Below are 52,055 nucleotides of genomic sequence, written 5' to 3' on the forward strand. Positions count from 1 at the left end.
GCGGCGAGTTCGGACAATTCTTCGACGGCAAAAAACTGGATCTGGGCGGTTTCATAATGTCCCGCCTGAAAGCATCCGGAGTTCCGGCGGCCAATATATCGCCGGCGAACATTTGCACATGCTGCGGCGGAGGCGACTATTTTTCTTACCGCCGTCAGGGAAAAGCGGCGGGAAGACACGCGGCTTTTCTGAAGATGTCCGCAATAACAGGCAAACGACGGGAGCCAGACAAATGAGCATTATTAAGATAGCGCCTTTGAGAAAAAAAATCGACGGCGTGGACGAAAAAATCATCGCGCTGCTGGTCGAGAGGGGAAAACTCGCCGCGGAAATAGGCCGGATAAAGAAATCCCGCGACGCGGAATACTATGTGCCGTCGCGCGAAAAAGAAGTGCTTATGAAACTTCGCGACAGAAACGTAAAGCCGTTCACCCGCGAGTCGCTTGAAAATATTTTCAGGGAAATCCTCAACGCCACACGCTCCGTCGAAAAAAAACTTTCCGTGTCGTACTTCGGCCCCGAGGCGACGTTCACTCATCAGGCGGCGCTCAAGAGCTTCGGCGTAAATGCCGTCTACATAGCGGCCGATACGATATCGGGGGTCTTCGAGGAAGTCGAAAAATCCCGCGCCGACTACGGCGTTGTCCCCGTGGAAAACACGTCGGAGGGGATGGTAAATCACACTCTTGACATGTTCTTCGACTCGGACCTTAAAATAGCCGCGGAAATCAATCTGCCCATAGAACACTGCCTACTTTCCAAATCGTCCTCTATAGGTTCAATCAAGGTCGTGTATTCGCATCATCAGGCGCTAGCGCAGACGCGCAACTGGCTCTCAAGGCATCTCGGCGGCGCGCGCGTAGTCGAAACACTCTCGACGGCTCACGCCGCAAAAATAGCCGCCGGCAAATCTTCCGCGGCTGCCGTAGCCGGCTCGGCGGCCGCAAAGATGTACGGGCTGAATATCCTTGCAAAAGGCATAGAGGATTCCAGGACAAACTACACGCGCTTTCTGATAATAGGCCGCGGGATGTCATCGCCGTCGGGCAGCGACAAGACATCGGTGATGATTTCCATAAAAGACCGCGTCGGCGCGCTCAACGATATTTTGCTGGCCTTCAAAAGACACGGCATCAATCTCACGAAAATAGAGTCGAGACCGAGCAAAAAAAAAGCGTGGGATTATGTCTTCTTCATAGATTTTCTCGGACATATCAACGACTCAAAAGTCAAAAAGGCGCTGACCGCCGTCGACAGAAGCGCGCGCTCGGTAAAGATTCTGGGCTCTTACCCGCGCGCCGAATAACGCCATCCGGAACTCATTATGAAACTAAAAAAACTTGTGCGCAAAGCTGTAAAAAACTTCGCTCCGTACGTGGCGGGGCGCGACCTTGAGTCGGTAAAAAAAGAATACGGAATCAAATCCGTAATAAAACTCGCGTCCAACGAAAACCCTCTGGGCGCGGGCCGCGCGGCGGTTGAAGCCGTAAGAAAAGCCGCAGCCGGCATATTCCGCTATCCGGACAGCGATTCCTCCGCGCTCCGTGCGGAGGCGGGCAAAAAATTGGGCATCGCCCCCGAAAATATTGTCGCGGGAGCCGGCTCCGACGAACTTATCGAAATAATAGCCAAAACTTATTTTAGCCCGGGCGACGAGATAGTAGTTTCCAAACACGCTTTCATCAGATATAAAATGGCGGCGGAACTTATGTCGGCGCGCACCGTCGAAGTGAGTGTTTCCGGCCTGAGTCACGACCTTGAAGCGATGGCGCGCGCAGTCACTTCCCGCACAAAAGCGGTTTTTATAGCCAACCCGAACAATCCGACCGGCACATACAATACGGCGCTTGAGTTAGAACGGTTTCTAAAAAATCTCGCGCGGCGAAAACTTGAACCGCTGACAATCGTGGACGAGGCATATTTTGAGTACGCCAGAGAATTCCCGGACTATCCGGATTCGTCAAGATATATCGCGCGGCATCCGAACATTGTCGTATTGAGAACTTTTTCCAAGATTCACGGACTTGCCGGATTGCGTCTCGGACTTGCCCTCTGCTCAAAAGAAGTCGCCGCGGAACTCAATCGCGTGCGCCCGCCTTTTAACGTGTCAACCACGGCGCAGGCGGCGGGCATTGCCGCCCTGTCCGACGACAAACACGTGACCGCGTCGCTTACCGCGCTTAAATCGGGGCGGGATTTTATTTACCGCGAACTGAAGAACGCGGGCATTGGTTTCCTCAGAACTGCGGGCAACTTTATACTCGTTGAAGCCGGCAAGCTCTCCGGCGCCGAGATATTTCGCCGGATGATTGCCAAAGGCGTAATAGTCAGGGCAATGGACGAATACGGGCTGCCCGAACATTTCCGCGTTACCGTGGGACTGCCGTCGGAAAACAAGATTTTCGTCGAAGAATTAAAAAAAATAATGAAAAAAGGAGAGCGCGGGCCGCGCAAACGCCAAAAGCGGGCGCGGCAGGGCTTAAAACAACAATGATCATCACACTGAAAAACGGCGCGGCGAAAAAAGACGTCGACGCCGTGGTAAAAAAAATCAAGTCGCTGGGATACACTCCGCACGTGTCGCGCGGAGTAGACAAAACCATCATCGGAATGATAGGCGAAAGGGCGGAAAAATACCGCGAGGCCTTCGAGGCGATGGAGGTCGTAGACCACATAAGCGAAATCGAGAAACCCTACAAACTGGCGTCGAGGGAATTCAAAAAAGAGAATACCGTCATAAAAATAGACGGCGTGGAAATAGGCGGCAACAAAATCGTAGTCATAGCCGGTCCGTGCGCCATCGAGAAAAAAGATATTCTCGTGGAGATCGCCCGTCTTATAAAATCCTGCGGAGCCAAAGGAATAAGAGGCGGAGCGTTTAAGCCCAGGACGTCGCCGTACGCGTTTCAGGGACTCGGCGAGGCGGGATTAAAACTTCTTGCCGAAGCAAAAAAAGCGTCGGGTCTCATTACCGTCACGGAAGTAATGAACATAACGCAGATTGCTCCGGTCGTCAAATACGCCGACGTAATACAGATAGGCGCCAGAAACATACAGAACTACGACTTGCTGAAAGCCGTGGGAAAAACGCGCAAACCGGTTCTTCTCAAGCGCGGAATGGCCACGACGGTAAAAGAGCTCCTGCTTTCGGCGGAATACATAATGTCGGGCGGCAACCACAAGGTAATTCTCTGCGAGCGCGGAATCCGCACGTTCGAGGACTCAACGCGCTTTACTCTGGATTTGAACGCCGTGCCGGTCTTAAAGAAACTCTCGCATCTGCCGGTTTTCGTCGATCCTTCGCACGGAATAGGCATAAGAGAACATGTCGGGGCAATGGCAAAAGCGGCCGTAGCCGCCGGAGCCGACGGCATTCTCATAGAAGTCCACCCGAAACCGGAAGAGGCGCTCTCCGACGGTCCGCAGTCGCTGCTGCCCCATCAATTTGAAAAACTCATGTCGGAGCTCAAACTCGTGGCCGCCGCCGTGGGAAGGCAGATATAAACTTTATGAAAATCGCCGTAATAGGCGCCGGACTCATAGGCGGATCCATAGGAATGGCTCTGCGCCCCTTGAAAATCGGCGGTAAAAAAATCCGTGTGACGGGCGTAGGCCGAAACCGCGCGCGGCTCGAACTCGCCCGCCGCCTCGGAGCCGTCGACGAATACTCCCTCGACGCAAGAGCCGGCGTAAAAGACGCCGATGTCGTTTTCATCTGCCTGCCCGTGGATATGATAGCCAAAACCGCGCTCGCCGTGGCGCCCTTCTGCAAGCGCGGAGCGGTGATAACCGATGTCGGAAGCGTAAAAAAAATCATTGTCGATGCCGTCGACAAGCGCGCCAAAACACTCCGCGAAGCCGGCGTGTTTTTCGTGGGCGCGCATCCGATAGCCGGAGCCGAAAAAACGTCGGTGCGAAACGCGCGGCGCGATATGTTCGCCGGAGCGACGGCTGTCGTTGCGCCGGGAAAAACATCCGGAAGCAAAGCCGTCCGCCTTGTCGAAAAACTCTGGAAAGCCGCGGGCGCCAAAGTCGCGCGGCTGTCGCCGTCGGCGCACGACGCCAAACTCGCCCGCACAAGCCATCTGCCGCACGCGGTGGCCTACGCCCTTGCGAACTCCGTCGGATACGGCGACCTCAGGTTCGCCGGCGCGGGCTTTGCGGATTCCACGCGCATCGCTTCATCTGCGCCCGATTTATGGGCGCAGATAATACTTTCCAATAAAAAAGAAACTCTTAAGGCGGTTCGGGTTTTCGCCGGAGAACTCTCGAAAATCGCCCGCGCGAAGTCCAAACCCGCGCTGGCGCGAATCTTTGCATCCGCCAAGAAAAAAAGAGATTCTCTCGACGGAGTTTCAGGCAAGTGAATCGTATATCCGGCAGGATTGAAGTCGCGGCCGACAAGTCCGTCTCCCACAGGGCGCTGATGATTTCGTCCATAGCCCGCGGAAAAACCCTCGTAAAAAATTTCCTCCGCTCGGACGACTGTCTTTCTACAATGGCCGCCATGCGCGCCCTCGGCGTGTCCATAGACGACCGCGGAACCGAAGTCCTCATCGACGGACGGGGGACGGCGTTAACGCCGCCGGCGGGCGATATCTATGCCGGCAATTCCGGCACCACAGCGCGCCTGCTGGCCGGAATACTGGCCGGACAAAACTTCAAAACTATTATAACCGGCGACGCGTCGCTGTCGTCGCGGCCGATGGGCAGAATCGAGCGGCCGCTTAATGCGATGGGCGCGGCCGTAAAAACCACGGGCGGAAAGCTGCCCGTCGAAATCAAAGGCGGCAAACTGCGCGCCGCTGAATACTCGTCGGACATCGCCTCCGCCCAGGTGAAGTCCTGCGTATTGCTGGCCGGACTTTACGCCAACGGCTTGACGACTTTCCGCGAGCCCCGCAAATCCCGCGACCACACCGAACGAATGCTGACTGACTTCGGCGTCGACATCAGAACGTCCGACGGCGGCGCCGCCGGCTGCTCCGTCACCGTTAAAGGCCCGTCGGGGCTGGCTTCGCCGGAGACCATTGAAGTGCCCGGCGACATATCTTCGGCGGCTTTTTTTATGACGGCGGCGTCCATACTTCCCGGTTCAAATATAACGATAACGGGCGTCGGCGTAAATCCCACGCGAACCGGCGTCATCGACGTCCTCCGCCGCATGGGCGCCGATATTACCGTGGACAATCCACGCAACGCCGGCGGCGAGCCGGTCGCCGACATCACCGTGAAATATGCCGGCCTTAGGGGCGTCGACATCGCGGAAGCCGAAATTCCTCTTTTAATCGACGAACTTCCCATTATCGCCGTCGCCGCGTGCCTGGCCGACGGCCCCACGACGGTGACCGGCGCCGCCGAACTCCGCGTAAAAGAAACCGACAGAATCAAATCCGTCGTCGGCGAACTCTCGAAAATGGGCGCGCGCATAAACGAACTGCCCGACGGCTTCCGCGTCGAAGGCCCGTCGCGCCTGCGCGGCGCGCGGGTGGACTCGCGGGGCGACCACCGCATGGCGATGTCTCTGGCCGTGGCCTCTCTTGCCGCCGAAGGAGAAACCATCGTAACCGGCCCCGAATGCGCCGCGGTTTCTTTCCCGAACTTTTATGAAACGCTCGCGAGGGTGAAATCATGAAAAAGAAAAACGTCATAGCCATCGACGGCCCCGCGGGAGCGGGAAAATCCACCATAGCCAAAATTGTCGCCAAAAAACTCGGGTATCTTTATATCGATACCGGCGCCATGTACCGCGCCGTCACGTGGAAAGCCCTGAAAGAAAAAATCGACCTCGGCGACATAGACGCCGTGGTGGCTCTGACGCGCAAAACCGACATAGGTCTCAAAAATACCGGAGGGGCTTTAAGCGTTTTTGTCGACGGGCGCGACGTCTCCCCTGAAATACGCAAAGAAAGCATATCGCGGCACACCAACGAAATAGCGTCGCTGGGCGGCGTAAGAAACATACTCAGGCAGAAACAACAGGAAATGGGCTCAAAAGGCGGCGTAGTAATGGAAGGCCGCGACATAGGCACCTGCGTATTCCCCGACGCAAAATATAAATTTTATCTCGACGCGTCAATAGAAGAGAGGGCGCGCAGACGCTATAATCAACTCTTAAAAAAAGGGGAAAAAGTCAACCTCGCCAAAATAAAATCGGCGATAGCCGAGCGGGATTACAAAGACAAAAACCGCGGAATAAATCCGTTGAGATGCGCGGAAGACGCCGAGGTTATCGATTCCACCCGCCTGAACTTAAAAGAAGTCGCCAAAGTAATATTCGACTATGTCCGAAACAAAAAAAAACTTAAGTAGCCCGTTCGCGCGAACGACTGCGGTATACCGTGTCGGTTATTTTTTATGCAGAATAATCTTTATTGTTCTGCGCCGCGTAAAAGTGCGGGGAACGGAAAATATCCCTTCGTCGGGCGCGTTCATAGTGGCTCCCAATCACTCAAGCTGGCTCGACCCGCCGCTCGTCGGCGCCGCAAGCCCCGTGCCGTTAAGCTATATGGCCAAAAAAGAATTATTCTCCTCGCCGCTCCTGGGATGGCTTCTGCCGCGCGTAAACGTATTCCCCGTCGACAGAGGCGTTTCCGACATAGGCGCGGTGCGCGCCGCTTTCAGAATCCTCGGAAGCGGCCTGCCCCTGCTGCTTTTTCCGGAAGGCACGAGGGGAAAGAAAAAGACGGCTGCCGCGCCGGCGCCTCAAAAAAAACCGCCGAAACTCGGAGCGGGATACTTTGCCGCGAAATTTCAGGCGCCTGTTATTCCGGTCAGAATTATTAACGCCGGTTATTTCTTTTCATTCAAACCGGTAGAAATAATCTGGGGGAAACCCGTTGCGCCTCCGCCGGCCGGGTCAAAAGACGATTACGCCGCTTACACTCTCGAAATCATAGAAAAAATTTACTCCCTGAGCCCCGGCGGCAACCGATGAAAATCACCATAGCGAAAAACTCCGGTTTCTGCTTCGGCGTCAAGCGCGCCGTCGATATCGTGGAAAAACTCTCGTCGGGACGCGATAAAATCTACACAAACGGACCCATAATACACAATCCGCAGGTCATAAGATCCCTGTCGAGACAAGGTGTCAAAACGCTCAATTCTTCCGACGACGCCCTGCGGCTCAGAGACGGTCTTCTGGTAATAAGAACCCACGGGATGAAGAAGGACTTTCCCGAAGCGGTTTCAAAAAAAGTCAGGGTCATAGACGCCACCTGCCCTTTCGTCGGGAGAGCTCAGCGAATCGTAAAAAAACTCTCAGCCGAAGGCCGCAAGGTGATAATACTCGGCGACGCGCATCACCCCGAAGTGGAAGGTCTGGTATCCTACGCCGAGGATGCCGCTGTCATCAAAACTCCGCGCGAGGCATCCAAACTCGATTTGCGCGGGCGCATAGGATTTCTGAGCCAGACAACGCAATCCGTGGGAGATTTCGCGGCTATTTCGCGCTACATAAAAAAACGCAACGCCGAGGCCATGATATTCGACACCATCTGCCGCACGACATCGCTGCGACAGAGCGAGGTTGAAAAATTAGCCCGAAAATCTGATATAATGGTGGTGGTCGGAGGGAAGAATTCCGCCAACACAAAACGACTTGCGGCCATATCCCGCAAACACACGGTAACCTACCACATAGAAACATCGCGCGAACTCAAAAAATCATGGTTCGTCGGAAAAAAACTTTCCGTCGGTATAGCCGCGGGAGCGTCCACGCCTGACAGAATAACCAGAGAAGTCGCCGGGCGCATAAAAAAAATAAGCGCCGGCCGATAAACCATAAGTATAATAACTCACAGGAGCCAGAAGATCATGGAAGACACTAAAAAGAAAATCCAGGAAACCGTCGAAGAGACGGACGACATCACTATGGAGGAACTCTTAAGGGAATCCGACATAGCGCATCTTACGCCCGGACAGATAGTCGAAGGCGTCTTCGTGCGCAAATCACCGGAGGGATACCTTTTCGACATAGGCCATAAACGCGAAGCCGTGGTTTCGGGCAATGAAGTCATTCCGCAGGAAATTCTTTCCGCGCCACTGAAACTCAAGGTTGTCCACCCTTATTCGGCGGCGCACGGCGGCAATCCGCTTCTCTCATGGGCGGACGTTTTCCGCAAAGAGGCCTCGCTTAACCTTAAAAACTCTTTCGAGTCGAAAACACCCGTCGAAGGCGCGATACTGCGCGCGACTAAGGGCGGTTATATGGTCGATTTGGGCGGCGGCGCCGAGGCGTTCATGCCCGGAGCCCACGCGCTCAGAAAGAACGACAAGCCGTCGGGACGAAAGTTCAGCTGTCTGATAATAGAGATGAAAGGCGGCAACATTGTCGTGTCCGAGCGTCTGGCGGCCGACATTGTAAGAGAAAAAGCGGCGGGGGCAATATTCTCGAAGTACGCCGTCGGAGACGAAGTCGACGGGACAGTCGTATCGCTTGCCAAATTCGGGGCGTTCGTCGACATAGGCGGCATAGACGCGCTCGTGCACGTCAGCGACATAAGCTGGGGCGGCGTGGGCAAGATGGACGAACACATAAAGGTCGGCCAAAAAGTCAGCGCGAAAATTCTTTCGATGGACGCGGCCGCAAAAAAGATATCGCTGGGCATAAAGCAAATGAGCGGCGACCCGTGGAAAAAAGTCGGGGAAAAATATTCCGTCGGCTCAACGGTGGACTGCGTCACCGGAAATACCACTAAATTCGGAGTGTTCTGCGCCATCGAGCCCGGAGTGGACGGTCTTCTGCACATTTCGGAAGTCGATTGGCAGAATCCCAATCCCGACCTGGCCAAACTGTTTCCCAAAGGTTCCGGGATAAAATCCAAAATAATATCTATCGACGCGGCCAAGAATAAAATATCTCTTTCCCTGCGGCGTCTCTCGCCGAGTCCGTGGGAAAAAGCCGCCGAAGGCATTAAAGCCGGCAACGAGGTTTCCGGAATCGTGATGAGAGTGACGCCTTTCGGCGCCGTCGTAAAAGTGGGGGACGCGCTGGAAGGCACGTTGCACGTAAAAAATCTGGACTGGTTCAAAAAAGTGTCGAACCCCGCCACGATGCTCAAAACTGGACAGGAAATAAAACTTCGCGTGCTGGAATTCGACCCGCAGCAGCAGCGGCTGGAACTGTCGCTGAAACATTTGCGCGGAAATCCGTTCGAAAAATACAAGAAAAAAACAGTGCTGGACTGCACGGCAATAACGGTGATGCCCGCGGGAGTGGTTGTTGAAATAGAGCCCGGAGTGGAGGGCTTTGTGCCCAGAAACGAGATAACCCGCAAAAAAGGCGACGAAGTGTCGGAACTTATAAAACCCGGCGACAAACTGCGCGGGGTAGTCATGGAGAGCGACGCCACGAGACGCAGGATAGAAATATCCGTCAGAAAATTTGAAATCGAACAGGAGAAAAAACTTCTGGCGAAATATTCCGCCAAAAGACCGGGCCCGTCCCTGAACGACTTGCTGGACGAAATTTGATCGCAAATCCGGAGCTTTCATGTCAAAAAAATATAACAAACAAAAAACAGCCGGACACAAAACGCTGCCGCAACCGGCGGCGCCGGCCATTTCCCGCATAGGCAAAAAAACCATTTTGGCCGGCGCGGGGGCGCTTGTAGCCGGTTTTATAATCCTTGCGCTGGCGGACCCGTCCGGACAAAATACGGCGGCGCGACTGGCGCCGTTCATAATTATAGGCGCCTACGCCGCCATAGGCGTGGGCATAGTCCTGCCCGATCCCGATAAAACCGCAAGCCGTTTCGATGCGCCGGATTCAGGTTCGTCGGACGGAAAATCTCCCGAAAGCGACAAACACGCCGTTCAATGAACTCTCTTTCCATTCTTGCGGCCGTTCTGGCGGCCTTCGCGGTCGCCTATGTTTTTCGAGGACGGTTCCTTGAAAAACAGTTCGACGTCAACGATTCCAATCCCACTCCCGCCGCGTCCCGCGCCGACGGCTGCGACTTTGTCGCCGCAAAAAATCCGTTTATACTGTTCGGCCGTCATTTCTGGTCCATAGCGGGCGCCGGTCCCGTAATATATCCAACCGCCGGCGTGATTATAGTGTCCGGAGCGCCGGCATTTTCCGGCGAAGAGAAAAAAATATGATAAAAAACGAATGGCACCGTCTTAGCGTCGAGAAAACGTTTGAAGCGCTGGCCTCCGGACGATCGGGACTTACGTCGGAAGCCGCGGCGGAAAGATTGGGAAAATACGGGCCCAACGCCATAGAATCGAAAAAGACGCAAAGCCCCATGGTGATGTTTCTGGGTCAATTCAAAAGCCCTCTGATATACATACTTATTTTCGCGGCGGCCATATCTTTCGTCGTTGGCAAAATATCGTCCGGCGCGGTCATTCTCGTAGTGCTTATGGCCAACGCAACCATGGGGTACGCCCAGGAAAGCCGCGCGAAGTCGTCGATGGCGCGGCTAAAAGAACTTTCCGCGCCCAAGGCAAAAGTCGTCCGCGACGGCTCGGAAACGGAAATACCGACCGGGGAATTGGCGCCCGGAGACATCATACTCCTTGAATCCGGCACGAAAATCCCGGCCGACGCAAGGGTCACGGAAGCCGTAAGAATGCAGGTCGACGAAGCCGCGTTCACCGGCGAGTCGCACTCCGTGTATAAAATCGAGGAAGCCATCGACGAGAACGCCGTCGTGGCGGATCGTCGCAACATGGTTTTTGCCGGAACGGTCGTCGTGTCAGGCCGCGGCCGCGCCGTGGTGACGTCGACGGGAATGCAAACCGAAATAGGCGCCATGGCCAAAATGATACAGGAAGCGCCTCAGCCCAAAACTCCCATTCAGAGACGGCTTGAAAAATTCGGACGCTTCCTTATAATACTCGTTTCGGCTCAGGCCGCCGCGGCTTTTCTGATAGGATTTTTTGTGCGCGGAATGAGTTTTATCGACATATTCTTCGTGGTGCTCGCACAGATGGTATCATCCATCCCGGAAGGCCTCCCTGTGGCCGTTACCGTGGCGCTGGCCGTGGGAATGCAGAGAATGGCTTCGCGCAAGGCCTACGTGCGCAAGCTTGCCGCCGTCGAAGGACTCGGAAGCGCGACAGTAATATGTTCCGATAAAACGGGAACATTGACAAAAAACGAGATGACTTCCCGCAAAGCGATGACGTTCGACGACACATTTGAAATATCCGGCGTCGGCTACTCGCCCGAAGGCCGCATAAGCAAAGCCGGCGGCGGCGAAGGCGACCCGCTCTCCGGAGATAAAACGCCCGACTTCCGACGACTCGTGACATCGGCGGCGCTGTGCAACAACGCGGCGCTCTACATCCCGCAAAACGGCGGCAAACCCGACGTTTCCGGCGATCCCACCGAAATAGCATATCTGGCGCTTGCCGCCAAGGCCGGAACGGACCTCAAAAAACTATCGGCCGATTATCCCCGTCTCGACGAAGTTCCGTTTGAGCCGCAGTTGCAGATAATGGCCGTGCGCAACGTCTCGCCCGACGGCAAAAGAATCGTTTTCGTAAAAGGCGCGCCGGAGAAAGTCCTGGCCATGTGCGCCGGCTACATAGCCGCCGACGGCTCCGTTAAGCCCGCGGGGCAGGCCGAGCGCGACAAAGTATTCGCCGACTGCGACAACCTGGCGCGCGAAGCGCTCAGAGTTCTGGCATTCGCGTATTTTTATGAGAACACCGGCGACGGCGCGGCGCGGCAAGCCCCTCTGGAAATCGACGAACTCGACGGCAAACTGATATACGCCGGAGTAATAGGCAACATAGACCCTCCGCGCGAGGAAGTAAAAGCGGCCATAGAAATATGCAGGATCGCCGGAATACGCACCATAATGGTGACGGGCGACCATCTTAAAACCGCCGAAGCCATAGCGAAATATCTCGGGATAGCGTCAAGCGATAACGCGGGAATTTCCGGCGGAGAGCTTGAAAAAATGAGCGAGACCGAAATCGCCGAAGCCGTCCGTGTCCGAACGGTCTTCGCCAGAATAGAACCGCGCCACAAGTATATGATTGTCCGGGCTCTGCAAAAACAGGGTGAAGTCGTGGCCATGACCGGCGACGGCATCAACGACGCGCCCGCGCTGGCCGCCGCCGATATCGGCGTGGCCATGGGAATTACCGGAACGGACGTCGCCAAGGAAGCCGCCGGGATAGTCGTAGCCGACGATAATTTCGCCACCATAGCCAACGCCGTGGAAGAAGGCCGGGGCATCGCCGCCAATATAAGAAAAACCGTGCTGTATCTTCTGTGTTCCAGCAACACGGAAATTCTGGTGCTTCTGACCGCTCTGGTGGCGGGGCTCCAATTGCCGCTCATCCCCATAATGATACTCTGGGTAAACCTCGTCACCGACGGAGGAATGACAATACCGCTTACCATGGAACCGCGGGAAAATGTAATGGACAGGCCGCCGGAAAAAAGAGAAGCGCCTCTGGTGACTCCTCGGATGATGCATTTTCTTCTCTACCGCGTGCCGCTGATGGCCGGCGGGCTGATAACCCTTTTCGTCTACGAATTATCGACTACCGGCTCTCTGGCGTACGCCCGCACGGCCGTGTTCACGGCTCTGGTAATCACACAATGGTTCAATGGCATAAGCACCCGCTCGTTTGATAAATCGGTTTTCCAAATGAATTGGTCGACGAACAAGTACATAATCGCCGGACTCGGAATAGGTTTGTCTCTGCATTTATGTCTCATATACGTTCCCTTCCTGCGGAGCATATTCATGACGGTGCCGCTTAAAGCCGCCGATTGGATGCGTATAGTCACGGGCGCCAGCGTCATACTCTGGGCGGAAGAACTAAGAAAATATTTTTCAAGACGCGCAGCCGCGGCTGCCACAAACATAAAATAAACCAAAGAAAAGGAGCAACACCGATGCAAACGAAAAACGCCGAGTTCATAGCCAAATATTACGGCGACGCAAAAATCAGGGAACTTATTTTCTCTCAGGCGGCGAAGTACGGACACACCATAGGATGGGGCAAAGCGCTCGCCGAGCGCGGATGGACACTGCCGGCCAGAGAAGTGCCCGCCGCTCAAACGGCCGAACTTCTCGACGATAAACTCGACATATTCTTTCCCATAAGGGTTAAGGACGACTCGGAATTAATAATCATCTGGGATATTGAATATTTCAACAACACGGATCCGGGATGGCTGTTCGACCGCAAAAACCAGAAAACGGTTTTCTCCTGGATGGAACCCGCATTTCTGATACTGGAAAACATACTTGATTCCTACGGCATAAAATACGCCGTGGACGTGACAATGTCAGGGATCCACGTGTGGTCGCGCGTCCGCGCGGATTCCGCGGGTTTCAGGGCGCTTGCCGCCGAGGGCACCGTGCTTCCGTCGCTGGAAGCCAAACAAAAGGAAATCGTCCCGACCGACCCCAAAAGACGAACGCCCGTGTCTCCTGAACTCGGAGCGGCATATAACGCCGCGGGAAAAGTGCTGGAGTTTTTCACGCACGAACTGATGAGACGCAACCTCAGGGAAAATCCCGTCAAGATTCCGGTTACTATATCGGACACGCCCCAGTTCGGCGAAAATTTCCCGTATTCCGGCATTTCCTCGGATCTTACGCAGTACGCTCATCCCATATTCATGCGCTGCATAAGAGCGTTCTGCTCCGTCCACCAGAAATCCGTTTACAGAGGATTTGAAGATCTCGGACCCGCCGTGGACATCATCAAAACCGGAGGAATAACCTATCGACAGGCGGCCGACATGATGTGGAACCTTGACGAGGTGTTAAAATTCTATCACGACAACTTCTCAAAAAGGACGATAGAAATCCCCGACTCGTCCGACGGATGGAAAACCGCCGCCGAGGCGTACTCAAAAAGCGAACTCAAAGACAGACATCTCGAATGGGAAAACGCGGCGGCGCACGATTACGTGCCCGGGCATAAACGCGGTCTTTACTATAATTTCTTCGACAGACGCTCGGCAAATCCCGCGCTTCTGACTCCGGTGAACCTTCAGACGCTGGCGGAGGAATTCGGGGACGACGGCATCGGCGAGGCGAAAAAAATATTCGGGGACATCGCCGCCTGCTACGCCGACAACACGCTGGGATGGTACGACACCCAAAAAATGACGGGGATCGACTGGACAAAATACGACCCCGAGACGGCCGCCGATTTCTGGGGCAGAATTTACTGGTCATTAAACAAGCTCGGACTGGGACGCGGAAACAGCAAAAACAGCAGGGAGGTCGCGTGAGCGAAGGTTTCGCCGGACTCGTCCGGAGACGATTCAGCGTAAGAAAATATCAGGAACGCCCCGTCGAAAAAGCAAAAATCGAGGCGTGCCTTGAAGCCGCGCGGCTGGCGCCGTCCGCCTGTAATTCGCAGCCGTGGAAATTTATAGTCGTCGAAGATCCCGTCGTCAAAAAAGAACTCTGCGACAATATATTTTCCGGCGCCTATTCGATGAACGCTTTCGCGGGGAAGGCGCCCGTGATTGTGGCGGTGGTTTCAGAATCAAGCTCATTCGCAGCGGCGGTCGGCGCGCTGCTGCGCGACACCAGATATTATCTCATCGACATCGGCATTGCCGCCGAACATTTCGCCCTGCAGGCGGCCGAGCTGGGACTCGGCACCTGCTGGATAGGATGGTTCGACGAAAAATCGGCCAAGCGCGTATTGAAGGTGCCCTCCTCAAAAAGGATCGACGTGGTTCTGGCTCTGGGCTACCCCGACAGAGAACCGCCGGACACCAAAAGAAGGATGCCTTTGGGCAAAATGTCGTCGTACAACTCATACAAATCCGGCGACGGGGAATGACAATGGCGCCAAAAGGCAAATCCGGCTTGCGGCCTTTATCGGACGAGCCGCTCTGGTACAAAGACGCCGTAATATACGAACTCCACGTCAAAACATTCCGCGACTCGAACTCCGACGGCATAGGCGACTTCAGGGGGCTGGCCTCAAAACTCGACTATCTGGCCGACCTGGGCGTAACGGCCGTCTGGCTGCTGCCGTTTTATCCGTCGCCGCTTCGCGACGACGGCTACGACATAGCGGATTACTTCGGGGTGCATCCGTCTTACGGAACGGCGGGGGATTTCAAAAAATTTCTCGACGAAGCCCACGAACGCGGCATCCGCGTAATAACCGAACTTGTCATCAATCACACGTCGGACAAACATCCGTGGTTCGAGCGGGCGCGCCGCTCAAAACCCGGCAGCGCTCACCGCGATTATTACGTCTGGAGCGATACTCCCGAAAAATACCGCGACGCGCGGATAATATTCAAGGATTTTGAAACGTCGAACTGGGCGTGGGATTCCACGGCGCAATCCTATTACTGGCACCGATTCTATTGGCATCAACCCGACCTCAATTACGACAATCCCCGCGTCCGCGAAGAAATTTTCCGCGCGCTGGATTACTGGTTCGATATGGGCGTCGACGGAATGCGTCTGGACGCCATACCTTATATTTTTGAAAGGGAAGGCACGAATTGCGAAAATCTTCCCGAGACCTGCGAATTTCTCAAAACTCTCCGCGCACACGTCGATTCCCGACATAAAAATAAAATGCTTCTGGCCGAAGCCAACCAGTGGCCCGAAGACGCCGTGCGTTATTTCGGCGACGGCGACGCCTGCCATATGGCTTTCCACTTTCCCTTGATGCCGCGCATATTTATGGCGATATGGCAGGAAGACCGGTTTCCCGTAACCGACATAATCGAGCAAACCCCGCCGATTCCCGACGCGGCGCAGTGGGCGCTTTTCCTAAGGAACCACGACGAACTGACCCTTGAAATGGTTACGGACGAAGAGCGCGACTATATGTACTCCGTCTACGCGCGCGACCCCGGCGCGCGAGTCAACCTGGGAATACGCCGGCGGCTGGCGCCGCTTCTTGGAAATCACCGACGGAAAATGGAGTTGATGAACATCCTTTTATTCTCTTTGCCGGGCACGCCCGTAATCTACTACGGCGACGAAATAGCAATGGGCGACAATTATTATCTGGGCGACAGAAACGGAGTCCGAACCCCGATGCAGTGGAACGCCGACAGAAACGCCGGATTTTCCGAGTCAAATCCGCAGAAGCTTTGCCTTCCGGTGATAATAGACCCCGAGTACCATTACGAATCGGTAAACGTGGAAAACGGTCTCAGAAACCAGTCCTCATTTCTTTGGTGGACGCGGCGCGTCATAGCGATGAGGAAGAAAATACCCGCGTTCGGAAGGGGCAACATAGAATTCGTCCCGTCGGAAAACTCCAAGATTCTGGCCTTTACCCGCTCGTTCGGAGACGAAACCGTTCTTGTGGTAATAAACCTTTCGAGATTCTCTCAGTCCGCGGAATTAGACCTGTCTAAACACGCGGGCGCCGTGCCGACGGATGTCTTCGGCGGAGCCGAGTTCCCCGTCATAAAAGACACGCCGTATCATTTCACTCCGGGCTTTTACGACTATTTTTGGCTGTCGCTCAAAAAAAATCCGCGGGAAAAAACCGTCGACGAGACGCCGCCGGACGCAAAAAACGCCGGACTGCGCCTGGAAACCAAGTCGTGGGGAGAGCAGCTTACCGGCGAAGCGCGTGAAACACTTGAAAGGGAAATACTCCCTAAATATCTTGCGCGGCGCAGATGGTTCAGAAGCAAAACCAGAAAAATCCGCGCGGTGAAAATTACCGAAAATCTGGAAATTCCGGAATGTCCCGAGGCCAGAATTCTATTCGTAGAGGCGGCGTACTCCACGGGGGCTCCTGAAACCTACGTTTTGCCCGCGGCTTTCGCCGAAGGGGCCGAGGCGGCCGGCATCGCGGCAAACAGTCCTGATACCATTATTGCCCTGTCTTCCGGCGTCTCCGGAGACGGAGCGCTCTATGACGCGGTGTATTGCCAGAAATTCCGTCTTGCTTTCGCCTCGGCGCCGGCGCGGCGGCTGACCTTCGGGGGGATAAAGGGAAGAATGACGGCTTCCGGTTCCAGAGGTCTTAAAATAATAAGCGAGGGCGCGGAGCGCACGGCCACTCATCCTGTCAAGGCGGAGCAGTCCAACTCTTCGTTCATCGCGGCCGAACAGGCAATTTTTAAGATATATAGAAGGATTGAAGAATGCGAGGCAAATCCCGAGCCGGACATATCGCGTTTTCTGACGGAAAAAACCGGCTTCCTGAACACTCCGAGGTTTCTGGGTTCATTCGAATACCGCAACAGGTCTCATGCCAAAGCCGCGATAGCCGTGGCTCACGCTTACGTGAAAAATCAGGGCGACGCGTGGTCGTACGCGCTCGACGCGCTGAGCCGTTATTATGAAAGTATCTCGGCAATGAGCGCGACGGCCGTCGGGCAACAGGTCGACGCCGCATCCGCCATAGGCGCGGATTTTCTGCTTATGATGTCCGTTTTGGGCAAAAGAACCGCCGAGATGCACAGAGCGCTGGCATCATCCGTCGATGATCCGGCGTTCGGCACGGAACCGTTCTCGACGCTCTACCAACGCTCCCTATTTCAGTCGATGCAGGGACTCGCCAAAAAAACATTTCAACTTCTAAGAAAAAAACTGCCGTCGCTCGACGGAAACGCAGCCGAAGCGGCCAAGTCCGCCCTCGAAGCGGAAAAGAACGCGGGAATGATTTTCAGGGAACTGCTCAGGCGAAAGTTTACCGCGTCCAAAACGCGAATCCACGGCGATTTTCATCTCGGTCAGACACTTTTTACCGGCAACGATTTTTACATAATAGATTTCGAGGGAGAGCCGATGCGGCCAATCGGCGAACGATTGCTGAAACGCTCCCCGCTTAGGGACGTTGCCGGGATGCTCCGTTCGTTCCATTACGCGGCCTACCGGGCGCTTTATTCCGCGCCGTTCTACAAACCGGAAAATTCCGGGATACTCGCGCCATGGGCCGATGCGTGGACGTCCGTTGCGTCCGGCGCTTTCCTCGACGCATATATTGCCGGTGTCGACGGAGCGTCCTTTATGCCGCGTCTGAAAGAAGAAACCGACGCCCTGCTTAAAATCTTCACGCTTGAAAAAGCCGTCTACGAACTCGGCTACGAACTGGACAACAGACCGGCGTGGGTTATGATTCCGCTCCTCGGTATATTAAACTTGACGGACGACGCGAAATGAAATTACATCCGGATAAAAAAAACGATATGCGAGGCCGCAACGCGCCGGAAGTTTTGGATTTGCCGGGCGCGCGTTTCGATACCGCATCGGGCGACTGCTCGTTCTGCGTCTGGGCTCCGCTTAAAGATAAAATCGAACTCATTCTGGCCGCTGACCCCGAAGTCATCGTTCCGATGACAAAAAACGAGCGCGGCTACTGGCTGGCGACGGCCAAGGTAAAGCCCGGAGCGCGGTATTTCTATCGCATCGATGGAGTTCTCGACAGGCCGGACCCGGCGTCCTTCTTTCAGCCCGAAGGCGTGCACGCGCCGTCGGAAGTGGTCGCGGACGCGAAGGCGGGAATTCCTTCGACGGTCCGTCGGCCGGAAGAGATGATAATTTCCGAAATACACGTCGGGACGTTCACGCCCGAAGGAACTTTCGACGCGGCCATAGGATCGCTGGGCCGTCTGGCCGGGGCCGGAATAAACACCGTGGAGATAATGCCCGTCGCGCAATTTGCGGGCAAACGCAACTGGGGTTATGACGGCGCGTATCCCTTCGCCGTCCAGAACTCTTACGGAGGGCCGCAGGGAATGCTGCTTTTCGTCGAAGAATGTCACCGGCGCGGCATTTCGGTGATACTCGACGTCGTATACAACCATCTCGGGCCCGAGGGCAGCTACTTTGGCGACTTCGCTCCTTACTTTACCGATAAATACCGCACACCGTGGGGCAACGCCATAAACTTCGACGGCGAACATTCGGCGGGCGCAAGGAACTTTTTTATCTCAAACGCCCTTTACTGGTTTGAAAGATTCGGAGTGGACGCGCTGCGGCTTGACGCCATACACGGCATTTTCGACGACAGCCCTACGCACATACTCTCGGAGCTGGCTCAAAAAACCTCCGAGTTTTCGGCGGGGGCGGGCAGAAAGTTTTATCTGATTGCCGAAAGCGACCTCAACGATTCCGTCGTGGTGCGCCCGATCATCGAGGGCGGCTACGGCATCGACGCCCAGTGGTCCGACGACTATCATCATGCCCTGCACACTCTGTTGACCGGCGAAAAAGACGGCTACTACGCCGATTTCGGTTCCGTCGAAGATTTCATAAAAGCGTACCGCAAAGGCGTGGTCTACGACGGATGCCGTTCCGTCTATCGTCAAAAAAAACACGGCAATTCCTACGACGGCGTTCCGGCTTCGCGTTTCGTAGTATGCGCCCAGAACCACGACCAGACAGGCAACAGAATGTCGGGCGAACGTCTATCGGGCATAGTCGACTTTGAATCGCTCAAACTCGCGGCCGCCTGCGTTATGCTGTCGCCGTTTGTGCCTCTTTTTTTTATGGGCGACGAATACGCCGAGGACGCGCCTTTTCTTTACTTCGTCGACCACGGCGACGCCGAGCTGCTGAAAGCGGTAAGAAAAGGCCGCCAAAGCGAGTTTGCCGCCTTCGCATGGAAGGGATTGCCGCCCGACCCGTCGGCGACGGCGACGTTTGAAAGTTCGCGCCTGCGGCCAAAAACCGCGGACTCCGCAAGGGGACGCGCCATGTCCGGATATTTCCGCGAACTCGCCGATATCAGAAAAAACAGGCCGGCGCTTAAATCCGATTTTTCGACTCTTGCCGGCATAACCGCCGACGGACGGCTTGTGACCGTCAGACGGAAAAACGGGCGGGGAGAAACGGCGATATTCTTCAATTTTTCCGCAAACCCGTCGATATTTGATAAAATAAATCCGTCGCGGCTCGTAAAAATAATTGATTCCTCCGACGATAAATGGCTCGGGCCCGGCGCGCCGGAACCCGCCGGAAACGGGTTAAAAATCAATGCCCGCAGCGCGGCCGTATACGAAATAAAAAATGACTAAAAAAGTTTGTCTGCACGGACACTTCTATCAACCTCCCAGGGAAAACCCGTGGCTCGAAGATATAGAGTTGCAGGATTCCGCGTATCCGTACCATGACTGGAACGAACGCATTACGGCCGAATGCTACGCGCCAAACGCGGCGTCACGCATAATCGGCGGCGACCGTCTTATAATAAATATCGTCAATAATTATTCTAAAATAAGTTTCAATTTCGGTCCGACCCTGGCGGCGTGGCTCGAAAAATTCAAACCCGTCATTTACAAAAGCATACTCGAAGCCGACGAAAAATCCATGGAACGTTTTTCGGGACACGGCTCGGCAATAGCGCAGGTTTATAATCACATAATAATGCCGCTGGCGTCCTTGCGCGACAAACGCACGCAAGTTCTCTGGGGAATGAAAGATTTCATCAAGCGCTTCCGACGGGAACCCGAAGGGATGTGGCTGACCGAAACTGCCGTGGATACGGAAACCCTCGAAGTTCTGGCCGACTACGGAATCAAGTTCACCATACTGGCTCCGCACCAGGCGGCCGCCGTAAAAAAAATCGGCGCGAAAGGATCCTGGCGCGACGTAACGGGCTCAAAAGTGGACCCCGCTCAGCCGTATTTATGCCGTTTGCCGTCGGGCAAGGAAATATACCTGTTTTTCTACGACGGCCCCGTATCTCAGGAGATTGCCTTCCGGGGGCTTCTGGCCAACGGCGATAATTTCGCAAAACGTCTCATTGAAACCGTGCCGGACGACGATTCCGGCGACCGGCTGATACACGCGGCCACCGACGGCGAAACCTACGGACATCATCATAAATTCGGCGATATGTCGCTGGCATACTGTCTGTGGGCTCTGGAAGAAAAATTCAAAGGCAAACTCACTATTTACGGGGAATATCTCGAACAAAATCCGCCGACGCACGAAGTCAAAATAGTCGAAAACTCGTCATGGTCGTGCGCCCACGGCGTCGAAAGATGGCGTTCCGACTGCGGATGCAATACCGGCCGCGCCGGATGGAACCAGTCGTGGCGGGCGCCTCTTCGCGGAGCGATGGACTGGCTGTCCGAAACACTTGCTAAAATCTACGAGGAAGAAGCGGCGGGATTTTTCAAAAATCCGTGGGACGCGCGCAATGCCTACATCGACGTTATTCTCGACCGTTCGGAACGGAACGTCTCGGCTTTTTTCGCGGCGCAGGCGGCGCGCGATATGACGGCGGAAGAAAAAATACGGGCGCTCAAACTGCTTGAAATGCAGCGGGCGGCAATGCTCATGTATACCTCGTGCGGATGGTTTTTCGACGATATATCCGGCATCGAAACCGTTCAGATAATGCAATACGCCGCCAGAGCGATGCAGCTGGCCAAAGAAATAAAAGGCATACCGCTGGAAGACGCCTACGTCAAGAATCTGGAGCGGGCGATTTCAAACGCACCCGAACTCGGCAACGGCGCGCGTGTATGGGAACGCCTCGTAAAACCCTCGGTCACGGACCTTTTGAGAGTGTCGGCGCACTACGCGATATCGTCGCTTTTCGAAAAATATTCCCGGGACGTGCGCATATACTGCTATACCGCCTCGAGTTTGGACTACGAACTCGCGGAGATGGGCAAGCAAAAACTCGCCGTCGGAAAAGTAAGCATGCGCCACGAAATAACCGGCGAGGAGTCCACCGTCAGTTTCGCGGTTCTTCATCTGGGCGACCATAATCTCAACGGCGGTGTAAGGTCGTTCGGCGGCGACGACGAGTATAACGTTATGCGCTCCGAAACACGCGCGGCATTTGAACGCGGCGACGCGCCGGAAGTCATACGGCTGATGAACCGGCATTTCGGCGAACAGAATTATTCGCTTATGCATCTGTTTAAGGACGAGCAGCGCAAGATTATGCGGGGAATTTTCAACGCCACTCTGGGCGAGTCGGAAGCTCTTTTCCGCCAGATATACGAGCACCACTATCCCGTCATTCAAACCATCAGACAGATGAATATGCCGCTGCCCAGGGTTTTTGCCACGTCGATGGAGTTCATTCTCAACAGGGATCTGGCCAAAGGCCTTGAAAACGGCGACCCCGATCCCGAGCGGCTGGGCAAAATCGTCGGAGAGATAAGAAAATGGTCGCTCGACATCGACGCCAAAGCGCTGGAATTCGCGGCGGAAACCAAGGTCGACGCCCTGGCGGCCAAGTTCGCCGCCTCGCCGAAGGACGTAACCGTACTGGAAAAACTTTCATCCGTGGTAAACGTCCTCGACGATCTGCCCATTTCGCCGAACTACTGGCAGGCGCAAAACATTTATTTCGAAACCGATAAAAAAGTGCGGCCGGGGATGAAACGGCTGGCGGAATCGGGCGATGAGAACGCCCGCAAATGGCTTGAGCTATTCGACCTTCTCAGCAGCCGTCTGAGAATAGGGAAAAACAACAACTGATGAATTTACCGCGCGCGACTTATCGCTTACAGTTCACGCCGGATTTCGGTTTCGCCCAAGCAATAAAAATACTGCCCTACCTTGCGGCGCTCGGCATCTCCCACATATACGCGTCGCCCATTTTCAAAGCCCGCAAAAAAAGCTCCCACGGATACGACATCGTCGACCCGTCCGCCGTAAACCCCGAACTCGGCGGCGAGGAAGAATTCGAAAAACTTGCGCGCGAAGCGCAACGGCTCGGCCTCGGCTGGATACAGGATATTGTTCCGAACCACATGGCCTACGACTCCCAGAACGAACTGCTTATGGACGTTCTGGAACGCGGGCCCGAATCCGAGTTTCACAAGTTTTTCGATGTGGACTGGGATCATCCCTACGAGAGCATAAGAGGCAGAATCGTCGTGCCGTTTTTGGGCAAGTTCTACGGCGAGGCACTCGAAAATTCCGAAATTCGCCTCGCCTACGTCGACGGCATTCTGAGCATAAATTACTTCGACAAACGCATACCTTTAAGCGTCTCGGCGTATCTTAAATTCTTCGGATACGGCCTGAAACGCCTCGAAGAAAAACCGCTCGGACGGCAGAATTCCGAATTCATCAAATACGCCGGCCACGTCAATCTTCTTGAAACCATCTCGGCGCTGCCGTCGCCGGAAGAAAAGAAAAAGCAGTTCGGTTTTTTCAAAGAGATGATGAGGGAGGCCTGCGACAAACACGAGGATATAAGGAACTTCGTCGACGAAAATCTCGCTATATACAACGGCCGGAAGGGAAAACCCGAATCTTTCGACCTTCTCGACGATCTTCTGTCGTCGGAACGTTTCCGCCTGGCATTCTGGAAGGTCGCCGCGGACGAAACCAATTACCGCAGATTCTTCAACATCAACGAACTCATCTCCCTGAGAGTGGAAGACGACGACGTCTTCGCGCGCACGCACTCGCTTATAGCGCGCCTGGCGGCGGAGGGAAAAATCAACGGGGTGCGCATAGACCACATAGACGGCCTGTGGGATCCGCGCGCCTATGTCGAAAAACTCCGGACGCTGCTGGGCAACGACGTTTACATAGTCGCGGAAAAAATCCTTCAGTCCGACGAGGAACTGCCCGACAACTGGCCACTGGCAGGAACAACGGGCTACGATTTTCTCAACTACGCCAACGGCCTTTTCTGCCGCAAAGATTCGCGCAAGGAATTTGCCGGCATCTATTATAAATTCGCCGGGCTCGACACACCCTACGAAAATCTGGCCGCCGACAAAAAGAGAATGATGATCGGCCGCGACATGGCCGGCGACATCGACAACCTCGCGCGTCTCTTCAAGAACGCCGCCGGCCGCGACCGTTACGGATCGGACATAACCCTCTACGGCCTCAAGCGCGCGATGGTCGAAGTGATGGCTGTTTTTCCGACGTACAGGACTTACGCGTCGCCGTCCGGATTTTCCGATTCCGACAAGGACGTGGTGCGCAGAGCCATACAGGCGGCGGCCGAAAAACTGCCCGACCATTCGTACGAGCTTTCCTACATGGAGCGTTTTATGCTCCTCAACTACCCCGAAAACGCCGATGCCGAAACCCGCGAAAGATGGCTCAAATTCGTAATGCGATTCCAGCAGTTCACCGGACCGCTTATGGCCAAAGGTTTCGAGGACACTCTGCTTTACGTTTACAATAAACTCGTATCCCTCAACGAAGTCGGGGGAGACCCGTCGAGATTCGGGTTTTCCGTCGGAGAATTTCACGAGTTTTGCCGAAGGCGGCGGCGCAAGTGGCCGCACACTATGAACGCCACCGCCACGCACGACACCAAGCGCGGCGAAGACGTTCGGGCGCGCATAAACGTTCTGTCCGAAATGCCCGACGTTTGGGGAACAGCCATAAAATATTTCGCCAGAATCAACCGCAAAAAAAAGAAAAAAATCCGCGGGGAGGAAGCTCCTTCGCGCAACGACGAGTATCTGATTTATCAAACACTCGCGGGCGCCTGGCCGGCCGAATGTCTCTCGGCCGGCGCGGGCACGCCTTCGGCCTGCGCTCCCGATTTCGCCCAAAGAATCAAAAACTATGTGATAAAAGCCATCCGCGAAGCCAAGACCAATACTACGTGGCTAAAGCCCCGAGAGGACTATGAGAACGCCTGTCTTGCCTTCGTCGACGGCATTCTGAGCGATTCCCCCGATAATAAGTTCCCGCCGGAATTCGTCCCGCTGGCCGCCCGCGCGGCGCGGCTGGGATTCTACAACTCACTGTCACAAACGCTTCTTAAAATGACCGTGCCGGGAGTACCCGATTTCTACCAGGGCTCGGAACTATGGGATTTAAATCTGGTCGACCCCGACAACCGCCGAGCGGTCGACTGGGCGGCGCGCGAAGCGGCTCTCAAAAACGCGACGTCCGGAGCCGACGTCGCGGGAATCCTCGCCGACAAAACACCGGCCGCGGCAAAAATTTTTATTATCGCAAAGACCCTCGCTTTTCGCAAAGAAGAGGAAAAACTTTTCGCCTCCGGCGAATATCTTCCACTTGAAATATCCGGAGCGCTTCAGGAATCGTCAATCGCCTTCGCCCGAAGGCACGAGAACAAATGGATTATAGTCGTCTGCCCAAGGTTGCTGTCGGCAGTCCTTCGCGGCGCGACATCCGAGCCCGTCGGCGCCGCGTGGGGGAATACGCGCATTATCCTTCCCGACGGAGCGCCCGCCGAATGGCGAAATATTTTTACCGGCGCAAACGTCGGCGCGGATGGTGCCTCGATACCGGTCTCATCCGCTCTGGCAAACTTCCCCGCGGCCGTTCTCGTCGGAAATACTTAATATCCGGCATAAATTGAGAATTGTGGCGGAACTAATAAAACCGGAGAGAAAATATGGTTAAAATACTGATCATGGACGACGAAGCGGGGATGAGAAATATCCTGGTCTCAATGCTCAAATTCGCGGGGCACTCACTTTTGCAGGCCGAAGACGGAAAACAGGCCATAGCTATAGCGATGCGGGAAAAACCTGATTTGGCTCTTCTGGACATGCGCGTGCCGGATATGGACGGACTTGAGGTGCTCTCGGAACTGAAAACTACGACACCGTCCCTGCCGTGCATAATGCTATCGGGTTTCGGCGACGCCGAGACCGCCGCAGAGGCGATAAAAAGGGGGGCATTCGATTACATATCCAAACCTTTCAAAGTAAACGAAGTGCTCGAAATCATCAACAAAGCCCTGACGGCGAAATCCAAACCCTCCGAATCCGGATGAAACCGCCGATGCTCGCGACGAGTGGAAAATCCGCGGAAGATCCGCGAAACAACGCCGATGCCGGCTACTCGACTGTACTTTACATCGCAACAACCCCGAAAGTGTCCGCCATCATTTGACGACTCTCAAAAGGCAGCTTCACGGTAAAAGTCGTTCCAATCCCGACCTCGCTTTGGATTTCGATTTTTCCTCTGTGCGCTTCGACAAATCTACTGCATATAGTCAGCCCCAGTCCGTGGCCTATTTCGGTTTTTGTGAAGAACGGCTCGAATATCTTTGGAATATCCTCTTTCGAAACGCCTTTTCCCGTGTCAGACACCGAAAAAACCACGAACTCGCCGTTCGTTTCGGTCTTTAGTTTCAGTTTTTTTACAGACGATTCTCTCATGGCGGTGACGGCATTTTTTATAAGATTCACCACAACTTGTTTAAGTCGCCTGGAATCGCCCACCATCGGCGGCATATCTTTTGAAAGTTCCTTGGATACCTCTACATCGCTTAAAAAATCAAAAGGAAGCTCTTTGATTGCCTCTTTTACCACATCGTTCAAATCCAGCATTCCGACGGCGAGTTCCATGGGCTTTGAGATATTCAAAAGATCGTCGATGAAATCGCTTGACCGGACGACGGCATCGCCCATTCTATCTATGCTTTGACGCATTGCCGTGTTTTCACGGGGTGTTATCATACCCATGTAGTAAAGTCCGGTTTTAATTACACCAAGAGGATTTCTTATTTCATGAGCGGTTTCGGCGGCTATCTGAGCCACCGCCGCTATTCTCTCAGTTTTTATCAGCTGCTCCTCTGTTTTTTTTCGCTCCTCTATTTCCTTGTTCAGAGCATCACGCGATACGGTTACACGGTCAAGATTTCCGGCCATTTTATTGAATGACTCCGCCAGTTCCCCGATCTCATCGGTGGAGTTTATCCTTATTTTGTAAGAGAGATCCCCGCTTCCTATTTTTTTTGTTCCGACCACTAATTCTTTTATCGGTTTGTCAACAAAAAACCTGACAAACAAAAAAATAAAGAGGGATGTTACCGCGATTGCGATTACGGTGATCAATGCCGTCGTTTTAATCTTGAAGTTCAAATCCTTTCTCAGCCCTTCCAACGAAAAAGTTAAATATATCTCGCCGATTTTTTCAAATCCTCGTTCAGACGAGCCCAGAATCAACTCCTCGTTTTTATCAAACTCCGACCTTTCCACGACAATCGGAGAGGAATAAAACTTTGCGTTCTTCGCGGCATCTTCCCCGTCCTGATACAAAACATTATTTTGACTGTCAACTATTTTGATAAACACAACATCCTTTTGTTTCAGCGCGCCCTTCACTATTTTTGAAAGCATCTTTCGGTCTTTTATTATAACGGGATAGTCGCTGGCGGATACCACGCTGCTGCACAATATCTTCGCCCTTTCGTCAAGATCGGAAAGCGCAGCCATTCTATGGTGCTTAACAAAATAATAACCGAGAGATACGCTCAGAATTGTGACTGAAAAAACAAACAGCAAAATTATTTTTTTTGCAACGCCGAATTTCATATTTCAGTCTCCAAAAACATATGAGGCCTCTTCTATAAACGCCCGGGGAATTTTAATAAGGAAGTTCTTGCCCTTAACCGCATCCGTGTCCGGAACCATACAAAACACCACCGGGATATCCTTTAAATTTTGCTTCGCCAGTTTTGATGCCTCTATGCCCGGAGTAAGAATAATATCGGGTTTTTCTTTGTTTATTTTTGAGTAAATAGAATTTTTTTATTCATCGTTCATTAAAATTGATAAGATATCCGCGCCGTATATGTCTGACCCGGAGCGGGAACCCCTAACATTTCGTAATAACCGGAATGTCCGATATTCCATCCTGAAAGCGATAGCAATAAACCTTTATAAGGTTCAACCTGCGCCTTCAATTCCGGAATGATATAACTCTTGACTTCTCTTGTTCCAAAAGACGTATCTATTGTCTCGCCGACATAGTGCAGTCCGCAACTGACTGTAATATGCCGGTATTTCCAGTTCGCCCCGCAGTTAGCTTTGTGTTTTGCATCGTACTGAAGTTCCTTCCCTTCTTCATCTTCGGCAATCAGATAGGAATAATTCAGAAATCCGGACAGAGAAGTATTTATTTTGGCCTTTGTTTCAAATTCAAAACCTTTGAAAATTCCATCAAGCCCCGCCTGAGTCGGATGAAATTTTCCGCCCAGAGACCCGGGTATTGTCGGATCCCAATGGTCTGAAATAATATTTTTTATTCTCGTATAAAAGGTATCCAATCTAAAAGAGAGATTATCAAAAGGATTGAGGCCAAATCCACATTCATAAGTGTCTAAGGACTCCGGTTTTAAATCCGGATTGCCCAAAGCATCCACCTGGTCGATATATAATTGCCAGTTAGCGGGTTCTCTGAATGCACGGCCGTAAGAAGTCCTGATAAATGATTTCTGAGACGGTTTATAAAGGAAACTTATTCGAGGACTGAATTGGTTTTCATACCTTTCATGCGTGTCAAATCTGAGCCCCGCGGTAACAGTAAGATTGTCTTTAACTCTAAGTTCGTTCTGGATAAAAGCATTGGGATTATTAATGGTATGCTCTTTCATCCCTGTGCGAAATTCGTCGGCGTTTATCCACTCCTGTCTATAACCCAAACCCAGCATGATTTCATTTGCCTCTATCGGTCTATATCGGAATTGAATATTGTTTTCCCACTTATACTCTCTGGTTAAAGCGGTGAGACCTACAAAATCTGAGTAATCATAAAAGTACTCCTGTGGAGTCCGATAATCTAATTCTGCTTTAATATCAAGTTTATCGGAAACGGGCTTAGCGTATATAAAAGTAGCGTAATGTTCCGCTCTATCCCAACCATATTTTGAGGACGGAAAAAATTCCGCTCCCGAAAAGTCAGTGATTTTTGTTTCCTGTCCCAAAGAAACAGTCAAATCTTTGTAACGCATTTTTGTTCTCAAATAATGCCACTTTCTCTTGCTGTGAGGTTCATATTTCGGCGTATGCCGGTTAGGGAGAAGCTCCGGGCCATCCGTCCTGTTGACGGAACCGTTAATCATCAAACTAAAATCCCCCGTTTCCTTTCCATATATAACCCCGGTTTTCCATGTATTGAAAGAACCATAAGAGGTGAAATATTCTCCGTCCTTATTTATATCTTTCGGGCTTTTGGTGATGATATTGATGACTCCCTGAAAAGCGTTGGAACCATAGAGCGCGGAACCGGGACCTAATATAATCTCAATTCGTTTAATCATATCAAGAGGAAAACAGATATCTTGCCATACTCCTCCATCCCGGACATCATTTATTCTTATCCCGTCCATTAACCAAAGAATCCTTGTGCTGACCACCTCCGCTCCGATCATTCCGCGAACGGTAATATTAGAATATTCAGCCAGCCATTTCCTTACCTGAACGCCGGGTACCGACCGCAAAAGATCGGCAAAAGTCTCGGCGGCTGAATTTTTGATATCTTCCTCCGTGATCACATAAATTGTAGACGGCGATTCGGAAATCGGCTGTTCTTTCTTAGAGGCCGTTACTACAATCGGAATCTCCTTAAAAAAAAGTTCTTCTTCCGTTATTTCTTCCTGAGCCCCCAAAGCGCGTCCCGATAAAAACGGGACGACCGCAAATGCTAAAACCAAAATCCCCGCCATTGCCGAAGTTGTAAATAATTTTTTCTGCATATTTCACTCCTCAAAGACATCAGATGCCTCTTTTATAAACGACCGATGGATTTTAATGCCCAGCCGTTCCGCTGTTATCAGGTTGAACGAAGTCCTTAACTTTCTCGGCCTTAAAAACCCTGTAGCCGCCGGGCTTTCTCCATTGAGCAACCTTAAAGCGAGCGCCCCGGCCTGATTTCCCAGATCCCTGTAATCGCACTCAAAAGAAACCAATGCGCCCGCTTTTGTGTAAAATGAAGAAAGCCCGACAACGATGAATCTTTTCTTCAAGCCCTCAATCAAAAGATACTCAATGGACTTGGCAAAATATATGTCGGGGTCCGGAATCATTAGGAGAAAATCAATCCTCCATGAAATCTCTTTGAGTGCGTCGGGCAGTTCTCCGCCAACTTTCACCATCCTCGATATAAGCTGAAAATTCTTCTTTTCGCAGTTTTGCTGTAGTTCCTTGTATAAATGCGCCGTTTTGGGTGAATATAAAACTCCTATCTTTTTTCTGTCGGGGAATATTCTTTCAATCTCGGCAAGCATTATATCAACGGGTATGTCCATTGATACGCCCGTGATATTTGCGCACTTCAGTGCGGCGGGGTCAAGAACGGCTCCGAATACAATTGGTATGTCCGTTACATTTTCTTTGGCGAACTTTAAAGCTCTTGTTCCGACGGTAAAAACAAGGGGCGGTTTATTGTTTTGTATCCAGGATAAAATCGCATCAGGCGTGTCTTTAGCCATGTCGAATTTATATATCTGCGCGGGTGTCTTGTTTTCATCCAGAATATTCTTGAAGCCGTCAAAAGTATTATGATACGCGTCCAAATTCAACGAAAATATCACAGGTATTGTCTCTTGTTCCGAAAAGACGTCCGTCGGGGGGGAAATTAAAAACACGGTAACAAGAATAAAGATTTTTTTAACCATATCACCCGAAAGCATTTGCGATTTCATCGCAATCCGGCCGTCACCCGAGGCGTTGAGTATCCCTATTTCACTAATTAACCCCTCGCTTCTTTTTGCCCAATATTTTTTCAATATGCCTAATAAGAGAATCTTTGTCTATTGGTTTTGGGAGCCAGCCGTAAAAGCCGTATTTCAAAGCGTCTTCACAGAGGTGTTCTATGGTCTTGTCAAGCAGTATTATGACCACTATGGATGGGTCTATCTCTCTGGATTTTTTGAAAACCTCTATACCGTTTAAGTCGGGAAGTTTGTAATCCAGAAGCATGACGTCGAATTTCACTTTTTTGACATTTTCGATGACATCTGCGCCTGTGCCCGCTTCAAAAAGGGTGTAATGTTTTTCCAAAAGAAAATCTTTTATCTGTTCTCTCGTTTCCTTCGAGCTGTCGGCTATCAGAATTATTCTTTTTTTGGACTCTAACGCCTCTTTTATCAGCATCAAAAGGCATTCTATGTCGAACGGCTTATGAATACATGTGTAGGCGCCTTCTTTGAGGGCGACTTCTATAAGATTCTCTACGGCGTATGCGGTCATCATCATCACGCTCATCGTCGGGGATATCTCTTTGAGTTTAAGAAAAACTTCGACGCCATTTATGTCCGGAAGGCGGATATCCAGAAGGCAGAGATCAAATGGCGTGTTTTTCGCTTTTTCTACCGCTTCTTTGCCGTTATAGGCGGTTTCCACCTCGTATCCCTTCGCCTTCAGGATTGTTTCAAGGAGAAGGGCGAGGTTTTCCTCGTCGTCAACCACAAGTATCTTGGCCATTTCAACCCTCCAAAATCAACATTTCAAGAAATCTCCAATCGGACATTCACTGTGCGCGTCCCGTCGTCAAATTGCCGTCGGTCAGAATACTTCTCCAGTGTTATAATGTATATCAGGCCGAAAGTCAAGGTTTTTCTAAATTATTGTCCGCGCAAACGGACAGCGGCGGGAGAGCCGCCCGCGGATGCGGATTTATTTATTTTATCTTGACTCCGCACCTCCCGCAAAGAGTGCGCGCGAGGGCGCAAAAACGCCGTATTAACAGATGCACTCTACCCCCCCCCCCCCCCCCCCCCCCCCCCATTTTTTCCGACGAGAAAAGCAAAAATTCCCGTTCGTGACTTTTGACCAACCCCTTGACTTTTCAAAACCGTTCTGTTACATTGTGACCAGAGTGGGGAAACTTGCAAGAACAATGGCGTTCCCGCGAGGGTATATGCAAACACAAAAAAAGATTCTTATAGTAGACGACAATCCCGGCATACTCGAGTGCCTGTCGTTAAACTTTGAGCGCCGGGGATTCGCGGTGGAAACCGCGTCCGAAAGTTCGGAAGCCCTCCACAAAATACACGAAGAAAAGCCGACCTTAGTTATACTCGATATTATGCTTCCCGGCGGAGACGGCGTTGATGTCCTCAAAAACATAAAAGAAAACCCCGACACCGCAACAATACCGGTGATGATGCTAACAGCCAAATGCCAGATATCCGACAAGCTCGCAAGCTTAAAAAACGGCGCGGATGATTACGTCACCAAACCTTTTATTATCGAAGAACTTATGCTTAAAGCCAAAAACATAATAGCCCGCTCCGAAGCCGCCCTGACCGCAAATCCACTGACGTCGCTCCCCGGCAGCCCCGCCATACGCGAACGAGTTTCGGAAATACTGCGTTCGTGCCGACGGTTCGCTTTCGCCTATCTCGACATAAATTATTTCAAACCTTACAACGATATTTACGGCTACGTAAAAGGCGATGAACTGATAAAGTTTACGGCCGACATCATACGCCGTGTCCTGGATATCCACGGCACGAAAGACGATTTTACGGGACACATCGGCGGAGACGATTTCGTATTTATCACGGGGCAGGACAACGTGGATGCCGCGGCCAGGGCCGTAATCGCGGCTTTCGACGCCGGCGTACCGCGGTTTTACGACGAGGAAACTCGCGAGAAAAAATACGTGAATACCCTGAATCGGGAGGGTAAAATCCAGAGATTTCCGCTCGTTTCGGTTTCGATAGGGGTCGTCACCAACGAACACGGCGAATTCACGCATTACGGCGAAGTCGTAGAAAAGGCCGCGGAGATGAAAAATTACGCCAAGTCGTTCGTCGCCGGCGAAAGCCGGTACGTCAAAGACAAAAGACGCGTGACGAACTACTGAGGTTTCGCCAAATATTGGCGGCGGGAGGCATTATGAAAGCGGGAAATGTTCTTATCGTGGACGACGAACCGGGCATGGTCGAGCTTCTGTCGGTAAACCTGCGCGGAAGCGGATACGACGTGGAAGTAGCTTTCGACGGGGAGGACGCTCTTGAAAAACTCAGGGGGGCAAAAAGAAAGGCGGACGTCGTAATACTCGACGTGATGCTTCCCAAAATAAACGGTTACGAAGTCGCCCGCCGACTCAAAGCCGACGACAAAACTTCGGGCATTCCCATAATTATGCTCACCGCCAAAGACCAGCCGCTCGACAAAGTCATGGGGCTCATTGACTGCGAAGCCGATTATTATTTTACGAAGCCCCTGAATATGAGCGATTTCCTGATACACGTCATGAAAGTTTCCGAGAAACACCGCCGCGCCTCGACAAATAACGAAGCCGCGCCGCTCGACAAGTGAACATCGTCCCGCAATTATTATCCATAAGGATAAAATTGGTCGGCGCGACATTCCTGATAGGATTGATCGCGCTCTCGGTGGGGCTTTCTTTCCGCCTTCGTTATACGAGAACTTTACTTGCAAAAAATTTCATCTCCAAAACGCACACCGTTATATGGGCGTTTTCCGGAGCCCTAAGCGACCACTGCATCAACTCGCCCCACCGCCTCCGGAATTTGGCAAAAATGATAATGGCCGAGCCCGATGTCGACTACGTGGCGTTTTTCGATAAGAACAAGGAAATCATAACGCAGGCGGGCAATTTTCAAAACAACCTCGGATTGCCCGCGTCGGACGACCCTAAAATCGTCCTCACCGACAGGCATCGCCGCATTTACAATGTCTCACGACCGATTTATGACGATACCCGTAAAGTAGCCGGCTATATAGCCGCGGGCTTCCCCACAATGTCTTACCACAAGGCGCTGGAAGACGACAAACGGAACATAGTCGTAACGTGGGGATTGGCGCTGCTGACGGTATTAATCGCATCGTATTTTATCCTCGGAAGGATAATAAGACCTCTTGAAAAAGTGAAAACCGCGATGATGAAAATCGGAGACGGCGATTTAACGGAGATTATCCCCGTGAGTTCGCGCGATGAGATAGGCGTCATCGCGCGCGAATGCAACGCGATGGCGATGAAACTCGCCCAAACATATCATAACCTCTCAGACGTCAATCAAAAACTCACCGAAATCAACGAGCGAAAAAGCGAGTTTCTGAGCACTGCGGCACACGATTTAAGAACCCCGCTGACTCTTATAGGCGGCTTCGCCGAAACTCTATCCAACAAAAATTTGAATCTGAGCGGCGCTCAAAAAGACAAATACCTTGATATCATCGCGTCCGAAACAAAAAAAATGGCCAAGTTCATATCCGATTATCTCGACATAACCAAAATAGAGAATGGTATGCATCTACCCGTAATGGCCAAGATAAATCCGGAAGCGGTGGCCCGCGAAGCTGCGGCCGAATTCGATTTTGAATCTGCCAAAGTCATATTCGCCATACGCTCCGAACCCGCCGTCGCCAAAGTAACCGCCGACGGAGAAATGTTGGAGCGCGTACTCAGAAACCTCATAGATAACGCGCTCAAATACGCGCCGCAGAATACCGCCGTCACACTTGAAATAACCCGCCGCGGCCGCGACACCGTTTTTTCCGTTTCCGATTCGGGCATGGGAATACCCGACGACTTAAAAGAAAAAATATTCGAAAAATTTTTCAGCGCAAACCGGGTCAATGCCCCAAAAAAGCAAGGCACGGGACTGGGACTTGCGATTGTCCGTTCCATTGTGCAACTCCACGGGGGAACCATACACGTCGAGGACAACCCTCCGCGCGGAAGCCGCTTTGTGTTTACCATACCCGATATCAAGTAGTGACTCCCGTCGGATACCAATCGGAAACAGCCCTCCGCCATATCAAAAATGCTATACTATTTGAGCTTATATTGAGGGGAGGTTTTATGCTCAAGCGTATCGTGTTGTGGTCGGTGGGGGCCGTAGTTCTGGCCGGAATACTTGTTATGGCGCGGGCGGGGTTTTTCGCCGGCGTACGGGTAGAAGAAAAAGAAGCCGGACCGTTCACGCTCGTTTACGCGCGGGGCAAAGGCGCCTACAAAAACGCGGGCGATGTGATGGACGCCGTTTACGAAAAATTGATTCTTGAAAAGATTGAAGCCGACACCGCTTTCGGTTATTACTGCGACAACCCCCGCAAAGTCGCTCCGGCAAATCTCCGGTGGATAGCCGGTTTCATCGTCGACAACGAGAAACAAGCCGCCGCGGCCAAAAAATATTTCAGAGTGGAGCGCTTTTCCAAAACTCCCGCGCTTGTCGCGGAGTTTCCGTTGAGGGGGAAACTGAGCATAATCGCGGGTATAATGAAAGTATATCCGGCAATCAATCATCACGCGAGGAAACGAGAATTACCGACGGGGCCGGTGATGGAAATTTACGACTCAAAAGCAAAAAAAATAATTTATATTATGTCGCTGGACCCCGAGTACGACCCCGTCAAGTCGCTTTACGATGAGAAGTCGCCGCGCCCGCCGAAAAAACAGTCCGTCAGACGGACAAAATAGCGAGGTTCGCGCGTGAATAAAAAACTGAAATCGGCTCTATGGATCGCAGCGGGCGTGCTCTGGACACTTTCGGTATTCGCCTTGAGGGGCGCGTTTGACGCGCGCAAAATGCGCCTGCTTGAAGAGGAGAAACGAATTCTTTTGATGTGGATGGAAAACCGGCACGGCACGGATTGGGCCAAGCGGGTTGCATCGTGGGCGGAACACAAAGCGGCCGACAGGGTCGAACGTTTCAAAAAATCGCCGGATTGACGCCGTCGCGCGGCCAGGGCGGGCCGCCGCGACAAATAAGCAGGGGCAGGCCGCTACCTGTCACTACACCGCTCAACGCGGGTATTTACCGGAAATAAAAATGAACTCTTACGAAAAAAAATGCGTCGACTTTCTTAAACGCCTCGTCTCCGCCAAAAGCTATTCAGGATGCGAGGCGAAGGCCGCCGCCGTCGCGGCGCGCGAAATGCGTCGTCTCGGTTATGACTCCGTAAGTTCGGATTCGTACAACAACGTCGTCGGCAGAATCGGCGACGGGCGGGGGACAAAAATTCTTTTCGACGCCCACACAGACACGGTCGGAATAGCCGACCCCGCGCTGTGGCGCTCTGACCCGTTCGTCCCGGTCATCAAAAAAGGACTGCTCTACGGACGCGGCGCATGCGACGACAAGGGCTCCGTCGCCGCGATGGTCTACGCCGGCGCGCTGCTTAAAAAATCGGCGAGGGCAGACGGTTTCACCCTTATGGTATCAGCGTCGGCCGGGGAAGAAATCGGCGAGACGCAGTGGCTCGATTTTATAACGAAAAAACTCAGGTTCATTCCGGATTTTGCCGTTATAGGCGAACCCTCGAACCTTAAAGTCATACGAGGGCACAAAGGCCGCACCGAATTCAAAATATCCGTAAGAGGAAAATCCGCTCACGCAAGCATACCCGAAAAAGGCGTCAACGCCGCTCACAGAGCATCCGAACTCGTGGGCAAAATCGCCGCGCTCAACAAGAAATATAAATCCGCCGCACTCGGCAAACCCGTGATATCAGTCACGGTCATGGAAACCACAAACGCCTCAATTAACACGATACCCGAAAACTGCGTTTTTTATATCGACAGACGCACCGTGGAAACCGAAACCCGACGGAGCGTTGAGAGGGAAATCCGCGCGATTTGCGGTTCGGTCGCAAAAATCGAATACGTGAAGCATTACAGCCCGTGGGTCATAAGCGCGGGCCATCCGCTTCTTAAAGCGTCCGCGCGGGCATTCACAGAGGCCTACGGAACCGCCCCCAAGGTCATTACCTGGCCTTTCTGCACCAACGGCTCTCATACGATGGGCGACAACGGCATCCCGTCGGTAGGATTCGGTCCCGGAAAAGAAGAACACGCCCACATAGCCAACGAGAGTATCGCTCTTGCCGATGTCATAAAGGCCATCGGATTCTACGCCGCGCTCCCAAAAGCCATCGCCGCAAGGGGATTGTTCCTCATTTGAAAAAGGGGAATACAACAATCCCCTAACCCCGACAAAGGGACACCTGTGATAATTCCCCTCTTATATCCCGCTACAAGGCAGCGGGATGCAAAAGACGCAAAAGGGGGATAGAGTTGAAAACTTCCCCCTTAACAAAGGGGGAATAAAAGGGGGTTGTTGCCCTTTCGTTAAAGGAGAACACTACAACCCCCTTACCCCCTTTGTTAAGGGGGAATACTTTAGGAATAGTTTAACCGGACACCTGTGATTTTTAACACATTATGTTTTTCGCGGTTTTTTTTTGATACTATACCCGCCAATGTGGATGGAAGGAGAACCTAAAAAATGAAAAACTTATCTTTTAAGGCCGCGGCGCTATCGTTGACGGCAGCGCTTTTTCTGACTTCGAACCCGTCCGGCATTTCGGCCTATGAGTCGCCGCAAACGCTCAAGTTGAAAAACGAGGCCGCCGCGATAGAATCGCAACTCGCCGCGAAACGTCGGGAACTCACCGAAGCGAACACTTCTATCGTCGAAAATTACACCGCGGCCGGCGCGTTTGAAAAAGCCGCCGCCGAAGCCGAGCGCAAAGCCAACGTCCAAAAAACCATGGTCGCCGTCAAGGTCGGATACGACACCGCAATGACATTATCGTCGCCGCCCAAAACGATAAAAGATTTTCTGCTGGGAAAAATCGTGGACGAAGTCAACTCCGCTTCGTGGGACATCAAATTCGAATATAAACTTGACAAACCCGGCGAACTATCGCCCTCGGCGGAAGACGCCTTCAAAAAGTCTCAATTCAGGGGGCAGGAAAAGGTTTCATGGGCGAAAAGCGACAAAGCGACGAGCCAAGGCAAGGAACTCGACGAGGGTTCCAACGAATATAACTATTTTATGTTCAAGGGTTTCGCCGAAGGACTTGCCGAACAGGGGAAAAATTTCCGCAAACTGCACGGCGATGCGAAAGCGCAACGCGGCAAAATAGTCGCCGAAATATCCAAACTCGAAACCGCGCTCGAAGGACGCAAGTCCATTCTCGGAGAACAGAAAAAAACCGATGACCTCTACGCTGCGATGAAATCGGATATGGAAAAGGAAAAAGCCGCCGAAGAAGCCCGCCAGGAAACCATAAGAAAACAAACGATAAACCAGATGAAAGACGGCATCACGGACGCCTCGGTCATAGATATGGGCCCCGAACTCGCCGAAATAAAATCCGTCTCCGACAAACTCATCGACAGCAAGGTTTCTTTAGAAACTTACGAAGCAGTCCGCTCGGCGGCCGGACTTCGCGCAGTGAACAAAAGGGGACCCGCATTTAAAACCCCTGCTAACTTATCCGAGGATGACGCATCCAAATGGCGTCGAGCGCAACAAAAAATCCTCGACGAAAAATACGCGCAATTCACCAAGCAGGTCGAAGCCATTTACGAGAATGTCTGCGCGGAATCCCTCAAACACCACGAAGAAGCCCGCGCGATAAATAAGGAACTCTACGCCACCGTGCGGGATGAGGCCGCGTCGACGAGCAAAACGACGGTTTTTTACGAAAAACTCCGCGACAGCGCGCCGAAAGCGCAATACAGTTACGTGGCTTACGACCGCGAAGCGCTGGCCGACGGCGACTACGGCTCGATAGAAGCGTACTTGGCGCATCTGAAAAAACTCCTCGACGAACTTCCCAAAGCGAAGGCGGAAGCCGAGGGATTGAAAAGATATTTCGACTCCGCCGACGCGCAATATAACGATTATCAAAAATCCGTTACACGCGATTACAACAACATCGCCGGCAAAATCAACGAGTACGCAAAGAAGAATTTTCAAATCCTCCGTCATTACAATAAAAAATACGGCAGCGTTCCCGACGCACAATATATGCCCGAAACCGACATCCCTCGTTACGTCAGCGGCGGCCATGATTACGCCGTCGCGATAAAGCGTCTCGAAGATGCGGGAAAAACCATCAAATCCGCGCAGGTCGCCGCATCGGATGCCGAAAGCGACCGCAAAGATATTTCCGACAGAGCCGACGGGATTGCCGCGCGTTTGTCCGCCGCGAAAAAGGACTTTGAAGAGAAGACATCGCGCGTGGCGGAGCGAAACACTCTCAAGGGACTCGAAGAGCGGCTGACCCAACTTTCCGCCGACGCGAAAAAATACCGCTCGACGCTCGAAGCCATAGAAGAGAATTATATCGCGCTTCAGTTGATAGTCAACTACCGCGCCGACAAATACGCCCGCTATCCGGCGATAGTAAGGTTTTTCAGATATTACAAATTCGGCGACAATATCAAAGACATTGACAAACTCATAAAAGGCACCGAAGAAAAAGACGGCCCGCAGAATTACACAGCCGGCGATATCCTTTTCCGTTGGAAAAAATATCTCGAAAAATACAAGGAAGAAGAAAATACCGTCAAGACCGGTCTTGTGAGTTATCTCGCCCGGGTCGAAGCGATAAAGTCGTCAATGCTTGCGGTCTATTCCGGAAAACCGGAAGAACTTCCCACCGACCCCGCCACCGCGCCTTACTTTACCAAGGGGAAACGGCCGCAGCTCGACTATGACAAACTTGAGCGCGAACTTAGCCAGACACTCGCGAAGAAAGGAAACTTCGAATATTTTTCCGACGATCGCCGTAACTTTTATTGCGATGGCGAGACAGGAAACCTCCGTCAAAAAATAGCCGATGCCAAAGGGGAAATATACAAAATCGCATGGTCCGCGGGCGCGGCCTTCGAGCCGGCGCGAGTGGAAACTCTATATATAGATAACCGCGAGATAATCGAGAACATCCGTTATGGCGCGACTACCGTTTACAGAACCGAAAGACAATCCGACTCCATCGAGATAAGAGGAACCGTGGATAAGCCCCAGAACGCCCGCGACATCGAAATCTCCCTCGACGGCGGCGCGACTTTCAAAAAAGGCGCGCTGACGTTAAGCGGCAAAAATTTCCAGGGAAAAATAGACCTTGTCCCGAACAGGTCTGTGGAAATAAAATTAAAAATAAATTCGGCGCGAGGCGACGACTTCGTCATATACCCTCGTTTCGGTCAGGGCGTTGAAATATTTTACTCGACGGAAGACCCGTCGCGCGACGTTAAAGAAGCCATAGACGATATCATCGCCTCTTATGAGTCCGAGTCCCCGTTTGCTTTTATGCGCGGCGTATCCGAGAATTTTCTGGGCGGATATACGACGATGGAAAGAGCCGTTCGCGCCGACTTCGCAAGATTTGACGCAATAAGAATGAAGATATACACGGACAAAATCACGATAGCGCCGTCGAGAGAACAGGCCGTCGCCGACGTGAGATGGGAGCGGTCGTGGTTTGACACAAGCGCAAACAAAATCGTCGGCGGACGGAGCGGCGCAAATACTTTCAGAATGGAAAAATCGGGAGGAAGGTGGAAACTTAATTCTTACTCCGGCACTCCCGTATTCGGACTGGCGGCGACATCCGCGATGGACAGTCCGACGGGTATTGTTGTGACATCGGGTGGAGGCGGCGACGTAGTCGCGGATGGCGGCGGCGAGATTACCCCCACAGCGCTTCCCGTTCGCACGGGGCAGGTTTTAACCAATCACTGGACAACCGGCGCATTCTTTTCATTTCATTCCGGCAGGGAAAGTGTCAATGGCGAATATGATTTGGATTTTGTCGGCATTCCAAACTTTACTCAACTTAGAGGTACTATCTATGATTATGGCACTGTTTCTTTAGATTCAGTTACCGAAGCGCCACTATTGGGGTATGCATCAGAAGTTGATGCTGTAGTCAACCGCACTTATGTAGTGAAATGTCAAAATGGAAATTATGCAAAAATCAGAATTACTTATATAAACAATACGCTAGATATTTATGGCAACGCCACCGCGATGACTTTCGACTGGGCATATCAGCCCGACGGCACGAGAAATATCAGATGAACAAAAAAACTAATCTCAACCGAAATCGCCGCCGCGAGACGCTGTCAAATAATGCCGCCGCGTCTCTTGTCGTCTCATCACTCATAGCTGCGACTATAGGCGCGGTCGGCGCGATGGCAATTCTTCCATCGTCGGTAACGGCCTCGGATTTTAAGTTTAACTTGGAGAGCCGCATATATTCCAATATGATTTCCGGATCGACCGAGCAGGCCGTACTGCGCGACGGTTTATTTCACGAAGAAAATCTCAAAATCGGATATTTCAGGAAGACCGACGGCGGAACATCTCTTAAGGCCGGCGCGGCCGCCCGCCTCACGTCCGACAGCGCTGTCGCACGCCGCGATTTTGAAATCAGGAATTATTTTATTTCCGCTCACGACCGCAGCGATAAAAACTCCGTTATATTCGGCGATTCTTACGTGGGTTTTTCAAAGTACACTTTTTCCAGAAACATAGAAGGCATTGTCGGAACTTTGACATTCGGACACACCGCCGTAATCCCCGTTTACGGCCGCACAGCCAAGGGGGAAAACAATGTTTCATACGCAAGGACGGCGCAGGGCGCAAGAATCGAGAGCTCATTCGCCGAACGCCTGAAAATAGGCGCGAACTACGTATCATCATCCGACGACAAATCAAGCGTGACCGACGACACGTCGATATTCGCGCGGGAGGAAAATACCGTATCGGGATTCGACGGAACATTCGGGACGGGCAGATTTACTTTTGAGGGTGAGTTCGCCTCGTCGGATTATAAAGATCAAAAATCCGCCAAACGCGAAGGCGATACGGCCTGGCGCATAAAAACCATATACAGAAAACCGGCGTTAAGGGCTGAGGGGGAATATGAAGTGGTCGGCTCATCATTCAACACATTGGCCGGATGGGCGGCCAGAGACCGCGCCGTAACCAAAACCCGCATGCTGTGGAACACAAGCCCCTGGCTGGATACCGATTTGTCTTATGAAATACTGCGTAACAATTTAAACGGCGCGCTTGCATACACGGAAAGCGCCGCCATACCCAAAATAGCTTTTACGATAGCCCCTTCCGGAAAGACCAACTTCTTCTTGTCGCATTCGGTAAGAACCAGTTATTCCGACGACATTCCAAAAACTCTAAACCGCGACGTGGCGACGACCGGGGCCGGAATCAACCTGATATGCGGCCAATGGCGGCCCGCGGTCACATTAGAAACCAACAATACCCGCGACCACGCCGCCCCCATTAACAACTTTAACAACACATACGCGGATATATCCCTTCGCGCCGGTTTTGAAACTGCGGGCGCGTGGAAACTCCTGCCGACGATAGGATGGCGCGCCACATCCGACAAGTACGATGCCAATCCTGCCGAAGATACCGCGACCACCCTTACCATCAGAGCCCTGGCAAGAAGTCCCGGCAACGTGGAAATAGCGGGCTTCTATACCGGCACAAGAACCGACAGGCGCAGTTCCGCCACCGTATTAAACAGACGGAATCTCGGCGGAGAGGCGCTCCTGAAACTTGCGGATGCCGGCGATAAAACACTATCAATGTCGTACAATTCCAGCGACTATGAGCAAACTGCCGCAAGCGGGATAACGACTTCTTACGGCGAAAAAATCATCGAAACACGCCTCCGAATGAAATTCTGACATCGCACTAATCGACGAATACGCTCTACATACGCCGGCCAACCATTGGGATACATCCGATTTACCCTGCCGCAGCTTAAAATAATACAGGAAGTCATCACAATGGTAGTTTTTGCGGGTTTTTCGATATATAGCGTGGCCTCTTCAAATGGACTATTTCTACTCCGGATTGCGCCTTTTGGGCGCCATATACTTCATTTTTAGGCCGGTTTAATGCTATTTTTGTACGCTCATTATTCTTACAACGAGGATTTGCCAGGCGACTCGGATATACAGGAATGTTTTGATAGACGCACAAATTTTGACCATCCTACTTGTTATGTCCACACCGCCTTAATTAAAGTAATACTTTAAGTTACCTCATCGAAACTTCCGTCGAACAACCAAAATATCGACATTTTTTTACTGCCCGTGGGTCGTTTTTTTCGGTTCTTTACCCTTTTCACAGGTTCCCATAATGTATATTATGTTAACTTATGCTATACGACTGGGCATTAAAGCAAAGAAAACAAATTACTTTCAAATATAACTAATATTGCCGATTGGTTCTATAATATTAATGTGTAACGTATAAACTACTTGAAGTATTTATTAATAGCACTCAAAATTTACCCTTGGTTCGGATAATTTTATAGTTTTACTTTAAGTTTACATTTCCTTTGGATTTTTTGACCATTTTTGCCCGATGGCCGGCGGGATGGGCGCGATGTGCCTATACTGCGGCAGAACCTCTGAGGGCGGGCACTTGAGGGGGTTAAAGGTGTCGGGGAAAAGCCGGAAAAAATAAAATCAAACAGACCAGACGTTACTAAAGTCGTCTTCGGAGGGATGTTTTATGCTAAAAATTCTTTGGTAAGGCCATCTTTCGAGTTCATTACCGTTTTGAAGCAGAATGACTGCAAAATCGAGTTTTTCCCCCCTCGACGTCCCGCAAAATTCAAACGGCACTGCCATCTCAACGACCTTTGAGGCCGCCGCGAGCATCTCGGCATCCGCGCCTTCAAGCATAATAGCGGCCATAGATGGTCTTTCCACTGCGTATCTCTTAAGCGCCTTGCGGGAATCGAATGAAATCTTGACACTCAAACCTTCGGGATTAAGAAATTTGACGCAAAACTCGCACTGGTCCAGTTTTGCGGGCTCTTTGAGCAGATTAGTGTCTATTCTGATATAAAGATTATTCAAATCGAATCCGTAATGCACTGCCTTTATAATATTTTCTACCTGATGCATTGATCCGCCGGCAAGTCCCGTCTGATAAAATCCGGCCGAGAGCCACTCGTAGTAATTCGTAGCCGCTCCGTCTATTTTTACGCTCAGAAAGTCGGCGGGTTCAAGTATGGGAGGTCCGGTACGGCGGCCGGTTTTAATGGCTATTTCCAGATTGCCGGGCGTGGCAGAACCGAGAACTTCGTAAATCTTTTTGAGGTGCGACCTGTAAAGCAAGTCAAAAAGGGTGTCCTGCTGGGAACCGTGGTCGTCGCCATACCACCAATTCCAATCGCTTCCTTCGGCGGCGTAAAGGTGCTCCATCGCCTCTTTTACGGCCTCCGAGGACTCATTGCCGGGGTTTTTTCGGATGTAGGCGGCAATGAACTCTCTGGCTTCGTAAAGACGGTCCCACGAGGCATTATCTTCGCTATGGCCTATCCATATGGCGAAATTTGCGTTAATCCAGGAGCCGGCGTGAAGTCGGTTCAGCCGGGACGAAGCCGGATGGCTTTCGAGATAATCCGAGTATGTGACCGTTTCTATGTCTTTATCGTCGGATATGCGTCCCAAAAGCTCCCGAAGGAAATCTTCGCCGTCGTTGGGGTAATATTCCCAGCAATTTTCTCCGTCGAGAATCACGTTTACCAAAGGCGGATTGCCGCCGCGACGGTTTTTCTTTATACCGTCGAGCCGCTTCATGAAATCCGTAGCCGCCGCGGCCGGCGACCATCCCGAATAGACAAAACCTATGGCGTCCGACAGAGCGTGGTCCCTGAAAAACATATCGATGTGCCCGCCCGACGGAGAATCCATTCGCCACGGCTCGTAAATGGCGGCGCGGGAATCCGTCGGGGACATTGATGCCGCAAGGGATCTAAAAAGCACTTCTTCGTCGGTGGCAAGCCATCGAACGCCGCAATCGGCGAACATCAGGGCGACTTCTTCGCTCACGCTGCCCTCGGACGGCCAAAAACCCCGCGGACGGATTCCGAACCGGCTCTCGTAGAAATCCGCTGCTTTGAGTATCTGCGCCCGCGCGTCCTCGGGACGGCGAAAACGGTTGGCGGGCAACTGCGCCGACGGTATCGACATTCTGGCTGTGTCCGTGTCGCAAAGAAGAGGAAGTATGGGGTGATAGAACGGCGTGGTCGATATTTCGGCGCGGCCGGCCGTCTGTAAATCCCTGTGTTTCGGAATTACCGCTCCGCAAATTTCAAGATGCTTTCTTATTAAAGTCGACTTTTCTTCCTCGGTAAAGTTCTTCCCCTTTTTGAAAAGCCCGTCGATAAAAGCGTCTTTTCTGCGCCAGTAAGGATCGGTCCATGCCAGATTAAACCACACTTGCAGGTCCCGCCAGTCCTGTTTCTTGAATCCGGAAGCGGCGCGTTTAATATCTGCCGGCGATGTCGAGCGGCCCCGTGCTTGAAGAAGCTCCGCGTATCTGGGATGGCGCTCAACCATGGTGCCGTAATTGGCCATAAAAAAATTCTCCAGAATGAAAACCGCGTCCGACGCGGACAGGGAGGAAGCATCGGCCAGCGTGGCTTCTATGACTTTGTCGCGAGCGCCGCCCGAGGCATAATCTTCAAGCTGCAGCATAAGCGACGGCACAAGGTTGATGTTGAATTTTATCGCGGGGAAATCGTCGAGGATGGCTGCAAGGTCGTAGTAATCCTTAACGGCGTGCAGGCGCGTCCAAGGCATTTCATAATATCCGCTTATCGGATTTTTATAGCAGGGTTGGTGCTGATGCCAGAGAAAAGCAAGACGCAGGGCGGGCATTATTTTTTAGAAACGCGCGCTGAAGTCGAGCGCGTATTTGGAGAGAGGTTCTTTGAATTCCCAAAACACTTCCAGCGGCGGCGTATAACGGAAATATCCGAAAGCGGCGGAGAGATTTTTAGAGAGCTGACATTTTACGCTGAGATCCATTTCCGCGCCCAGCGAATATTTGGCGCCGAGCAAACGCTCAAAACCTGACGCTTCCGAAAGCGGCCGGAGGGGATGTTCCGACGACGAAAACAGAAAATAGTCCACGCCGAAAGTCCAACGGTAAAACGGCGAAAAATCAAAATGTATCCCGACGGTATTTATGCCGGAATATCCTTCGGGCAGTTCGATAGCCGCCGAGTTATAGGCCGCTCCGAAAAGCCGTCCGTGTCCGTAGGGCTCAAGCCCGTTGTAACGACGCGCCAGCGAAGGCCTGAATTCGGAATCCTTATCGCCGGTGGACAAAGAGTCGTCCTCGCCGGAAAACATAGAGATGAACAAACCCGCCGATGCCTCGCCGAGTTTTGTGTACTTGGAACGCAGCGTGCCCGAAAGTTCCCATGCGTAACTGTCGAGCCCGACCGCGCCGGCGTCGTCGGCAAGTTTTATTTCGCCGGAGCCGCGGGCATAAGTGGCGTGATATTCGCCGAACTCATCGCTGCGCTTTAGTCCCATCTTCAGAAAATTTCTTACTATTCTGGACGTAGGCGCGGGGATTCCGCGTTCGTAAAGAGTGCCGGTGGAGTCCTGCTCCGAGACATAAACCAGAATTATTCTGTCCTTGTCCAAAGCGTAGGAAAGATCGAGACCGTAAACGTCGAAATCGGAATCGGCGTAAAACCCTTCGGATACTTTGGCGGTGAATATGTCGGCGGTGAGCTTTTCCGGATAATTTACCTTAAGATTAAGCGCGTTGAGCCCGGCCGAGTTGTCGCTTAAAAGTCCGTCGCCCACGTCGAAAGGTTGTCTGCCTATCGTTAAGACGGCCGGGTAGCCGTCGAACTCCGTAAGTTTGAAATATAGATGCTCGACAAACGGTATTGCGGATATGTTCGGATACGGATGCGTTCTGAATCTGGCCAGCGACGTCGGAAGCACCGTGGACGTCGAACCGACTACGCCCAGCGACTGGATGCGCGCCATTATCTCCACGCCGGGGGCGAATTTCCCCCCCACGCCAAGACGCAAACGCTGCGAATAAAATGAAACCGCGTCGGTGGAAGTAATATTGTTATAGTCAAGATTGGAATATGATATGCCGTTTAAGTCCATGTCGGTTTCCACTATCAGAGTGGTCGCCGACAACGGGGACATCGAGGCGGCGCACAATAATGCCGCGACAACCGTAGATAATATTCCGGCGTGAATTCTTCTCATTGTTTTGGCGCTCCGCCGCCTGCGGCCGACATCCTGGCGACTGCGCGCGCCGCCCACGTCGAGGACGGATAGAGAACCGCCATCCGTTCGTAAGTTCTGCGGGCGTCGTCGATTCGGGCGGATTTTTCATACATCATGCCGAGTTTTTCGTAAACCCTCGGTGTCAGAAAATGATCCGGATATTTCTCCACAAACAACTCGGCTTCCGCAATCGCCGACGGATCGCGTTTTTCGTCCAGGGCCAAGACAGACAAGTAGAGGCCGAACGGCCTGAGCGTTTTGGGCCTGCCGGATGTGTATACCGCACGGGACAGCTCACGCGCGCCGTCGTAATCGCCTTGGGCAAGCTTGATTCCGGCAAGATTGATTCTTGCGTGCGAAGCGGGCTCGCTTCGCGGGTACTGCGCTATCACTTCGGTAAATATGCCGCCGGCGCGGTCCGTCATCCCCTGGGAATACATCCCCTGCGCGGACGAAAATTTTTCGGACGCGCGGATCACCCCCAGGTTATGCCGCGAGACGGCAAAATACGCCAGAAACCCAACGGCCGCGACCGTCACGGCAACCGTAGCGGCTATCTGCCGGTTGTCCTTAATCCAATGATACGCCGCCACGACGGCGGTCCGAAGCTTTTTTTCGAATTCCATAATTTATTTTCCCGATTTCCTGAACGCCGCCCGCGCAAGAGCGGCTGAGTTTTTCTTCATCACCTCGTAATAAGCCGGTTTTAATCCGGAAGACGCCAACGTCCGGCGGATTTTCGCGGCGTCGAGCAGATTTTCGGGCGTATGCGTATCGGTGTTAAGCACCATAGCGCAGCGTCCGGCGAGGGCAAGTTTCGCAACATGCCGATTGCCTCTTTTGTGACCCATCCGAGTCGTTATTTCAAGCGTCACGCCTCTGGAAGCCGCAAGTTTAACGTCGGCGACTGATATAAATCCCGGATGCGCCAGAATGTCGCAGCCGGCCATAATGGCCGCGCGATTGGTTCCCGCCGGAACCGGCTCTGCGGGAGTTTCGCCGTGCACTACGACAATTCGCGCGCCGAGGCGCCGGGCATTACCGACGGCCTTGCCGATTTGAGCCGGCGGAACATATGTAATTTCGCAGCCGGCAATGACTTTGATCCCGTAGTATTTTGACAGGTCGGCTTCCACGCGCAGGATTCGCGGAATCACGAAATCCATATTCGTAAAATCCACGTGGTCGGTCAGGGCTACGGCGTCATATCCCGCCGACACGGCGCGCGACACCAGTTCCGAAGGTAGCAATGCTCCGTCGGAAAAAAACGAATGTGTGTGCAGGTCTATGTACATTGTCGAATATTTACCCCCGGACGGACTTGAACCGCCAACCTTCTCCTTAGGACGGAGCAGCTCTATCCAGTTGAGCTACGGGGGCTTGATGAGATGCCGCAGCGGTTTTTCGTCGCGCCGGCTTAATACTTTATCAACGATTCCACGCGATAACCTTCAAGTTTTTCGCGGGGTTTTAAAAATGTCAACTCGATTAAAAATCCGAGTCCCTCGACCTTGCCGCCGATTTTTTCTAACAGGGAACAGACGGCGCGCGCGGTGCCGCCCGTGGCAAGGACATCGTCGACGATAAGAATTTTTTCGCCCGGAGACACGGCGTCGGCGTGCACTTCCAGAGTGTCCGTGCCGTATTCAAGTTGGTACTCCTGACTTATCGTCTTATAAGGCAGTTTGCCTTTTTTCCTTATCGGAATAAATCCCGCGCCGAGTTCGGCCGCGACTGCCGCACCGAAGATAAAACCGCGCGACTCCATCGAAGCAACCTTGGTTATTTTCTTTCCGCGCCATTCCTCCGCGAGAGCGGTGAGCGTATTTTTAAGCGCGGCCGGATTTGCCAGAAGGGGCGTGATGTCCTTAAAAACTATGCCCTGCTTGGGAAAATCCGGAATGTCTCTGATGTAATCCTCAAATTTAAATTGCGCCATTTTTTCTCCATTGCCTGAAATCATCCGGGCGGTAACGACGACACCGGAGTTTTTTTGAATTTGATTCTTTTGATGGCCGACTTCATTCTCTTGTCGGCGCGGTCGAGTATCTGTCTTACTCTTTCCTTCGAGACCTTTATTTTGTCGGCAATCTGACCCAAAGTATGGCTTCTCCCGCCGTAAAGGCCGTATCTTAACGTCACTATCTTTCTATCGCGCGGCTCCAAAACTTCAAGGGCTTCCTCCAGATTGGCGTTTGCGTCCAATCCTTCCAGATAATTCTTCGACTCATTTTCGGGGGAAGCGAGGGTATCTCCGAGGGACACGCTTTCATCCTCGTCTATGGGAGCGTCGAAAGAGGTCTGCTGACGGCTCATATCCAGAGCAGAAAGAATTTTTTTGACTTCGGCCTGATTTACCTTAAGCGCCTTGCCTATCTCTTTTAAGCTCGGGCGGCGGCCATATTTCAGATTCAGTTTTTCCCACTGCTTCAGCCATTTTTTTATTTTATGCCAGATGTGCGGCGGGATTCTTATTGTGCGTCGCTGTTCCTCGGCGGCGCGCCCTACGGCCTGCTCAATCCAGTAAGTGGCGTACGTGGAGAATTTCACCCTCTTGCCTATCTTGTACTTTTCCACGGCGTGCATCAAACCAAGATTACCCTCTTCGATGACGTCAAGTATGTCCATCCCCGCCGCGCCGTAATAACGCTTTGCGATGGGAATGACGAGTTTCAGATAAGCCAGCGTCAGTTTCCGTCGGGCGAGGGCGTCGCCCTTCTTTATCCGGCTCCATAATTTTCTTTCTTCCTCCGGTTTAAGATGAGGAATCCCGGCAATTTTTTGGATATAGAGACGAAAAGGATCTATCATGACCATTATCGGAGCGGAACGCTCCTCAACCCTGCCGCATTTTTATTTCAAAACTTTCCGCGCGTTTTTCCGACGGAGACAAAGGCGATGTCGACACTTTTTTGACTACGGCGCCGGCCGGCCCTGCTGCAAGCGCTTCAAGAAAATTCTCCATCCGTAAGGTTTCCCCTTCTGCTTCACCTTCCAGGCTTCCGTCGGAGCTGTTGGCGGTCCATCCCGATATTCCCAAACGCTCCGCCGTATCGCGCAGGAAATATCTGAAACCCACGCCCTGAACCATTCCTGCGACCTTAAACGACAAACGACTTACAGCCATATTATACTCGCGCCAAAATAGAAGTTGTCGAAAAAACCGCTGTAGCGCGTAAAATCAGTCAGGAAAAGATCCAAAGAAACATCGGGCGAAAGGAGAAAACGCCAGCCGATATTCTGGGACGAATCCGAATCGTCGAAATCGTATATAAATCTGTGTCCGGCCCGCGTCCGGTGCAACGTAAAAAACAACTTCGTTTTGTTGCCGGGATCGTCTCGGTATCTTACCATAATTCCGCCCGAGAGCGTAATGTCGTAGAACTCAGGGAAATAACGTTCCAGAACCCAGTATACGACCGAACGTCGGTGCCCCAGCGCAAAATCGAATCCGTAATCCCGCTCGTCGAAAAGCCGCACTTTGGACACAAAAGATATCTCGTCGGCTTTGCGGCCCAGATTTTCGGAATCGAACGCCGTGAAAGGCGTTATATTCCGCAGATTAAAATGGACTCCCGTCTCTATGCCGTCGGTAATGCCCCAGAGAACTCCGACATTAAACTTGTTGATGCCCAGCGAAATCTTTTTCTTGCTAAGAATATCCGCATTCGGATTTATTATTCCGCCGGTGTATCCTCTAAGCGACTGAAACCGTCCGAAATATTCGTAGTTTTCCACGGCCCGCGCCGTCACGGCGCAAAAAAAAAGAAGCAGTATCGTGGCCGCTTTCATCGTTTAGAATACCGGTCCGTCGGTCATTTCCGCTTCAACGGCGGGCGCATGGCCACCGGCAGAACAAAATTTCGGGGCGAGTGGATTCGAACCACCGGCCTCTCGCACCCCAAGCGAGTGCGCTAACCAGCTGCGCTACGCCCCGATTTCACGTTCGACTATATAAATTTTCGTTTTTCCGTCGAGAAACCCGCCGCAGGCCATTTCTTTATGACGCTTTCCGGAACCTCGTGAAACGTTAAAAAAACACCGCGTTTTGACGCTGCCATCAGATAATCATCAGACAGGCCATCAAAACGAGCGCGCTAACCAATTTGCGCCTGCCGCCCGACCGCATCCCGACGGATTTCAAAGAGTCAAATCCATCCCTTGAACCGGCGAAATTATACATTTTTGGGCGGTGATTTCAAAAAGTGGCGGGCTGTGTTCTATGAACCTTGACTAAGGACAACTAATGATGCTTAATTGGGTAGTGCGGGGTTATAATTCAAAATCAGCATTACTTAGCATTAACCTGCTGGCATATTGATTAAAAGTCAGGTGCTCTACCAACTGAGCTATAGGCCCGTGTTTGCGTCTCAAGAACTTTTTATCGCGGTTTTCCGTCGGAGAAAATCTTTTCGTGCGCCGTTTTTTGATGCTTTATGACATTTCCCGGAAACTCAAAAAATCGGGGGGTCCAGCCAGAATTGTTGGACAAATGTTGGACACAATCAGGCGCTCGTCCCGGGTACGAAAACCGCTGCCCGGGTCGACCCTCTGCGCTTCTTAAACCGCGTTGTCAAAGTCATCGTTGTCCGGCACACTTCGCCGACGGCAAGATTATAACAAAAAATTCTGGCGGGGCAAAATGGGGGTGTGGTTGGAACTAACGCGAGGCGCGGGGCCAATTCATGCTAAAAACCGCTGCAAAAATTTTGGGCGGACAATTAATTGTCGGTTGAGGCGCGAAAATGAGGACGCCGGCTGTTTGTGGTGGGTTTTTGGGGACAGGGCACATCCCCAGCATGCCCGGCCCCGGTCCTCTTTTAAATCCTGCCGTCCCGCATTTTTTCAGTATTGTTTTACTCCGGTGCTTCCCGGCACACTCAGCCTACGCGGTGCTTTAAAGCATAGCGCTTATCCTCGTCTGCTTTGAATACCCAGCAAATCTCGCAGTAGTTGCGACACGGATTATTGTCCGATCCCGATTTGCGGCAACTGCATTTGGACCAATCGTAATCGTCGTCGTTGATATGGCGGCCGGTGGCAAGATAGGTGGCGTCGTACTCTGTGAGTATTATATATTCTGGTCTGTCCTCTTCGCCGGGCGAAAGCAAGTATTTCTCCGCGTTTATTTTTTTTACGGCCGCCCGCGCCTCGGTGAGCGTGCCGCAACATACTATTTCGCCGGGGCCGCAGCCCATTATCACCACTTTGTCCATGCCCGGCCAGTCAGGCGAAGAATATTTGTAGAGTGCCGCTATGGCATAGCTTTTGTGTCTCATCGCGATCCGCCTTGCCGTCGCAAAAGTAGATTTCTTGTCCACTTGAGGTCATTTTGGCTTAAAGATGCCGGAGATTGCCCTGCTATTACTTTGCACACATCTCCAATTTTTTTCTCTTCCCACCCATCCCCCTGATTGGCAAAGACGCTCTGCAAATACGACTCAAAAAGCTCGCGGGTGTTCTGCAGATTCTTTTCAGCGTTTTCTTTCACTTTAGTTGTTTTCTTAAAAACTTCATCCAAAACTTTAGGTGATTGTAAAAGATTTGGCACTAAAGTATAATAGTGTCAATGAAACTTGAAACCTTTGAGTTCGTCGGAAAAAG

41 protein-coding genes and 2 tRNA genes (1 of these 43 only partly in view) are annotated in these 52,055 nt (G+C 52.1%); 28 read left to right on the forward strand and 15 right to left on the reverse strand.

The annotated features are described in order from the left end of the window. From CVU77_05025 to CVU77_05115, 19 genes are all read left to right on the forward strand, one after another. On the forward strand, positions 1–236 hold the final stretch of the coding sequence (locus CVU77_05025) for a hypothetical protein (GenBank protein ID PKN01464.1). It extends 463 nt beyond the left edge of the window; the window shows 236 of its 699 coding nt (coding positions 464–699); the start codon falls outside the window, past its left edge; the stop codon is at positions 234–236. A 2-nt stretch (positions 237–238) separates the two neighbouring features. Then, entirely contained in the window at positions 239–1,306 is a 1,068-nt protein-coding gene (locus tag CVU77_05030; GenBank protein PKN01503.1) for a prephenate dehydratase, read from the forward strand. Positions 1,307–1,324: 18 nt separating this feature from the next. Further along, complete coding sequence (locus CVU77_05035) at positions 1,325–2,494, forward strand: histidinol-phosphate transaminase (protein ID PKN01465.1); 1,170 nt, start codon at positions 1,325–1,327, stop codon at positions 2,492–2,494. Beyond that, positions 2,491–3,504: a 3-deoxy-7-phosphoheptulonate synthase gene (gene aroF / locus CVU77_05040; GenBank protein ID PKN01466.1), complete on the forward strand. Its 1,014-nt coding sequence runs from the start codon at positions 2,491–2,493 to the stop codon at positions 3,502–3,504. The genes CVU77_05035 and aroF overlap by 4 nt, the downstream gene beginning before the upstream one ends. Before the next feature lie 5 nt (positions 3,505–3,509). After that, positions 3,510–4,367, forward strand: coding sequence for a prephenate dehydrogenase/arogenate dehydrogenase family protein (locus CVU77_05045; GenBank protein PKN01467.1), 858 nt, complete (start codon positions 3,510–3,512; stop codon positions 4,365–4,367). Further along, a complete protein-coding gene (aroA, locus tag CVU77_05050) occupies positions 4,364–5,635 on the forward strand; it encodes a 3-phosphoshikimate 1-carboxyvinyltransferase (protein ID PKN01468.1) in 1,272 nt (423 codons plus the stop codon). Before CVU77_05045 ends, aroA begins: the two co-directional genes overlap by 4 nt. Then, positions 5,632–6,312 carry a cytidylate kinase gene (locus tag CVU77_05055; GenBank protein ID PKN01469.1) on the forward strand — a complete coding sequence of 227 codons (681 nt, stop codon included), beginning with the start codon at positions 5,632–5,634 and terminating at the stop codon, positions 6,310–6,312. The genes aroA and CVU77_05055 overlap by 4 nt, the downstream gene beginning before the upstream one ends. After that, on the forward strand, positions 6,284–6,937 hold the full coding sequence (locus CVU77_05060) for a 1-acyl-sn-glycerol-3-phosphate acyltransferase (GenBank protein ID PKN01504.1): 654 nt from the start codon (positions 6,284–6,286) through the stop codon (positions 6,935–6,937). The genes CVU77_05055 and CVU77_05060 overlap by 29 nt, the downstream gene beginning before the upstream one ends. Further along, on the forward strand, positions 6,934–7,779 hold the full coding sequence (locus CVU77_05065; GenBank protein PKN01470.1) for a 4-hydroxy-3-methylbut-2-enyl diphosphate reductase: 846 nt from the start codon (positions 6,934–6,936) through the stop codon (positions 7,777–7,779). Before CVU77_05060 ends, CVU77_05065 begins: the two co-directional genes overlap by 4 nt. 36 nt (positions 7,780–7,815) lie before the next feature. Then, positions 7,816–9,474: a hypothetical protein gene (locus CVU77_05070; protein PKN01471.1), complete on the forward strand. Its 1,659-nt coding sequence runs from the start codon at positions 7,816–7,818 to the stop codon at positions 9,472–9,474. 19 nt (positions 9,475–9,493) lie between these two features. Next, positions 9,494–9,823 (forward strand): hypothetical protein, encoded by a 330-nt coding sequence (locus CVU77_05075; protein PKN01472.1) that lies wholly within the window; start codon positions 9,494–9,496, stop codon positions 9,821–9,823. Then, the gene (locus CVU77_05080) at positions 9,820–10,104 is read left to right on the forward strand and encodes a hypothetical protein (GenBank protein PKN01473.1); all 285 of its coding nucleotides are present in this window, start codon (positions 9,820–9,822) and stop codon (positions 10,102–10,104) included. The genes CVU77_05075 and CVU77_05080 overlap by 4 nt, the downstream gene beginning before the upstream one ends. Beyond that, positions 10,101–12,842: a hypothetical protein gene (locus CVU77_05085; GenBank protein ID PKN01474.1), complete on the forward strand. Its 2,742-nt coding sequence runs from the start codon at positions 10,101–10,103 to the stop codon at positions 12,840–12,842. Before CVU77_05080 ends, CVU77_05085 begins: the two co-directional genes overlap by 4 nt. Before the next feature lie 1,228 nt (positions 12,843–14,070). Beyond that, positions 14,071–14,781 carry an NAD(P)H nitroreductase gene (locus CVU77_05090; protein ID PKN01475.1) on the forward strand — a complete coding sequence of 237 codons (711 nt, stop codon included), beginning with the start codon at positions 14,071–14,073 and terminating at the stop codon, positions 14,779–14,781. A 2-nt stretch (positions 14,782–14,783) separates the two neighbouring features. Next, a complete protein-coding gene (gene treS, locus CVU77_05095) occupies positions 14,784–18,092 on the forward strand; it encodes a maltose alpha-D-glucosyltransferase (GenBank protein PKN01505.1) in 3,309 nt (1,102 codons plus the stop codon). A gap of 26 nt (positions 18,093–18,118) precedes the next feature. Next, complete coding sequence (treZ, locus tag CVU77_05100; GenBank protein ID PKN01506.1) at positions 18,119–19,948, forward strand: malto-oligosyltrehalose trehalohydrolase; 1,830 nt, start codon at positions 18,119–18,121, stop codon at positions 19,946–19,948. Beyond that, a complete protein-coding gene (locus CVU77_05105; protein ID PKN01476.1) occupies positions 19,941–22,373 on the forward strand; it encodes a glycoside hydrolase in 2,433 nt (810 codons plus the stop codon). The genes treZ and CVU77_05105 overlap by 8 nt, the downstream gene beginning before the upstream one ends. Then, positions 22,373–25,186, forward strand: a complete 2,814-nt coding sequence (gene treY / locus CVU77_05110; GenBank protein ID PKN01477.1) for a malto-oligosyltrehalose synthase — start codon at positions 22,373–22,375, stop codon at positions 25,184–25,186. The genes CVU77_05105 and treY overlap by 1 nt, the downstream gene beginning before the upstream one ends. A 53-nt stretch (positions 25,187–25,239) precedes the next feature. Continuing rightward, positions 25,240–25,623, forward strand: a complete 384-nt coding sequence (locus CVU77_05115) for a hypothetical protein (protein PKN01478.1) — start codon at positions 25,240–25,242, stop codon at positions 25,621–25,623. 79 nt (positions 25,624–25,702) lie between these two features. Here the strand turns inward: CVU77_05115 and CVU77_05120 are convergent, their stop codons facing one another. After that, entirely contained in the window at positions 25,703–27,169 is a 1,467-nt protein-coding gene (locus CVU77_05120; protein PKN01479.1) for a hypothetical protein, read from the reverse strand. On the opposite strand from CVU77_05120, the gene CVU77_05125 reads away from it, so the two are divergent. After that, entirely contained in the window at positions 27,117–27,374 is a 258-nt protein-coding gene (locus CVU77_05125) for a hypothetical protein (protein PKN01480.1), read from the forward strand. The two genes, CVU77_05120 and CVU77_05125, sit on opposite strands and share 53 nt — an antisense overlap. Positions 27,375–27,399: 25 nt before the next feature. Here CVU77_05125 and CVU77_05130 read toward each other — a convergent pair whose 3' ends face one another. From CVU77_05130 to CVU77_05140, 3 genes are read right to left on the reverse strand one after another with little or no spacing between them, the layout of a single operon-like run. Next, positions 27,400–29,331, reverse strand: a complete 1,932-nt coding sequence (locus CVU77_05130; GenBank protein PKN01481.1) for a hypothetical protein — start codon at positions 29,329–29,331, stop codon at positions 27,400–27,402. 3 nt (positions 29,332–29,334) lie between these two features. Continuing rightward, on the reverse strand, positions 29,335–30,279 hold the full coding sequence (locus CVU77_05135) for a hypothetical protein (protein PKN01482.1): 945 nt from the start codon (positions 30,277–30,279) through the stop codon (positions 29,335–29,337). 43 nt (positions 30,280–30,322) lie between these two features. Continuing rightward, positions 30,323–31,060: a hypothetical protein gene (locus tag CVU77_05140; protein PKN01483.1), complete on the reverse strand. Its 738-nt coding sequence runs from the start codon at positions 31,058–31,060 to the stop codon at positions 30,323–30,325. Between the two features lie 265 nt (positions 31,061–31,325). On the opposite strand from CVU77_05140, the gene CVU77_05145 reads away from it, so the two are divergent. The 8 genes from CVU77_05145 (at position 31,326) to CVU77_05180 (ending at position 42,071) form a co-directional block, all read left to right on the forward strand. Next, positions 31,326–32,447 (forward strand): diguanylate cyclase response regulator, encoded by a 1,122-nt coding sequence (locus CVU77_05145; protein PKN01484.1) that lies wholly within the window; start codon positions 31,326–31,328, stop codon positions 32,445–32,447. 32 nt (positions 32,448–32,479) lie between these two features. Next, positions 32,480–32,905 carry a two-component system response regulator gene (locus CVU77_05150; protein PKN01485.1) on the forward strand — a complete coding sequence of 142 codons (426 nt, stop codon included), beginning with the start codon at positions 32,480–32,482 and terminating at the stop codon, positions 32,903–32,905. Further along, complete coding sequence (locus CVU77_05155; GenBank protein ID PKN01486.1) at positions 32,902–34,329, forward strand: hypothetical protein; 1,428 nt, start codon at positions 32,902–32,904, stop codon at positions 34,327–34,329. The genes CVU77_05150 and CVU77_05155 overlap by 4 nt, the downstream gene beginning before the upstream one ends. Then, positions 34,329–35,033, forward strand: a complete 705-nt coding sequence (locus tag CVU77_05160) for a hypothetical protein (protein ID PKN01487.1) — start codon at positions 34,329–34,331, stop codon at positions 35,031–35,033. Before CVU77_05155 ends, CVU77_05160 begins: the two co-directional genes overlap by 1 nt. Before the next feature lie 12 nt (positions 35,034–35,045). Further along, positions 35,046–35,285 (forward strand): hypothetical protein, encoded by a 240-nt coding sequence (locus tag CVU77_05165; protein PKN01488.1) that lies wholly within the window; start codon positions 35,046–35,048, stop codon positions 35,283–35,285. Between the two features lie 100 nt (positions 35,286–35,385). Beyond that, the gene (locus tag CVU77_05170) at positions 35,386–36,516 is read left to right on the forward strand and encodes a hypothetical protein (protein ID PKN01489.1); all 1,131 of its coding nucleotides are present in this window, start codon (positions 35,386–35,388) and stop codon (positions 36,514–36,516) included. A gap of 324 nt (positions 36,517–36,840) precedes the next feature. Further along, entirely contained in the window at positions 36,841–40,431 is a 3,591-nt protein-coding gene (locus CVU77_05175; protein PKN01490.1) for a hypothetical protein, read from the forward strand. Then, positions 40,428–42,071 (forward strand): hypothetical protein, encoded by a 1,644-nt coding sequence (locus tag CVU77_05180; GenBank protein PKN01491.1) that lies wholly within the window; start codon positions 40,428–40,430, stop codon positions 42,069–42,071. The genes CVU77_05175 and CVU77_05180 overlap by 4 nt, the downstream gene beginning before the upstream one ends. A gap of 789 nt (positions 42,072–42,860) precedes the next feature. Here the strand turns inward: CVU77_05180 and CVU77_05185 are convergent. The 11 genes from CVU77_05185 to CVU77_05235 form a co-directional block, all read right to left on the reverse strand. Further along, positions 42,861–45,065 (reverse strand): glycoside hydrolase, encoded by a 2,205-nt coding sequence (locus tag CVU77_05185; GenBank protein PKN01492.1) that lies wholly within the window; start codon positions 45,063–45,065, stop codon positions 42,861–42,863. A gap of 6 nt (positions 45,066–45,071) precedes the next feature. Continuing rightward, on the reverse strand, positions 45,072–46,430 hold the full coding sequence (locus CVU77_05190) for a hypothetical protein (GenBank protein ID PKN01493.1): 1,359 nt from the start codon (positions 46,428–46,430) through the stop codon (positions 45,072–45,074). Then, positions 46,427–47,077 carry a hypothetical protein gene (locus tag CVU77_05195; GenBank protein ID PKN01494.1) on the reverse strand — a complete coding sequence of 217 codons (651 nt, stop codon included), beginning with the start codon at positions 47,075–47,077 and terminating at the stop codon, positions 46,427–46,429. The genes CVU77_05190 and CVU77_05195 overlap by 4 nt, the downstream gene beginning before the upstream one ends. 3 nt (positions 47,078–47,080) lie before the next feature. Then, a complete protein-coding gene (locus tag CVU77_05200; protein ID PKN01495.1) occupies positions 47,081–47,746 on the reverse strand; it encodes a PHP domain-containing protein in 666 nt (221 codons plus the stop codon). Positions 47,747–47,757: 11 nt separating this feature from the next. After that, positions 47,758–47,831: transfer RNA gene (locus tag CVU77_05205), tRNA-Arg, on the reverse strand. 37 nt (positions 47,832–47,868) lie between these two features. Then, positions 47,869–48,390 (reverse strand): adenine phosphoribosyltransferase, encoded by a 522-nt coding sequence (locus tag CVU77_05210; protein PKN01507.1) that lies wholly within the window; start codon positions 48,388–48,390, stop codon positions 47,869–47,871. Between the two features lie 20 nt (positions 48,391–48,410). Continuing rightward, a complete protein-coding gene (locus CVU77_05215) occupies positions 48,411–49,268 on the reverse strand; it encodes an RNA polymerase subunit sigma (GenBank protein ID PKN01496.1) in 858 nt (285 codons plus the stop codon). 19 nt (positions 49,269–49,287) lie between these two features. Next, positions 49,288–49,578: an acylphosphatase gene (locus CVU77_05220; protein ID PKN01497.1), complete on the reverse strand. Its 291-nt coding sequence runs from the start codon at positions 49,576–49,578 to the stop codon at positions 49,288–49,290. After that, positions 49,569–50,243, reverse strand: coding sequence for a hypothetical protein (locus CVU77_05225; GenBank protein PKN01498.1), 675 nt, complete (start codon positions 50,241–50,243; stop codon positions 49,569–49,571). The genes CVU77_05220 and CVU77_05225 overlap by 10 nt, the downstream gene beginning before the upstream one ends. 71 nt (positions 50,244–50,314) lie before the next feature. Beyond that, positions 50,315–50,388: transfer RNA gene (locus tag CVU77_05230), tRNA-Pro, on the reverse strand. Between the two features lie 943 nt (positions 50,389–51,331). After that, complete coding sequence (locus CVU77_05235; GenBank protein PKN01499.1) at positions 51,332–51,730, reverse strand: hypothetical protein; 399 nt, start codon at positions 51,728–51,730, stop codon at positions 51,332–51,334. Positions 51,731–52,055: the final 325 nt, after the last annotated feature.

It is taken from the genome of Elusimicrobia bacterium HGW-Elusimicrobia-1, assembly GCA_002841695.1.
Classification (GTDB): Bacteria; Elusimicrobiota; Endomicrobiia; order PHAN01; family PHAN01; genus PHAN01.

Coding starts and splice junctions, on each gene's coding strand:
- CVU77_05035 (PKN01465.1), top strand. CDS start 1,325: ATGAAACTAAAAAAACTTGTGCGCAAAGCTGTAAAAAACTTCGCTCCG.
- aroF (PKN01466.1), top strand. CDS start 2,491: ATGATCATCACACTGAAAAACGGCGCGGCGAAAAAAGACGTCGACGCC.
- CVU77_05045 (PKN01467.1), top strand. CDS start 3,510: ATGAAAATCGCCGTAATAGGCGCCGGACTCATAGGCGGATCCATAGGA.
- CVU77_05055 (PKN01469.1), top strand. CDS start 5,632: ATGAAAAAGAAAAACGTCATAGCCATCGACGGCCCCGCGGGAGCGGGA.
- CVU77_05060 (PKN01504.1), top strand. CDS start 6,284: ATGTCCGAAACAAAAAAAAACTTAAGTAGCCCGTTCGCGCGAACGACT.
- CVU77_05065 (PKN01470.1), top strand. CDS start 6,934: ATGAAAATCACCATAGCGAAAAACTCCGGTTTCTGCTTCGGCGTCAAG.
- CVU77_05070 (PKN01471.1), top strand. CDS start 7,816: ATGGAAGACACTAAAAAGAAAATCCAGGAAACCGTCGAAGAGACGGAC.
- CVU77_05075 (PKN01472.1), top strand. CDS start 9,494: ATGTCAAAAAAATATAACAAACAAAAAACAGCCGGACACAAAACGCTG.
- CVU77_05080 (PKN01473.1), top strand. CDS start 9,820: ATGAACTCTCTTTCCATTCTTGCGGCCGTTCTGGCGGCCTTCGCGGTC.
- CVU77_05085 (PKN01474.1), top strand. CDS start 10,101: ATGATAAAAAACGAATGGCACCGTCTTAGCGTCGAGAAAACGTTTGAA.
- CVU77_05090 (PKN01475.1), top strand. CDS start 14,071: ATGGTACGACACCCAAAAAATGACGGGGATCGACTGGACAAAATACGA.
- treS (PKN01505.1), top strand. CDS start 14,784: ATGGCGCCAAAAGGCAAATCCGGCTTGCGGCCTTTATCGGACGAGCCG.
- treZ (PKN01506.1), top strand. CDS start 18,119: ATGCGAGGCCGCAACGCGCCGGAAGTTTTGGATTTGCCGGGCGCGCGT.
- CVU77_05105 (PKN01476.1), top strand. CDS start 19,941: ATGACTAAAAAAGTTTGTCTGCACGGACACTTCTATCAACCTCCCAGG.
- treY (PKN01477.1), top strand. CDS start 22,373: ATGAATTTACCGCGCGCGACTTATCGCTTACAGTTCACGCCGGATTTC.
- CVU77_05115 (PKN01478.1), top strand. CDS start 25,240: ATGGTTAAAATACTGATCATGGACGACGAAGCGGGGATGAGAAATATC.
- CVU77_05120 (PKN01479.1), bottom strand. CDS start 27,169: ATGAAATTCGGCGTTGCAAAAAAAATAATTTTGCTGTTTGTTTTTTCA.
- CVU77_05130 (PKN01481.1), bottom strand. CDS start 29,331: ATGCAGAAAAAATTATTTACAACTTCGGCAATGGCGGGGATTTTGGTT.
- CVU77_05135 (PKN01482.1), bottom strand. CDS start 30,279: ATGAAATCGCAAATGCTTTCGGGTGATATGGTTAAAAAAATCTTTATT.
- CVU77_05140 (PKN01483.1), bottom strand. CDS start 31,060: ATGGCCAAGATACTTGTGGTTGACGACGAGGAAAACCTCGCCCTTCTC.
- CVU77_05145 (PKN01484.1), top strand. CDS start 31,326: ATGCACTCTACCCCCCCCCCCCCCCCCCCCCCCCCCCATTTTTTCCGA.
- CVU77_05150 (PKN01485.1), top strand. CDS start 32,480: ATGAAAGCGGGAAATGTTCTTATCGTGGACGACGAACCGGGCATGGTC.
- CVU77_05170 (PKN01489.1), top strand. CDS start 35,386: ATGAACTCTTACGAAAAAAAATGCGTCGACTTTCTTAAACGCCTCGTC.
- CVU77_05175 (PKN01490.1), top strand. CDS start 36,841: ATGAAAAACTTATCTTTTAAGGCCGCGGCGCTATCGTTGACGGCAGCG.
- CVU77_05180 (PKN01491.1), top strand. CDS start 40,428: ATGAACAAAAAAACTAATCTCAACCGAAATCGCCGCCGCGAGACGCTG.
- CVU77_05185 (PKN01492.1), bottom strand. CDS start 45,065: ATGCCCGCCCTGCGTCTTGCTTTTCTCTGGCATCAGCACCAACCCTGC.
- CVU77_05190 (PKN01493.1), bottom strand. CDS start 46,430: ATGAGAAGAATTCACGCCGGAATATTATCTACGGTTGTCGCGGCATTA.
- CVU77_05195 (PKN01494.1), bottom strand. CDS start 47,077: ATGGAATTCGAAAAAAAGCTTCGGACCGCCGTCGTGGCGGCGTATCAT.
- CVU77_05200 (PKN01495.1), bottom strand. CDS start 47,746: ATGTACATAGACCTGCACACACATTCGTTTTTTTCCGACGGAGCATTG.
- CVU77_05210 (PKN01507.1), bottom strand. CDS start 48,390: ATGGCGCAATTTAAATTTGAGGATTACATCAGAGACATTCCGGATTTT.
- CVU77_05215 (PKN01496.1), bottom strand. CDS start 49,268: ATGGTCATGATAGATCCTTTTCGTCTCTATATCCAAAAAATTGCCGGG.
- CVU77_05220 (PKN01497.1), bottom strand. CDS start 49,578: ATGGCTGTAAGTCGTTTGTCGTTTAAGGTCGCAGGAATGGTTCAGGGC.
- CVU77_05225 (PKN01498.1), bottom strand. CDS start 50,243: ATGAAAGCGGCCACGATACTGCTTCTTTTTTTTTGCGCCGTGACGGCG.
- CVU77_05235 (PKN01499.1), bottom strand. CDS start 51,730: ATGAGACACAAAAGCTATGCCATAGCGGCACTCTACAAATATTCTTCG.